We start from the raw sequence: 57,671 nt of genomic DNA on the forward strand, positions 1-57,671 counted from the left end.
TCGTCTACAACACCGACATGATCAGCGAGGACGAGCTGCCGGACTCGATCATGGACCTGGCCGACCCCGAGTGGGCCGGCCAGTGGGGCGCGGCGCCGGGCGGTGCCGACTTCCAGGCGATCATGGCCGGCATGCTCGCCGACCGCGGTGAGGCCGAGACCCGGGCCTGGCTGGAGGCCCTGGCCGAGAACTCCGAGGTCTACCAGAACAACATCGCCACGATGAAGGCCGTGAACGCCGGCGAGGTGCCGGTCGGGATCATGTACCACTACTACTGGTACCGCGACCAGGCCGGGGACCAGGAGGGCAGCGCGAACACGCAGCTGCACTACTTCGGCCAGCAGGACCCGGGGGCCTTCGTCAGCCTGTCCGCGGGCGGCGTGCTGGAGTCGTCCGACATGCCGGACGAGGCCCAGCAGTTCCTCGCCTACGTCACCAGCCCCGAGGGTCAGCAGGTGCTCGTCGACAGCGGCTCCATGGAATACGCCGTGGGTGCCGGCGTCGAGTCGGACCCGGCGCTGCCCGCGCTGGACGAGCTGGACGCCCCGCCGGTCGATCCCTTCACCCTGAACTCGGACACCGTCCTGGAGCTCATGACCGATGCGAGCATCCTCTAGGAGCCGCGGGGTCGCCGTCGCCGCGACCCTCGTCGCCGCGCTCACCGTCCTGCCGCTGGTGGTCGTCCTCCTCGACGCCTCCTCCGCGGGCCTCGACGAGGCGGTCGACTACCTCGTGCGGCCCCGCGTCGGCGAGCTGCTGGCCAACACCGGTCTGCTGATGGGCGTCACCGTGCCCGCCACGGTGGTCCTCGGCACCCTCGCGGCCTGGCTCGTGGAGCGCACGGCCCTGCCCTGGGCCGGGCTCTGGCGCACGCTGCTGCTGGCGCCCCTGGCGGTGCCGGCGTTCGTCAGCGCCTACGCCTGGGTGACGGTCGCGCCCTGGCTGACCGGGTTCGGCGGGGCCGCGCTGGTCACGACCCTGGCGTACTTCCCGTTCGTGTTCCTGCCCGTGGCCGCGCTGCTGCGGTCGCTCGACCCCGCCGAGGAGGAGGTCGCCCGGTCCCTGGGCCTGTCCCCGACGCGGGCCGTCGTGCGGACGGTGCTCCCCCGGCTCCGTCCGGCGATCAGCGGCGGGGCGCTGCTGGTCGCCCTGCACCTCCTGGCCGAGTACGGCGTCCTGGAGATGATGCGCTTCCAGACCTTCACCACCGCGATCATGCAGCGGTACGCGGTGGGGTTCAGCGACGCGTCCGGCAGCCTGCTCGCCTCCGTGCTGCTCGGCCTGTGCCTGCTCGTGCTCACGCTCGAGGTGGTCGCCCGCGGACGGCGCCGGGTGTCCCGGGTCGGCGCCGGCACCCAGCGCCCGGCCACGCGGGCCCGGCTGGGCAGCTGGACCGCTCCGGCGCTGGTCTTGCTGGGCACTCTCGTCGGCCTGGCACTCGTCGTCCCGGTGGCCACCGTGCTGCGGTGGCTGGGATCGGCGATCGGGGACGGGCTGGTCGACGACCTCCTCACCGTCACCGCGAGCACGGTGCTGCTGGCGGTGCTCGGCGGACTGGCGGCCGTGGTGGCCGCCCTGCCCGGGGCGTGGCTGCTCAACCGCCGCCGGTCGGCCCTGACGGTCCTGCTCGAGCGGTCCACGTACCTGGCCAGCGCGCTGCCCGGCGTCGTGGTCGGACTCGCCCTGGTCACGCTCGCCATCGACTGGGCGCGCCCGCTGTACCAGACCCTGGCGCTGACCGTCCTGGCCTACGCCATCCTCTTCCTGCCCCGGGCGATGGTCGCCCTGCGCGCCGGTCTCGCCGCCGCGCCGCCGGAGCTCTCGGAGGCCTCGCGGTCGCTGGGGCTGGGCGGCCCGGCCACGCTCGTCCGGGTGGTCCTGCCGCTCATCGGCCCGTCGGTGCTCACCGGGTTCGTGCTCGTCTCCCTCGCCGTCAGCACCGAGCTGACGGCCACCCTGCTGCTGGCCCCGACCGGGACCGACACCCTCGCCCTCGCCTTCTGGCGGGAGACGAGCGCGCTCGACTACGCTGCTGCGGCCCCCTACGCGGCAGTCATGATCGTCTTGTCCGTACCGCTGACGTTGTTGCTGCGGCGGCAGATACTGGAGGAACGATGACCGACGTGCAGCTGCGAGCCGTCACGGCCGCCTACGGCCGGCACGACGTGCTCGACGAGGTGAACCTGGTCGTGCCCGAGGGCACGACGACCGCCGTCCTGGGTGGGTCCGGCAGCGGCAAGACGACGCTGCTGCGCATCATCGCCGGGTTCATGCAGCCGCGTTCGGGCGAGGCGGTCATCGGCGGTCGCACGGTCGCGGGGCCCGGTGTCTGGGTGCCGCCCGAGCGCCGCGGCGTCGGCTACGTCCGCCAGGAGGGCGGGCTGTTCCCCCACCTGTCCGTCGCCGGGAACATCGCCTTCGGGCTCCCCTGGCCGCGACGCCGGCACCACGACCGGGTGCTCGAGCTGCTCGACCTGGTCGGCCTGCCCGCCGAGGTCGCCGACCGGCGCCCCGACCAGCTCTCCGGCGGTCAGCAGCAGCGGGTCGCGCTGGCCCGCGCGCTGGCGCCCCGCCCCGGCCTCGTGCTGCTCGACGAGCCGTTCTCCTCGCTGGACACCACGCTGCGCGCCACCACCCGGGACGCCACGGCGCTCGCCCTGCGCGCCACGGGTGCCACGGCCGTGCTGGTCACCCACGACCAGGACGAGGCACTCTCCTTCGCCGACCAGGTCGCGATCCTCACCTCCGGCCGGATCCGGCAGGCGGCGGCCCCGCGGGCGATCTATCGGGATCCCGTCGACGCCGACGTCGCCCAGTTCCTCGGCGACGCCGTGTTCGTGCCCGGCGAAGCGGCGACCGACGGCTGCGTCACCTGCCCGCTGGGCACCCTGCCGGTCCGTGGTCAGAGCCCCCGCGGCGCCGTGGACGTCATGCTCCGGCCCGAGCAGATCACCCTGACCCCGGCCGGCACCGGCCAGCTCGAGGCCACCGTGCGCCACGTGTCGTTCTTCGGGCACGACGCGCTCGTCGAGCTGGCCCTCGGCGACGGCGCCGCCGAGCAGCGGATCCGCGCGCGGGTGGTCGGGCTGCAGCCCCCGGAGGCGGGCGACCGCGTCGGGCTGGACATCGTTGGTCCCGTCCGCGCGTTCCCCTCGCGACCGGACCGGCCCGGGGGCGGTCAGCGCGACGAGAGCCCGGTGCCCTCCTCCGCCTGAGGCGGCGTGGCGGACCCGTTCGCCTAGCGTGGGACCGTGGAACGGTTCGAGGCGTCGGCGCTGACCCACATGCTGGTCGTGGCCGACGTCGAACGCAGTCGTGACTGGTACGTGCGCGTGCTCGATGCCCGGGTGGCCGGCGAGTACGGCGGCACGTCGGTCGTGCTCGAGCTGCTGGGGAGCTGGATCCTGCTCGTGACCGGCGGGGGTCCCGACGCGGGCAAGCCGACCGTGACCCTGGCCCCGCCCGCCGAGCCCGACCGTCCGAGCGCCCAGCTCGTCTTCCGCGTCGACGACTGCCCGGGTCTCTACGAGCTCCTGTCGGCCCGTGGCGCGGAGTTCCTGGCCGCACCCGACGTCCGTGACGGCGAGACCCGCGCGTTCTTCCGCGATCCCGACGGCCATCTGTTCGAGATCTCCGCGCTCACCTGATCTCAGGACTGGTCACTAGCTGGTGGTGAATCGGGACACATGTCCGATTGATCTGGCAACTGGACCTCTTGACCTGGGAGGCCACGATTCACCGGAACGCCGTCACTGCATGGGCAACGCATCGACGGCTCGCAGCGGCCCGTCCGCGACCAGGACAGGGTGGGTGACCGCGACAGAGGTCGGCCTCCAGGTGGGTCAGGTCGAGCTGCCGGTCAGCTACTACGCCCTGATCATGGCCTGGGTTGGTGGACCTTGCGATCGGCGCGCTCGTCAATAGGGGGACGTACTGGTCGGCCTCGTCACCACCTGCACGGGCCATTCGCCGGGCGGGCGGGGAATCTCTCCTGGGACTCTCCGCCGTGCTCGTCGGAACGGTTCCGCCCCTCGTCCTTCTCGGCCAGGGAGGACTGCCAGGTGCACGCTGAGCGTTGTCGATGGCGATCAGCAGCTTGCCCGCAACGGCGCTTGCTGCCCTCGCGATCCCGGCGACCCGCCGCGTGGCCGCCATCGGTTCCGCAGTGGTGCTCGGCATACCGGCGCTGGTGGCGGGCCTGGCGGCGGTCATGGGCGTTCTCGACGACTATGCGAAGCGTGCAGCAGTCCTCTCGCGGCGTGAATCTGCGCGACGAAACGGTCGGAGTAGACGGCGCGATCGAACGCACCGATCCACATCCTGCGTGTGGCTGCTCACCTTGCCATCTCCGAGCTCGCGTTCGTGGGCGGCTGTGAGAACAGCCGCTCGCGCTCAGACGCGACAACTTCGCGTGCGAGCTCTGCTTCGGAGATGTCGAAGGCTTCGGGTGCACTGTCGGCGGTTGCGGAGACGCGGGCGAAGTCGTCGAAGAGTGCTTTCTTGCGGGCGAGGATTTCGGTGACTCGCTTGTCGACGCCTTCCTCGGACAACAGTCGGTGCACCTGGACGGTTTCGAGCTGTCCCATACGGCGGGCACGGGCGATGGCTTGCCACTCCGTGGTGGGCTTGACCTGTGGTTCGCAGAGGACGACGACGGAGGCGGCCTGGATGTTGAGCCCAACACCGCCGGCAACGATCTGCGACACGAGCACTGCGCCGTGCGGCGCCTCGGTGAACTCGTCGACCATCCTCTGACGCGCAACTGCGGCGACCGAACCGGTGAGCGGGCCGAAGACCCTCCCGGGTAGCATCTCTGTTACCTGGTGGAGGACTTGGCGGAAGTGTGAGAACACGATGACGCGTCGGCCGTTGTCCTCGGCTTCCTGCACGATCTCCAGTAGTCGGTTCATCTTGGCCGACCTGTGGCCCTGCGTGAGTGCCGCTTGGCGCATCGCCATGAAGTTTCCTTGGGCGACAGCGTCGCGGTAGGCGACGTAGTCGTCGCTCGAGAACGGTATGTTCTCGTCGACCTCGACGAGGGCTGGGAGTTCTGTGAGTACGTCTTCCTGGTTGCGACGCAAATAGGCGGGGGCGACCTGCTGGCGGAACTTCCGAGGAGAGAGACCACTCGTGTCGACGACGAGGTTCGGCTGGAGGTAGCCGACGAGGTTGGCGAACTCCTCGAGCCGGTTCTCCAGCGGCGTGCCGGTCAGCAGGATGGCCCGTTCGGTGCGCTTCATGATGGTGCTCGCGTTGATCGACCGTTTGGCGGCAGGGTTCTTGATGTAGTGCGCTTCGTCGACGACGACGCATGCAAGGTCGGTGACAGTGTCGACATGTGGCAGCAACCAGGCGAGGGTCTCGAAGGTGGTGACGGCGACGCCGCCGTTACGGAACCAGTTCGCCATAGCGCCGGCTCGTCCGGGCCCGTGGACGCGGTGGGCGCGCAGCGTAGATTTGGATGAGATCTCACGTACCCAGTTGGTGACCACTGCTGCCGGGCAGATCGCCAGGGCGTAGTTGTGGCCTTGTGCGCGAAGGTGGGCGAGGACGGCCAGCGCTTCGATGGTCTTTCCCAGTCCCATCTCGTCGCCGAGGATGACCTTGCGCTGTACGAGCGCGAACCGAGATCCGAAGCTCTGATAGCCGCGCAATGAGGTGACGCGCAGGTGCTCGGTGTTGAGCGACATCGCCCGGACGGCTTCGACAATCTCGTCGGGAAGGTCGCCGTGCGTTTTGGTCTCGTCTTCTGTCACGAACCCGAGTTCGGTGAGCATGCCGAAGTAGTCGGCAGGCCGGGACATGAAGTCGTCCCACGGGTCGGTTGTCGCGACGGCGTCCGCTGTCTTCGCCGTACTGAGGCCCTCCGCCCGGGCGATCACGGCGCTCACCCCGGCAAGCAACTCCTGGGCTCCGTGCACCGTTCGGCTGGCGACGATGAGATGCGAATGTCCTTGGTTGACGGAGTGTGCGAGGTCAGTCAGTTCCTGGGCTCGCAACAGGTCGGAGTCGGCGTTCTTGAGCCGACGTGCGACATCCCAGGCACCGAGCCTTCGCAGGAACTCGCTGGCCTCCGTCGTGCGGTTATTGATGTCGATGCGCATCGGCATCTCGTCGTACGTGGCTTGTTCGAGCGTGTACGCGGCGCCTCTGATGTTGGTCGCGGTTGTCTCCCCGATGCCCTGCAGCGCCTCGAGGGGGTACCGGTAGTCGAGCAGCTTCAGCACGGTGGTCAGGCCGGCATCGGTCAACGGTGTGATGCGCAAGCGGTCTCGGGTTGCCTCCTTGATGCGCTCGACTGGCATACCGGCGAGCAGCTTGCGGGTCTCGGCCCGACGGACCCTGGTGCCGGCCTCGATGGCTGCCTTGCGGAATCCGTCCTCATCCTTGACGGCCCGGTCGATCGCATTGATCGCGTCCAGCAGGCCTCGGATCGGCTGGGAGTCGATCAGCTCGGGCCGGCCAAGATGCTCGAGGTGCGCGCGCAAGCCGACGACATCGGACAAGGCGTCCTGAAGCGTGACGGCGCGCCCGGCGCCTTCGTTTGGCGCAATGCGGTCGAGGAGCTGGAGGACTCCGGCCTCGCGGGCCCATGTGGCGTACTGGGCGAGGTAGGAGGCGGCCTTCGCCGCTGCTTCCTTCTTCATGCGGGTCGAGAGGAAGCGCCTGGCCCCGAGGACGGCGCGAGCGTCACGGATTGCTGTGGGAACGGATTCGGACAAGTGGGCGAGGGACCGTGCTTCCGTCTCCGAGATTGGCGGCAGCGCCGTCGCGGCCGCCAACGCTTCCAGGTGCGCCTGCTCCGGCTGCCCGAGTGGAAGCACGGACCATGCGCTTCGACCCTCGCGGGGGACGTCGATCGCGATTGCCCGCAGATGCTGCACGGCTTGCTGCCCTGCGGTCGCGAGCGCGCCGCGGTCGGCACGGATCGCCTCGTCACGGCCGGCCAAAGCGCTGACTTCAGCAACAGTGGCTGCCAGCTGCCGACGTTCCTGCTTGTTCATCTGCCCTCGCGCTCCTGGTGCTGCCGGGAAAGACTATCCGGAGCCGGTGACAGTCCGTGCCCCGTGGGGGACCAACTTCACCCGCTTTTCGCCAGGTCGACCGAAGTTCGGCAGTTACGGTGTGCTGTGCACGTGGGGAGGATCAGATGCAGTTGGAGGAGCTCAAGCCCGGCCTGCGCATCGACGGGCTGATCCCGGCCGAGGTCATCACCGTGATCTACGCCCAGTGGCACGGCACCGGTGCGCTGGAGTTGACGTACAAGAAGACCGACGGGTCTCTTGGTCAGCAGGTGGTGTTCCGCAGGGATGAAGGCAAGCTGTCGATCGCCCGCACCGGCAGTCGTCCGTTCGATGCCGATGCGACGGACTTCAAGCTCGTCGCCGAGGCCCAACGCATCCGCCTGGCCGGCCTGTTCGACCCGATGCTCGCGGTCGCCACCTCCGACGTCCAGCCGTTGCCGCACCAGATCCGCGCCGTGTATGGCGAGCTCCTCCCACGCACACCGCTGCGGTTCCTGCTCGCGGACGACCCAGGCGCGGGCAAGACGATCATGGCCGGCCTGTACATCAAGGAGCTGATCCTGCGCGACGACGTCAAGCAGGCGCTGATTGTGGCTCCGGGTGGACTGGTGGAGCAGTGGCAGGACGAGCTGTTCTTCAAGTTCGGGCTGCGGTTCGACCTCCTGACGAACCAGCTGATCGACGCGGACATCAACGTCAGCGTGTTCGAGAAGCACCCGCTGTTGATCGCGCGCATGGACCAGCTCTCGCGCAACGAGGCTCTGCAAGCACAGCTCAGGGAGACCGAGTGGGACCTGATCGTGGTCGACGAGGCGCACCGCATGGGCGCGCACTACTTCGGCGGGAAGCTGGAGAAGACCAAGCGGTTCCAGCTCGGTGAGGTGCTGGGCGGGATCACCCGGCACCTGCTGCTGATGACCGCGACCCCGCACTCGGGCAAGGAGGAGGACTTCCAACTCTTCCTGACGCTACTGGACAAGGACCGGTTCGAGGGTAAGCAGAAGAAGACCGCCGACACCTCCGGGATCATGCGCCGCATGGTCAAAGAGGACCTGCTCACCTTCGAGGGGAAGCGGCTGTTCCCCGAGCGGATCGCCGAGACCGTCCCGTACGAGCTGACCGCGCGCGAGTACGACCTGTACACGATGGTCACCGACTACGTGCGCGAGGGCATGAACCGTGCCGAGCGGCTGGACGGCAAGAGGCGAAACACCGTCGGCTTCGCCCTGACCGTCCTACAGCGCCGCCTCGCCTCGTCCCCCGAGGCGATCTACAAGTCCCTGGTACGCCGCACCGAACGGCTGGAGCAGCGCAAGCAGGACATCCTTTCGGGCAAGCTCGTGGAACCCGACACGCGGGACATCGACTTCGACGAGATCGACGACGACGAATACTCGGCCGAAGAGTTGGAGACCGTCGAGGAAGAGCTCCTCGACGCTGCCACCGCGGCGAGAACGATCGAGGAGTTGACCAAGGAACTCGTCGAGCTAGGCGAGCTGGTTAAGGTCGCCAAGCAAGTGCGCGACGCCGGCACGGACCGCAAGTGGACCGAGCTGTCCCAGATCCTGCAGGACCACGCCCTGACCACCGATGCCAACGGCTGGCCCCGAAAGTTGATCATCTTCACCGAGCACCGCGACACCCTGGACTACCTGATCCACAAGGTCCGCGGCCTGATCGGGCGGGCCGAGGCGGTCAAGGCCATCCACGGCGGCGTACGCCGAGCTGAGCGCAGGCTGATCACCGAAGAGTTCACCAAGAACCGGGACGTGCAGATCCTCATCGCCACCGACGCCGCCGGTGAGGGCCTGAACCTCCAGGCCGCCCACCTGATGGTCAACTACGACCTGCCGTGGAACCCGAACCGGATCGAGCAGCGCTTCGGCCGCATCCACCGCATCGGGCAGGACCAGGTCTGCCGCCTGTGGAACCTCGTCGCCTCGAACACCCGCGAGGGTGCAGTCTTCACCCGACTGTTGGAGAAAATCGACGAGATGCGCAAGGCCTATGGCGGCAAGGTCTTCGACGTCCTCGGCGAGGCATTCGCCGAGACCCCACTGCGGAACCTGCTCAAGGATGCCATCCAGTACGGCGAGCAGCCCGAGGTCAAGGCCAAGATGCACAAGGTCATCGACGCCTCCGTCGGCGACGGCCTGCTCGACCTACTCGAAGAGCGCGCCCTGGCGTCAGAACACGTGGGTGAGGCGGACCTGAACCAGCTGCGGGCCGCGATGGACGAGGCCCGAGCCCGCCGGCTGCAGCCCCACTACATCGAGCTCGCATTCAAAGCCGCGTTTGCCCGCCTCGGTGGACGCATCGCCCACAGAGAGCAGGGCCGCTACGAGATCGGGAACGTGCCCGCCCACCTCAGGGCGTCCAAGTACGGGCCGATCGCCACAAGGTACGACCGGGTCACCTTCGACCTGGCGCGCGTCGAACCTGACGGCATGACCCGCTCCGACCTTCTCGCACCGGGCCATCCCTTGCACGACGCCGTCATGGAAGGGGCCATCCGGGCTTTCGGTGGCGTGCTGAACTCCGGCACAGTGCTCGTCTCCGCGACGCTCGAGGAGCCGCACCTGCTTGCCGGCGTCGTCGAGGAAGTCGCTGACGCGACCGGCGCCTCAGTCGCACGCAGGTTCGGGTACGCCTACGTCGATGGTTTCGGCACCGTCACCCCGGCTGGCCCCGCACCGTACCTGGACTGCGTCGCCGCCCCGGACAACGCCGTCACCACAGCGGCCCGAGCGTTGCCCTGGCTGGGGGAGGCTGAGGACAAGGCGACCAGCTGGATCATCTCCAACCAGCTCCCCGAGTACCTTGCGGAGGTCCAACCTCGCCGCGCCGCCGAGCTCGCCAAGACCAGAGATCTTGTCATCCGTCGCCTGAAGGGCGAACGTGACCGGTTGCTGCTCGATGCGACGGTTGCGATGGAGGACGAGCGTGCCGGGAAGAAGCCCAAGGAGACCGCCGAGAGCCTCAACCGCAAAGCCACCGAGCTCGACGCCCGCCTGCGTCGACGGCTGGAGACCCTCGACCAGCAAGAGTTGATGTCCACCAGGCCGCCGCTGATCCTCACCGCGGCGCTCGTGCTGCCGCTTGCCATGGTCGAAGGCGAAGTGCCGCCGACAGCGCCGATGCACGCCAAGGAGACCAAGGAAGTCGAGCGGCGTGGCGTCGATCTCGTGCTGGCGCGCGAGCGCGAGCTCGGACGCCGACCCGTCGAGCAGTCCTTCAATAATCCCGGCTTCGACGTCCTGTCGACCGCGGCCAACGGCGACACCTACAGGATCGAGGTCAAGGCCCGCCTGGACGGAGCTAAGGACTTCTTCATCACCCACAACGAGGTCATGACCGGTAAGAACGCCGTACCTCGGTACCGCCTCGCGCTCGTCCGTGTGGACCCGCGCGGTGCACAGCACGACGAGGTCCGCTACCTCGACAACCCGTTCGCCACCACCGATCTCGGCAACTTCGACGCCACCGGTGTCCGTGGAGACTGGGCCAAGACCTGGGCAAAGGGGATGGCCCCGTTCTAGACAACACTCGCAGAGGGGCGCAATTCACCCACGGCGCGACGCCGTCGGACAGTCCCGTGTCGGACCGCTCCACTAGGCTGAACAGGCAAGACGCGACCGAACCCTTGGTCGTGGCGAAGATGGACGAAAGGACCGCGGAGAGTGCACAAGCGCAAGCTGATCGAGGTGGCGCTGCCGCTGGAAGCGATCAACCGCGAGTCGGCGCGGGAGAAGTCCATCCGGCACGGCCACCCCTCGACGCTGCACCTCTGGTGGGCTCGCCGTCCCCTTGCTGCCGCTCGCGCAGTCCTGTTCGCTCAGCTCGTCGATGACCCTTCAGCACACCCGGAGGAGTTCCCGACCGAGGACCTTCAGCGCAAGGAGCGCGAGCGCCTGCACAGCCTCATCGAGCGCCTGATCGTCTGGGAGAACGTTCGCGACGAGAGACTGCTCAGGGAAGTCCGCTCGGAAATCCGCAAGTCGGTCGGAGACGTCATGCCGACCGTACTCGACCCCTTCGCAGGCGGCGGCACCATCCCGCTTGAGGCTAAGCGTCTCGGGGTCCGAGCGATGGCGAACGACCTGAATCCTCTGCCGGTCCTGATCAACACGGTCCTGCTTGATCTGGTGGATCGATTTGCCGTGTCGTCGTCTCTAGCAGGCGGCGTTCCTGGCACTCCCGCTGAGGTGCTATCGGAGGACCTCCGTGCTTATGCCGCGCGCTTGGAAGCGAAGGTCCTGGCTAGGCTGGGGCACTTGTACCCGTCAAAGGCGGGTGGCGGCGTTCCACTGGTCTACTTTTGGGCTCGCACCGCGGGCTGCCCGAATCCTGCCTGTGGTGTCGAGGTTCCCCTGGTCGGTTCGTGGACCGCCAGCGGGCGCAAGGGATCGGAGGCTCACTTCGCTCCTGTGCTCAACGGCTATGACAACGCGTTCGACGTCCGGGTCGTCATGGGAAGCGATGGAGAGCCTGAAGGCACCATGAAGCGAACGGCAGCCACCTGCCCTGCGTGCGAGACCAGCATCCCGCTCACCTACGTAAAGGCCGAGGGAATGGCTGGCCGTTTGGGTTCGCGCCTATTGGCGATGCAGGTACGGCAGGGTCGGGCCCGTACGTTCGTTCCTGCCGATGGCGACGATCGCGCCGCAGCAGCGTCGGCGCCCCGTGTCGACACCTCATTTCTCGAAGCTGAACTGTCGACGCACAGCCAGTACATGGCGCCGCCGAGGTACGGGATGACGCGGTTCAAGGATCTCTTCTCGCCTCGCCAGCTGGCGACTCTAGCGGCATTTGCGGAGACCCTTGATGACGTTCAGGAAGAGGTGCGGCGTGATGCAGAAGCGGCGGGGATGCCCGATGACGGGATCTCGTATGCTGACGGTGGGACCGGCGCGAGCGCTTACGGTGATGCACTTCGCATCCTCTTGGCGCTTGGGGTTGGGCGCCTAGTCAATCGTCAGTCGACGCTGTGCATCTGGCATGCCAACCGAGGAACCGTCGAGCAGGTCTTCGCACGTCAAGCGTACTCGATGACATGGCTCTACGCCGAGGCGAACCCGTTCGCGGGCGCCACTGGCAGTTTCACAGGACAGATCGACTACCTCGCTAAGGCGATCGCAGCAATTCCGCATGGTAGCGGTCTCGTGATCGAAGGGCCGGCGCAGGGGATCAGCCCGCCGCCGAATGTTGTCGTGAGCACGGATCCGCCGTACTACGACAACGTCCCATACGCCGATCTATCCGACTTCTTCCTCGTGTGGCACCGCCGCATGCTCGGCAAGACGCTGCCGATCTTCCCAACAATGCTGTCGCCGAAGTCAGAAGAACTTGTAGCCGACCACGTCCGTTGGGGAAGTCGCGCGGCCGCAAAGAGCCGGTTCGAGCACGGCTTCGAGCAAGTGTTCGAAGCGCTCGGCAAGTCGCACGACCCCGCGGTTCCGATGACCGTCTACTACGCATTCCGACAGTCGGACGTTGAGGGTGATGGGACGGCCTCGACCGGCTGGGAGACGGTCCTGGAAGCCCTGATGAAGGCCGGGTGGGCGATCGATGGGACGTGGCCAATGCGCACTGAGCAGGCCGGGGGCCTGCGGGTGCTCGGCCGCAACTCGCTCGCCTCATCTGTCGTCGTCGTGTGTAGGCGACGAGACGAGACCTTCGGCACGACGGACCGGCGGGGATTCATTTCGGCGCTGGAGGCCGAACTGCCTGGCGCACTACGACGGCTTCAGCAGGGGCAGATTGCACCGGTCGACATGCCGCAGGCCGCGATCGGACCGGGCATGGCGGTGTTCACCCGATATGCCGCAGTCCTGGAGCCGGACGGCTCAAAGATGAACGTCCGGTCGGCGCTCGCGCGAATCAACGAAGTCCTCGACCAGGTCCTCGCCGAGCAGGAGGGCGACTTCGACGCACCGTCGCGATTCGCAATCGCCTGGTATCGCCAGCACGGGTACGGTGCCGGAAGCTTTGGCAACGCAGACAGCCTCGCCCGTGCGCGGAACACGGCCGTGGATGCGATGGACCGTGAGGGCCTTCTGACCAGCCGGGCTGGCAAGGTCCAGCTCATCAAGCCTGAGGACCTCAACTCCGAATACGACCCGGCTGCTGACGCCCACACGAGCAACTGGGAAGCATTGCACCACCTGATCAAGGTGCTGGAACGGGACGGCATCGCCCCCGCTGGCGACTTCCTGCTGGAAGCGCTGAGCCGCCCAGACGGTGCGGTGGATGCCGACCTGGTCAAGGAACTCGCGCACCTGTTGTTCCGCATCGCGGAGGGCAACGGTTGGACGAAGGATGCCCTGTCGTTCAACACGCTCGTAACGTCCTGGCCGGAGATCCTGGAAGTGGCGCGCGCGGAGCGGACGGCTCCGGGCAGCGCGCAGGGTGCGTTCGACTTCGACGAGGACGAGTGACATGGCGTTGAGCAACCGTGATCGGATCGACCGGATGTTCCAGGCGATGGCTCCGGCGCTGGATGACTTCATCTCGTCGGTGATCGGCCGGGCGAACCCACAGTTCGGTGCAGAGTGGGTCAAGCTCGTGGGCGCGAAGGACGCGAAAAAGGGCATCGAGAAGGACTACGACCCTCTCGACCCGCAGGTCCAGTTCCGGATGCTGACCGAGAAGAACATCCCGCACGTCGTCAAGCCGGGGTGGTTCCCATTCAGCGACGCGCTGGACCGGCAGGGCGAGTCGTATGCGAGCGAGTTGCGCGAGGTGCGTAATACGTGGGCGCACAACGGGTCGTTTACCAATGACGACGCCTACCGTGCGCTGGACACCGGCGAGCGGCTGCTGCGGCTGATCGCCGCCGCTGCGGAGGCGGACAAGGTCAAAGCGATCCGCCAAGACCTGCGCCGGGTAACCGCCGACAAGGACGATAAGAAGGTCCTCAAGGCCGCCGTTGACAACCCGGAAGCCGCAGGGCTCAAGCCGTGGCGCGAGGTGCTGCCCCCGCACGACGATGTCGCGACTGGCAACTTCGCCGCCTCGGAGTTCGCTGCCGACCTGTACAAGGTCGCTTCGGGGAGCGAGCAGGATTCCGGCTACGCGGAGCCGGTGGCGTTCTTCGCGCGCACCTATCTGACCGAGGGCCTGAGCCAGTTCGTCGGACGGGCGGTTCGTCGCTTGGAGGGCGACGACAATGCTCCGCCCGTGATCAACCTGCAGACCAACTTTGGTGGCGGCAAGACCCACTCAATGCTGTCGCTGTGGCACGTCGCCGCTGGCCTGCCGGTCAGCGCGTTCCCGCAAGAGACGCAGGACCTACTCAACGAGAACGGCTACACCGGCCGCAAGGTTAACCGCGTCGCGATCGTCGGCAACCATTTCTCGCCGTCAGGCGTTACGAAAGACGACGGCACACATGTCAACACCATCTGGGGCGAGCTCGCTTGGCAGCTCGGCGGCGCCGAGGCGTACAAGCTGGTGTCGAAGTCGGACATCGACCGCACCCCGCCCGGCGCGGCGCTGCACGACCTGCTGGCCAAGTACGCCCCCGCAGTGATCCTGATCGACGAATGGGTCGCCTATGCCCGTTCGCTCGTCGGGCGCGACGACCTGGCCGGGGGCACGTTTGACGACCAGTTCACGTTCGCCCAGACCCTCACTGAGGCAGCCAAGGGCACCTCGGGCATCCTTCTGGCGATCTCCATCCCAGCGTCCTCGGCGGGCGACGACGTGAATGCGATCGTCGCTGGCACCGCTGAAGAGGTCGGCGGCACCAACGGAATGGAAGCCCTGCGCCGGCTGCAGTCCGTGGTGCGTCGTGTCGCCGACCAGTGGCGGCACGCGTCCTCGGTCGAGGCGTACCAGATCGTCAAGCAGCGGTTGTTCAAGCAGCCCGACGCTGCAGCCCTAGCGGCGATCGGCGCTACCGCACGGACATACATGGAGCTATACCGCAAGTACACCGACGACTTCCCGCGCGAGGCCCGTGACGTGGCGTACGAGGAGCGGATCAAGTCCACCTACCCCATCCACCCCGAGTTGTTCGACCGACTCTATGAGGAGTGGTCGTCGCTCGAGCGGTTCCAGCGGACCCGTGGTGTCCTGCGATTGATGTCGACGGTGATCCATGCGCTGTGGGAGGGCGAGGACGCTTCACCGTTGATCATGCCCGGGTCGATCCCGCTGGCGACGGCATCGGTGAACGCCGAGCTGACTCAGTACTTGCAGGACTCGTGGAAGGCGATCATCGACGCCGACGTCGACGGCCCGAACTCCGAACCGGCCAGGATCGACAAAGCGAAGCCGCTGTTCGGGCAGCGGTCGCTGACCAAGCGCCTGGCCCGGACGGTGTTCTTCGGTGCCGCCCCGACGATCGGGTCGGCCCACAAGGGCCTAGAGACCCAGCGTGTCTTCCTCGGCACCGCCATCCCCGGGGACGTGCCGGGCAACTTCCACTCCGCGCTGAACCAGCTCGCCGACCGGGCCACGCACTTCTACGCCGGGTCGGGCAAGTACTGGTACGACCTGCAGGCCAACATCACCCGGACCGCCAAGGACCAAGCCGACCGGCTGCACAAGGAAGACGTGTGGGCCGATATCGTCCGCCGCCTGCAAGGGCAGGCCCGCACCCGAGGCGACTTCGCCGGGGTGCACGTGTGCCCTGAGTCGAACGCCGACATCCCCGACCTCGACGAGGCCCGGCTGGTGATTCTGCACCCTAAGGTGGCGCACAAGGGCAAGACAGCATCCGCCGCCAAGGAGTTCGCACACAAGGCCACCGAGCATCGAGGCACCGCCAACCGCACCCATCGCAACATGGTGGTGTTCCTCGCCGCTGACGAGGCCCGCCTCGAAGAGCTAGAGAACGCGACACGCGACTACCTCGGCTGGAAGCACGTTCTCGATAACGAGGCCGACCTCGACCTCACGCAGAACCAGAAGAACCAAGCCACCCAGCGCCGGGCTCAGGCTGACCAGACCGTCGAGGCGCGGCTGCTGCAAACGTTCAACTGGGCGCTCGTGCCAGCTCAGCCGGACCCGGGCGCGCCGTTCGTGCTCCGGGAGACCCCGATCCAAGGCCAGTCGACCGCGCTCGCCGAGCGCGTCTCCCGGAAACTCGGCAGCGACGGCGACCTCTCGACCCGCCAGGCCGCGGCCACAATCCGGCTCGCAATCAGCAAGGTGCCGCAGATCTGGAAGGACGGTCACGTCGCCCTCGGCGTGCTCTGGGGCCTGTACTCCCAGTACCCGTACATGCCTCGACTTCGCGACCGGTCCGTACTCGCAGCAGGAATCGTCGACCTTCCGCTGATCTGGCAGACCGACGCCTTCGCTCTTGCCACCGGATACGACGAGTCCGACGGCCGCTACATCGGCCTTTGGACTCCAGGGGACACCGCGCTCGCCCCGTCGACGACCGACACGTTGCTCCTCGTTCGCCCCGACGTCGCAGTCGCTCAGCGGACCTCCGAGCGGGCTGCCGCGGCAGCTGCGGCTCCGGAGGCGGGTGGCGAAGGATCTACCACGGTCACCAGCGCCGCGTCAGAACCCACATCCTCGACTACCACCGGCGCCGGAGGCCTCACCACAAACGGGTCCGTCGTCGAGGACACTCTGACCAAGGCACTCAAGAAACGGTTCTACGGGGTGAAAACTCTCAACGCCGACAAGTACGCGATCGACTTCCGTAACATCGCCGAAGAGATCGTCACCCACCTCCGGGAGGCGGGCACCGACTTGACGGTCCGTATCGAGATCGAGGCCACCAAGACCGACGGTTTCGACGAGAGCAAGGTCCGCACCGTCTCGGAGAACGCCCGCACCCTGAAGTTCGAGCAGTCAGGCTTCGAGGAGGTCTGAGTGCCACGAACGTCTCGACACCGAATCGGAGCCTAGGTGTATCTCCGACGGGTACAAGTTCAGGGAATGCGGGGCGTTGCCGGCGGTGAGGTCGAGGTCGACCTCCCGGGACGCTTCTCGGTCCTCATCGGTGCCAATGGCTCCGGCAAGACGACGATCGCCGATGCGATCTACCTTGCCCACCATCGTCGCTTCCCGACACTCCCGCGGCCGTCGGCCGCCTCACTCGGCCCGGGAGAACGCGCAGTTCGCCTCGAGTACTACTACGAGGAACAGCCCAACGACGAGGGCCCGCTCGGCAAGCGCCTTCAGGCGCAAACGGGCCGAACTAGTCCGGGAACTGCTGCGGCCTGGTGGTCCCGCACCCTTCGCAGGGACCTCGGAACGGTTCGCGCCGAGACACTCGAGAGGAATGACGTCGAGTCTCAGATCCGACTGATATATCTGCCGGCGTGGCGAAACCCAGTCGACGAACTCTCGCGGCGAGAGGCCCGAATCCTGATCGAGCTTCTGCGGGCGCAGCAACAGGACCTCACCTCCGGTCGGGACCTGACCGCGCTGCGGGCATTCGCCTCCGGTCTACTTGAGCACCTGGCGAAGGACGAAGTCCTGGCCCGGCTCGAGCAGCGGGTCGCCGGCGAGATGCGTGCGCTGTCGGCAGGAGTGCGCCGCAACTTCCCATACATTCGCGGACAGGTCGTTGACGACAGCTACTTGGCCCGGGTCCTCGAGCTCATGCTCGCAACGGTGGAGGGCCGCGAGAACGCACTTCCCCTCGAGGTCGTCGGCCTCGGCTACGTCAACCTCCTCCACATTGCCGTCACGCTGGCGGCCATCCCGCGTCCGGCCGCAGGGCCGACTGCTCCTGTCGGGAGCGGCAGTTCGCCATCGTCCAGCGGTGAGGAGGTCAACGAAACCATCGATGCAGACGAGGATGCAAACGGTGCAGAGAATCGTCTGCAACAGGCCCGTGCGGAGGCAGAGAGCGCTGAGGACTCGTTCTTTCCTGATGAAGACTTCCACGTCACCCTCGTCATCGAAGAACCGGAAGCGCACATTCATCCACAGCTGCAGCACGCGCTGGTGCGCTACCTGAGAAGGCAGGTCGAGGAACGCCCTGAACTGCAGGTGATCCTCTCCAGCCACGCGCCCGAGATCATCAGCGCATGTGACCCTGAGGATCTCGTGGTCGTGCGTCGCCTTCACAACGACACGCGAGTTGCGCGATCGATCGCACGGATTCCGTTCGCTAGCAAGGACGAGGTCCTCCGCAAGACTCGTCTCCACCTCGATGCAAGTCGCTCAGCAGCACTCTTCTCGGACCGAGTGCTTTTGGTCGAGGGGGTTACCGATGCCGCGCTTGTTCGCGAGTTCGGCCGGGCTTGGGCGGCCGGCGACGATGATCGTCAGGGTTTCGTCGATGCGCTTAGCATCGTGCCGATGGGGACGAAAGTCGGGTCATGGGCCGTCCGCCTCCTGGCCACGCGAGGCGATGAGCTTTGCTCGAAGGTTGCCGTCCTGCGCGACAGCGACCTCGCCCTTGATGAGACTCCAGCGCAGCCGGGATGGGCGGCTGCACACGATCCAGACGTTGTCCGCGTTGCCCAGAGTCACCCGACCCTTGAGCCGCAGGTCACTGCGGGCAATGAGGGACTGGTCACAGAGGCACTCCGGGATATGAACCTCAACCCGGCCGATGACGTGACGGTCATGCAGATCTATCGGGCTTTCAGAAGCGCCTACATCGACCCCGCCGACGGGTCCAAGGTGAAGGCCGGCAGGTACTCGAGCCGGAAGGGCGAGTTTTCTCTGGCTCTTGCAGCGCTGCTGAGGGCTAACCGCCACGACCTCATCGAGGAACATCCAGTGGTCGTACCTGAGCCCATCGCGGAAGTGTTGGACTTCCTCTACGGGAACGGCAGAACGACACCAGGCCCGTTCGGGGCGGCGACGTCTGATGGCGATTAGCGCGGGCGCGCTGGTCGACTCCCTCACCGAGGGGCAGCGAAACGCGGCCGGCTCGCGTTATGAACGCATCTTCGTAGAGGCAGGTCCGGGAACAGGAAAGACGACGGTCTCGGCGTTCCGCTTCGGGGCCCTGCGCTTCGACCCCGAAGCGCGAGGGGATCCGAGAGCCGTCCTCGCAGTTTCATTCACACGCGCGGCTACCAAGCACCTGCGTCGGCGAATCCAGCGTACGTGGGGCCCGACGGCGCTAGCTTGGCCTCATCGCGTTGTCACACTCGACACGGTCATGGTCGAGCTGCTGCATGCCCTTCTCTCGGAGGGCTTGGTGAAGTGGCCGGGCGGCCACGTTGTCCTTGAGGTCCATGACTCCTGGAGATCATTTGGAAGTTCCTCATTCAACCGGACAAGCTACCAACTGGAGTTGTCAGGCGACACTGTTGTCGCGCAAAGAGTCTACCTCCCCGCGAATCGCCCGGGAATACCCGGTACGGAGATCCTCCCCCACATCCAGCGCGGCGTCGCGACTCATGAGGACGTTCGTTCCGTACTGGAACAGGCGCTGGCGAAACCCGAGATGCGGGCGTTCATCGAGCAACGCCTTCGCACTTCGACACGAGCACTCATTGTCGATGAGGTCTTCGACGCAAACGACCTCGACATCACTGTCATTGAGGTGGCGTGTGCAGGCCAGATAGAGCTCTCGGCGGTCGGCGATCCTTGGCAGGCACTGTATGTATTTCGAGGCGCAAGGCCTGATGCGGTGCCAAAGCTGATCGAACGTTCCGAGATCCACTCGTACGTTCTGGACCGGTCCTTCCGCTGGGAGACCGACGAACAGCGAAACCTTGCCAGTGAACTCCGAGCCGGAAGGCCTGTTGATCTCGCGCCGGTGACGATCGACTCTGCTGACGATCTCGACGTGGTCCTCGGGCTCACGTGGAAGGAGCTGTGGGACCTCGGTGGATCCGTACTGCCACTGGCGTTCCATGGCTTCAAGGGCGGGTTCGAGGAGGCTGCGGCAACTCTTCTGCTCGACTATGTGACGAGAACCGTTCTGGACGAGCGGGCGACCTACCTCCGAGACGCGCTCACCGCCCTCGCAATCAAGAACGAGCCCGCCGTTGACGAGATCAGTGGCGACCTACAAAGAGTCGTTGAGCTCCTCCGCGGCGGCGGCCGTTCGGCCCCCAAGAATGCATACCTCCGCCTCATCGATGGCGTCGCCAAGATCTCGCCGCGACAGCTGCGAGCGCCCCATCCGTCACACACGACGAGGTTGAAGCTCATCGGTGAGCGACTGGCCCACCCGGGCCGCCCGATCAAGGGGCTGACCAGCCACCAGGCCAAGGGCGGCGAGTGGGACCTGGTTGGAGTTCGCCTCGATGACCATGCTCGGCAGCGCCTGACTGCAGGGCTCTCGGTGGACAACGACTCCGACCGCAAACTGTACGTGGCGTGCACGCGGGCCCGGCGACGAACCGTCAGTGTCGAGCCGAAGGAGTGACGTCACGGCTCATCGATGCCATCGCGACATCCGACCCCACTACTGCACCAAATGCGGTATTACATGCACGACGGAGCGCGGACCCCGGCGACCCCCTAAGGGCGGAGAGCCGGCTCTCAGCCAGCGTTCCAGCACGTTGCCCTCTATTCAGGACGAAGAGGTCGCAAGCGTCAATTTGGCCACTCTGTACCAGCGGACCTCCGATGGGCCCCGATGAAGGTTGGAACTGCACTCGACGTCGCTGCAGGGATCAAGCACGCCATCGGGCCGAGCCCCAAAAAGCACCCCGATGCTGGACCACCGTACGGACCGGCGTCGATGCCGTCGGCTGCCGCCCGAGTCCACACACGTTCGGGGAGATAAGCCAGCAGTCAAACCAACAGAGCCGATCCTGAACCCCCGCCGACAAGGACAGAGGCCCTCTGACCGAGCATCTCCGCTGGCCAGAGGGCCTCTGTGCTGGTGGGCGATACTGGGTTCGAACCAGTGACCTCTTCGGTGTGAACGAAGCGCGCTACCACTGCGCCAATCGCCCGAGTGCGTGGTCGATACTAGCCACAGATCCGGGGTTGCTCCAAACCGGAACGGTGCGGCGTGGCCCACACCCGGACGACGACGCCCCAGGTCACGGGTCGAGGCGCTCCCGGCAGTTCTTCTCGAACACCTCCCGCACGGCGAGCGTGATCTCCCCCGGTGCGACGTCGACACCGTCGAGCCAGGTGATGGGCTGGACGTTGCGGCCCGAGGACGTCAGCGCCAGCTGCACGCCGCCGGTGGTCACCTCGTCGAGCACGGTGAACGGCAGCTCGCCCTCCCGGGCCTCGCGCACCGGCAGCCCCGCCTCGGCACCCCACTCGAGCACGAGCGCCCGCGTGATCCCCGCCAGACAGCCCGTGGACAGCGCCGGGGTGAGGAGCTCACCGCCCCGCTCGACGAAGATGTTCGACCCCGTGCCCTCGCAGAGCTCGCCCACCGTGTTGGGCAGGATCGACTCGTCGCCGCCCTTGGCCTTGGCGTCCGCGAGCGCCACCACGTTCTCCGCGTACGACGTCGTCTTGAGCCCGGCGATGGGCGACCGCTCGTTGCGCGGCCACGGCGACCGGGCCGAGCGCGACTCGGGCATCATCATCGAGTCCTGCACGGCGACCACGACGCTCTGCGCGCCGGGGACCCGCATGGAGCCGAGCGGGCCGATGCCCGCCGTGACGGTGATGCGCAGCCGGCCGTCGAACGGACCGTCGAGGCGCACGGCCTCGTCCAGCACGGCGTCGACGCCCTCGCGCACCCGCTGCTCGTCGGGCGCCTCGAGGCCGAGCCCGGTCGCGGACCGGCGCAGCCGCTCCAGGTGCCGCGTCAGCGCGAACACCTGCCCGTCGAACACGGTGCACGTCTCGAAGACGCCGTCACCCACCGTGATGCCGTGGTCGACCGCGCTCAGCGCGGCCTCCCCGGCTCCGACCAACCGACCTTCGGCCCAGATCACGAGACTCATGGTGCTCAGTCTGCCCGACGCCGGTACACCAGATGGGTCACCTCCCCTGCGTGCCGTGCCGAGACGGCGTCGAGGTCCAGCCGGCCGACGCCGTCGAACAGCCTGGTCCCGCCCGGGATGTCCAGCACGACCGGGGCGACGTGCAGGCGCAGCTCGTCGATCGCCCCGGCGGCGAGGTAGGTGTTGACCGTCGAGACTCCCCCGGCGATCGAGACGTCCCCGTCGCCGGCCGCCTCGACAGCCCGGCGCAGCGCGTCCTCGGCACCGGTGGTCACGAAGTGGAAGGTCGTGCCCCCGGCCATCACCAGCGGCTCGCGCGGGTGGTGGGTGAGCACGAACACAGGCGCGTGGTACGGCGGCTCGTCGCCCCACCACCCCGTCCAGTCCGGGTCCCACGGGCCGGGGTCCGGGCAGAACATGCCCCGGCCCATCACGAAGGCGTCGGCCTCCAGGATCCCCGCGACCTCGTCGGGATGGTCCTCGGCGTGCTCGAGCAGCCACGTGTGCAGCACCTCGCCGGTGCCGATCACGTCGCCGAAGGGTCGCTCACGGGTCTGGTGCGGTCCGGCGGCGAAGCCGTCCAGGGACACGGACAGGTCGCAGGTCACCCTCGTCATGCCGGTGCTGACGCCCGAGGGGCCCCGGACTCATCGGTCGGGGCGGTGCGCGGGGGCGCCCGAGGCGAGACCGACCAGCCGGGCGGCCTTCAGCTCCGTCTCGTGCCACTCGGCCGCGGCGTCGGAGCCCCACGTGATGCCGGCGCCCGTGCCGAAGCGCAGCGTGCCGTCGTCGTCGGCCCCGCGTTCCCACCAGAAGGTCCGGATCCCGACGGCGAGCTCGGCCCGGTCGCCGTCGACCCAGCCGACAGCACCGCAGTAGGGCCCGCGTGCCGTCGGCTCGAGGTCGTCGATGATCGAGAGAGCCGACGACTTGGGCGCACCCGACACGGACCCCGGCGGGAACGTCGCGCGGAGCAGGTGACGCCACCGGTCCGGTGCGGCGGCGACAGCGGACGTCAGCGTGCCCTGCACCCGCGAGACCAGATGCACCAGCCCCGGGTGCTCCTCCACGCCGAGGAGCTCGGTCACCTCGACCGTGCCGGGCTCGCACACCCGCTGCAGGTCGTTGCGGACCAGGTCGGTGATCATGACGTTCTCGGCACGGTCCTTGCCGCTCAGGCCGTCCGCCGTCGGTGCGGTGCCCTTGATCGGCCCGGAGGCCAGCCGTCCGTCCTCGAGGGCCAGGTAGAGCTCGGGGGACGCGGAGACCACCCAGACGGGGGCGACGTCGAGGCCTGCCGGGACGTGCACGGCCGCCCCGTACGGCGCGGGGTTGCCGGCGGCCAGACGCGCAGCCAGCGCGGCCGCGTCCGGCTCCCCCGACCCGGTGCCGGGGTCCGTCGCCGGCAGCGGGGCGCTCAGCACCCGGCACACGTTGACCTGGTAGACGTCGCCCTGACGGATGTGCTGCTGGACGCGTCGAACGGCCCCCTCGTACTCGCCGCGGGACATCGACGTCGCCCAGTCGTCCGGGGCCGGGCCGGACCAGCCCGCCGCCGGGTCGTCGCCCCGCTCCGGGGGCCCGCCGGCGGTGACGTGGGCGAACCGCCAGGCTCGCGCCCGTCCGCCGCGCCCGAACGCCTCGAAGTCGACGACGACGAACCAGGGCCCGGGGTCGCGGAGCCGCTCGGGGGCGACCTCGAGGTCGACGCACTCGACGACGTCGGTCGCGAGACGGCCGGCGAAGGAGGCCCAGGAGGTCGGTGCACGCACGGCTGCACGGTATGCCAGCGAGGCACCGCGAGGCGATTGGACCATTCGGGCACCGTCCACTAAAGTTTTCCTCGCGCCGGAACACCGCGGGGATCACCCCTGCACCAGGTCCGGTCGTGCGGATGTAGCTCAGTTGGTAGAGCACCACCTTGCCAAGGTGGATGTCGCGAGTTCGAGTCTCGTCATCCGCTCGGAGGCCCACTCCCCTGCGATCTCGGCAACGAGCGAGCCGGTGAGCACAGTCTCAAGGTGGGTTGGCCGAGAGGCGAGGCAGCGGCCTGCAAAGCCGTATACACGGGTTCGAATCCCGTACCCACCTCGGGCGATTGGCGCAGCGGTAGCGCGCTTCCCTGACACGGAAGAGGTCACTGGTTCGATCCCAGTATCGCCCACCACCACAGGCCCCGGACCACACGGTCCGGGGCCTGCTGCGTTCCCCGGAGATCCGTGCCACGCGAGTGGCCGACAGCGGTGCTACGTTCCAGACGGATCACCCCGGGAGGTCCCATGGTCGAGCCCGAGCCCACCGCCACCACCGACGCCCGGACACCGCTCGGCGTGATGACGGCGGCCTGCGTCTCCACCCTCATAGTCAACGCGAACACGTCCGCCGTGGCCATCCTGCTCCCGGCGATCAGCGACGACGTCGGCATGTCCACGGAGACCCTCCAGTGGGCCGTGACGGGCTACCTGCTCGTCGGGGCGGCCACGATCGTCACCTCCGGGAGCCTCGGGGACGTCTTCGGCCGGCGCAAGGTGTTCCTCGGCGGCCTGCTGCTGTTCATCGCGTCGTGCGTCCTTATCGCACTGGCGCCGGGCGGCTGGGCTGTCATCGTCGGACGCTGCATCCAGGGCGCCGCCGGGGCCACGCTCGTGGCCGGCGGGCTGAGCATCCTCACCATCGCCTCACCGCCCGGGAACGCGCAGCTGCGGGCCGTGTCCTACTGGGGGTCGGCCTCGGCGGTCGGGGCGGCGGCGGGCCCGCTGCTCGGCGGGGCGCTCGTGAACACGGTGGGCTGGCAGGGGTTGTTCTGGCTCGACGCGGCGATCGCGGTCCTGCTCGTCCCCCTGACGCTGCGTGCGGTGGCCGAGTCCTCCGACCCGACGCGCAGCCGGTCGATCGACTGGGCGGGCAGCGCGCTCATCGCCCTCGCCCTGGCCCCGCTCATCCTCGGCCTCACCCAGGGCGCGACCTGGGGATGGCTCTCGATCCAGACGCTCGGCTGCTTCGCGGTGTCCGTCGCGTCGACGATCGGGTTCGTCGCAGTCGAGAGCAAGGTGTCCGCCCCGCTGATCGACCTCGGCCTGTTCCGCAACCGGCGGCTGGTCGGGGCGACGATCGGCATCCTCATCGGCGCCGCCGCGATCAACGCGATGATGTTCCTGCTGAGCCTGTTCTTCCAGGACCCGGCCGCCTTCGGGATGGACCCCTTCGAGGCGGGGCTCGCCACCCTGCCGGCGACCGTCGGGATGGTCGCCCTCACCCCGGCGGTCCCCGGGCTGACCCACCGGTTCGGGGTGCTCGCCGTCGTCGGGACGGGGTTCGTCATCATGACGGCCGGCTTCGTGGTGCTGGCCCTGGCCGGCGCCTCGTGGGGCTACCTGGCTTTCCTGGTGCCGATCGTCATGACGGCGGTGGGACTGTGCCTGTCGAACAATCCCTGTTCCTCGGTCGCCACGGGATCGGTCGACCACTCCGAGGTGGGCGGGGCGTCGGGCCTGTCCAACATGGCGCGCTACGTGGGACCGGCGGTCATGACCGCCGTGGTCGCCGCGCTGTACGCGGGCATCCCCGCGAACCGTTCCGCGGCCGGGGCGTCCGCCACCGACGCCCTGCTCGCCGGGTTCCACGCAGCCGCCCTCGCGCTGGCCGTCGTCTCGGCCCTGGGGATCGTGCTCGTGTGGCTGATCCGTGGCTACCGGGACAAGCACGCGCCCGAGGGGGTCGACGTCGCGATCGCCGCCGCCGCGCCCGTGCACACGGTCCCCCGGCCCGAGACGGGGCCATCGACCGCGACCCGGACGGCGGCATCGGGCGACCCGGCGTAGCGTCGATCGCATGTGCCGCAACATCACCACCCTGCGCGGCCTCGAGCCGCCCGCGACCGCGGAGGAGATCGAGGCGGCCGCTGCCCAGTTCGTGCGGAAGGTGACCGGCGTGGCGTCCACCGTCGCACCGGCCTCCCGCGAGCCCTGCGAGGCGGCCGCCGCCGAGATCGCCGTGATCGTCACCCGGCTGCTGGACGACCTGCCCGCCCGCCGACAACCGCCGGCCACGGTCCCGCCCCTGCGCCGACCCGAGGTGCAGGCGCGGATCGCCGCCCGCAGCAGCAGCGCGACCGCATGACGTCACCTGGCGTCCCCGCGGGACGTCGAGACCCAGGAGCGACTATGGACCAGCCCGAGCTCGACTTCTCCGCGTTGAGCGCCGTCTTCGTCAACTGCACCCTCAAGCCGTCCCCGGAGGTCTCGAACACCCAGGGACTCATGGACGTCAGCGCCGCGATCATGCGCAGGCACGGCGTGAGGGTGGACGAGATCCGCGCCGTCGACCACGACCTCGCCCCCGGGGTCCAGCCGGACATGACCGAGCACGGGTGGAGCCGCGACGACTGGCCGGCGCTGGCCGAACGGATCCTCGCCGCGGACATCCTCGTCCTCGGCACGCCGATCTGGCTGGGCGACAAGTCCAGCGTCTGCACCCGCGTCGTCGAGCGGCTGTACTCGCTGTCGGGCCGGCTGAACGACGCCGGCCAGTACCTCTACTACGGCCGCGCCGCGGGCGTCGTGATCACCGGCAACGAGGACGGCGCCAAGCACGTGGCGATGAACGTCCTGTACTCCCTGCAACATCTCGGCTACACCATCCCGCCCCAGGCCGACGCCGGGTGGGTCGGCGAGGCGGGGCCCGGCCCGTCCTACCTGGACGAGGGCTCCGGCGGCCCCCAGAACGAGTTCACCCAGCGCAACACCACGTTCATGACCTGGAACCTCATGCACATGGCCGCGATGCTCCGGGCCGCCGGCGGGTTCCCCGCGTACGGCAACCAGCGCAGCGCCTGGGACGCCGGCACGCGGTTCGACCACCCGAACCCCGAGTTCCGCTGACGGCACCCGGCCTCTCGGCCCGTCGTCCGCCGGAGGCCCAGGTCACACCGGTGGAATTGGACCTGGGACCCGCGGTCCAGTAATGTTCCTCAGGCACCGGCACGCGGGGATCACGTCCTCGGAACTGTCCGGCCGTGCGAACGTAGCTCAGTTGGTAGAGCACCACCTTGCCAAGGTGGATGTCGCGAGTTCGAGTCTCGTCGTTCGCTCCACGGGCGATTGGCGCAGCGGGAGCGCGCTTCCCTGACACGGAAGAGGTCACTGGTTCGATCCCAGTATCGCCCACCAGCGCAGAAGGGCCCCTGTATCGCGGAGACGCGATACAGGGGCCTTTCTCGTCGGTGGGTGCGGGCGCCGTACGAGCCCACGAGCCGTCGGCCGACGGACGCCGACTCTCCGACCGGCCCGAGGACGCCCGGTACGCTCGCGGGCGTGAACGCCGACGACTCCGCCGACAGCCCGCCCGCCGTCTCCGCGACGATGCACCGGGCCAAGACCCGCGCGCGGGCGTCCCACGTCACCGTGGGCCGGACGCGCATGACGGACGAGGGCACCGTCGAGATCGACTGCTCCTGCGGCATGGTGCTCACCAACGGGCCGCAGTGGTCGCTCGACGAGCACATCCGCCTGCATAGGGCGGAGGCGCGTTACCTCGCGCTCAGCGAGGTCGCTCCGGCCGGCATGCCCCGGCTGATCCCCGTGGGCCCCGACCGGCTTCCGCGCTGACCGGCTCCTGGCCGGTCGGCGGTCTCAGAGCTCGTCCGGGTCGTCCCAGGAGTGTCCGCTCGAGGCGCCCTCCATCGGGCGCAGGACGGTCTGCGACAGCGACAGCGGCGCCTTCGTCGCGTCGCCGCCGGGTCGGGGGTCACCGTGCTCTTCCGTGGCCGAGCGCTGCCGCGGCGCGATCCGCGCCTGGGAAGCGATCGACTCGTCGAGGAGGGCCCGAGCTCGGTCGGAGTCGGCCTCCTGTGTGTCCTTAATCATGTCCCAGGTGTATCAGCGGGGCGGCGTGTTCGCCCGTGCTTGGCACACTATTCTGCACACGGGTGCACTCCTGCCACCCCGTCGGCACCGGGACGTCACACCGTGCGGCGACGCGACGCCCTCTGCGCGACACGACCCTCCCCTGCCCGTGCCAGCGCCGTATGGTGGGGCCGTGACCACAGGCGATCCACTCGACGAGGCGCGCTCCCGGGCCACTCCTGCGCCGAGCGAACGCCGCCGCGAACCCTGGCCCGGCCCCCGACCGCTGCTCTGGGCACCTCGCGCGCACACCGTCGAGCTCGTGCTCCTTCTCCCCGACGGATCCACCTCGCGCCGACCGATGCGACTCGTCGGCGCCCACGAACCCGGCTACTGGCGTGCCGACGAGCAGATCTCCCCGGGGACGGACTACTCGTTCTCGATCGACGGCGGGCCGCCGCTCTCCGACCCCGCGGCGGCCCACGTCCCCTCAGGGATCCAGGGCCCGAGCAGGATCCTGGACGAGCGGTTCGTGTGGCGGGACCACGCGTGGCCCGGGGCCGACCTCACCCGGGGGTCGCTGCTGCACCTCGACGTGCCCACGGTGACGCCGGAGGGGACCCTCGACGCCGCCACGGGGCTGCTGCCCGACGTCGCCACGCTCGGGGTCGACGGCGTCGAGCTCTCCCCCGTGGCGGCCTTCGACCCCGAGGCCGGTCCTCGCGCCGGCGTCCGGCTCTTCGCGGTCCACGAGCCCTTCGGGGGCCCGCACGCCCTGCAGCGGTTCGTGGACACGGCGCACCGCCACGGACTCGCCGTCGTGCTCGACCTGCCCCACCGGTGGGCGGTCGCCGACCCGCTGCGGCTGGACCGGTTCGGACCGTACGCGCAGGGGTCGCGGATCGCGCCGCGGCCGCGGAAGGACCACGGCCACGACGCCCCCCGGATCAACCTCGACGGCTCCGGCAGCCGCGGCCCCCGGGACTTCTTCGTCGCGGACGCCCGGCGCTGGCTGCACGAGTTCCACGTCGACGGCCTGCTGCTGGACGTCGAGGCCCTCGCCGACCGGTCCTCGGCGCCGTTCCTGACCGAGCTGGCGGCGGTCGCCCAGGACGTCTCGGCGCGGACCGGGCGCCCCCGTGCCCTGCTCGCCGACGGACCCGGTCTCAGCGACCGCCTCACCACGACCGTGGAGCGGCTGCTGACGGGGCGGCTCGACGGTCCGGCCGGCGACCTGCGCCGGCTGTCGACCGAGATCACCGCCCCGGCCCGGATCCCGGCCGGTCGACGGCGTGCGCTGCGAGCCGCCCAGCGCAGCGGCTCGTTCGTCGGACCCGTCACCCGCCTGCCGGCCGCCACCCGGGCGGTCCCCTGGTCACGCCTCGAGGACGTCGCCGGGTCCGCCGCCACGACCTCTGCGGACGACGACGCCACGCTGCTGGCGTTCGCCGTGCTCGCCGGCAGCGTCGTGGTCCTCGACACCGAGCACGTCCCCGTCCGGCCGGGCTCCGCGGACGCCCGCCGACTCGCGGCCTGGACGCGCCGGCTGCTCACCCTGCGGCCCGCCGCCCTGACGGACCTCGCCCACCGCCTGGAGGTCACGACCGACGACGGTGCCCTCGTCGCGCGTCGTGGCGGCACCGCGCTCGTCCTGGTCCTCGACCCCGCGGTGCCCGCGCTGGACCTCGTGCCTCGCCTCGGCACGCCGTCCGGCGCCTGGCGGGTGGCGGCGGCCTGGGACGAGGAGCGCACCCACCTGGAGGACGGGAGGCTGCGGGCCCCGCGGCGCTGCGTCGTCATCCTCCGGGACGACCCCGAGGCCCGCCCCGCCGGCGCCGACCCGAGGACGGAACCCTGATGACCGCACCCTGGACCGAGCACCCGGCGACCTCCCTGCGCTGGCGGCCCGGTGATCGCCTCGACGCGCTCGACACCCGCTCCACCCCGGGCTACACCGGCCGCAAGCGCGCCGCCAAGGTGCTGCGCGCCGGCCACGCGGACGAGCTGTCGGACCTGCAGGAACGACTCTTCGCCCACGGCCGCACGGGTGGCGTGCGCAGCGTCCTGCTGATCCTGCAGGGGATGGACACCTCCGGCAAGGGCGGGATCGTGCGGCACGTCGTGGGCATGGTCGACCCGCAGGGCGTCCGGTGCCGAGGCTTCGGGCCACCCACCCCCGAGGAGCAGGCCCACGACTTCCTGTGGCGGATCCGGCGCGCCCTGCCGTCGCCCGGGCTGCTGGGCGTCTTCGACCGGTCGCACTACGAGGACGTGCTCGTCGTGCGGGTCGAGGAGCTCCAGCCCGAGGCGAGCTGGCGGGCCCGTTACGACGAGATCAACGCCTTCGAGGCCGAGACCGCCGCGGCCGGCACCGAGATCGTCAAGGTGATGCTGGCCATCTCGCCCGAGGAGCAGCTCGAGCGGCTGGTCTCACGCCTGGACCGGCCGGAGAAGCACTGGAAGTACGACCCGGCCGACCTGCGCGCCCGGGAGCGGTGGGGCGAGTACCAGGCCGCGTACCAGGAGATGCTGGACCGCACCAGCACCGACGTCGCGCCGTGGTACGTCGTGCCCGCGGACCGCAAGTGGTTCGCCCGGCTGGCCGTGAGCGAGCTGCTGCGCCACACGCTGCGGGGCCTCGACCTCCGGTGGCCGGCGGCGGACTTCGACGTGGAGCGTCAGCGCCGGCTGCTCACCGGCGGGTGACGGCTCAGGCCTCGTCGAGGAGCGCGCGGCCGTCCTCGGCCAGCGCACCCAGGCGGGACAGCGCCCGGTAGTACTTCTTGCGGTAGCCGCCGCGCAGCATCTCCTCGCTGAACAGCGCGCGCGGGTCCACCCCGGCCAGCAGCACCGGCACGTCGCGGTCGTACAGCCGGTCCACGAGCACGACCAGTCGCAGGGCGACCTCCTGGCGGGTCACCGGTCGCACCCCGGTCAGCCCGACCACCTCGACGCCGTCGAGCAGCGCCCCGTAACGGCTCGGGTGCACGGTCGCGAGGTGCGCGAGGAGGTCGGAGAAGTCGTCGACCACCGCGCGGGGACGCGCGGCCGCGGTGGTGCACACGACCTCGGTGGCGAGCGGCGCGGCGTCCGTGACCACCGACCGGTGGCGGTAGTCCTCGCCGTCGACACGAAGCACCTCGAAACGGTCCGCGAGCGCCTGGATCTCGCGCAGGAAGTCCTCCGCCGCGAACCGCCCCTCGCCGAGGGCGTCCGGCAGGGTGTTCGACGTGGCCGCGAGGGCGACGCCGCGGTCGGCGAGCTCGCGCAGCAGGCGTGACATCAGCACGGTGTCACCCGGGTCGTCCAGCTCGAACTCGTCGATGCAGACGAGCTTCTTGGTGGAGAGGGCCTCGACCGTCGGCAGGAACCCGAGGGCGCCGACGAGGTTCGTGTACTCCACGAAGGTCCCGTAGGCGGCCGCGTCGGCCCCGAGCTCCTCCCGCACGGCGTGCGCGAGCGAGGTCAGCAGGTGGGTCTTGCCCACGCCGAACCCGCCGTCCATGTAGACGGCGGGCGCCGGACGACGACGGCCGAGCAGCGACCGCAGCCCGCTCGGCGCCGGGCGGGCGATCTCGGCGGCCACCTCCTGCAGCCGGGCGACCGCGGCGGCCTGGCTGGGGTGGTCCGGGTTCGCGCGGTACGTGGCGAACCGCGCGTCGGCGAAGTGCCGCGGCGGGACGAGGTCCGCCAGGAGGCGGTCGGCGGAGAAGGCGGGGCGGACCGCCACCAGGGAGCCGATGGCGGTCGTGTCGCTGGACTGCACTGCTGTCACGACGATCCACCCTATGCGGGCGTCGTAGTCTGGCCGCTGTGAGTTCCGACACGCCCCCGCTGGTCCGTCATCTCCCCACCGTCGGCGAGATCCCGCCCGACGCCGACGAGCACGTCCTCGCGGACCTGTACAGGGTGCCGGACGGGCCGTTCGTGCGGGCGAACATGATCGCCACCGTCGACGGGGCCGCCTGGGGTCCTGACGGCCGGTCCGCGTCGATCAACGACCCCGCGGACTGGCGGGTCTTCCGTGTCCTGCGCGCGCTGGCCGACGTCGTCCTCGTCGGCGCCGGGACCGCCCGGCAGGAGGGGTACACGGGCCTGTCCCGGCCCCGCGGCCTGGAACGTCTCGCCACCGCGCCGCTCGAGCTCGCCATCGTCACCCGCAGCGGCCAGGTGCCCTGGGCGACGCTCGACGGCCCCCGGCCCCCGCTGGTGGTCACCGGGCGGGCAGGAGCGCAGGAGGCCGGGGCCGCCGTCGGCGAGGACCGGGTGCTGGAGTGTTCGGACGGCACCGAGGACGGCGTGGACCTGCGCGCGGCCCGCGAGGCGCTCACCGCGCGCGGCCTGGCGCGGGTGCTGTGCGAGGGCGGTCCCGGCCTGCTCGCCGACATGCTGGCCGCGGACCTCGTCGACGAGCTGTGCGTGACGACGTCACCGATGCTGGCCGGGCCCGGACCCGGCCGGATCGTCGCCGCCCCCCGGGACCGGGAGCCCGGCGCCGGGCGGGAGCTGCGCCTCGGCCACCTCCTGTCCGGGCCCTCCGGCACGCTGCTGGCGCGCTGGGAGGTCCGGTGACCCGTGCCGGCGGCCCCCTGGGCACCGCGGGCGGCGGTGCCGTAGGTTGCTGCCATGTCTGCAGAAGCATGGACCGTCGTCGTCCTCAGCGAGGACGCGCTGACCTCCGCCGACGTCGACCACATCACCGGGCTGCACACCGAGATGGACGCCGAGATCGCCTATCGCGTGCTGGTGCCCGCCGACACCGAGCACCGGGTCGTGTCCTCCGTGCTGGACCACCTCGGGATGCTCGAGCTGCGTGAGGCGTGGGACGACCTGATCGGCAAGGAGCCGACGCCCCAGCAGGCCACGGCGACCGCCGCCGAGCAGGTCACCGAGTCCGTGGAGCTGTTCCGCGCCCGCGGCGCCACCGCCTCGGGCGAGGTCACCGAGGACGACCCGCTGCCGACGCTGCAGCGCGCCGTGGCGGACGGCGGCGACGAGGTCGTCGTGGTGACCTACCCGCACGCCGTCGAGGACACCTTCCACACCGACTGGGCCTCCCGTGCCCGGGACGTGCTGCAGGTGCCCGTGCTGCACCTGTACGCCGGCACCAGCGAGCTCGGCTGAGGCGGAGGTGCAGCGCAGGGTGGGGCCCGAGGAACGAGGGACCCGCCCGCAGCGCAACCGCAGACTCAGCCGACGACAGCACGTCTGAGGCCCAGGTCTACCGCACCCGGTGCCCGGCCCGGGTGATGGTCGCGCGCACGAGCTCGTCCATCGAGTCGAGGAACGGCGGCTCGTCCAGCAGCCCGTGGTCGACGGCGGCCACCGACAGCTCGGTGCAGCCGAGCACGACGACCCCGGCGCCGCGGTCGACGAGGCGCGCCGCGACCTGGCGCAGCGCGTCGGGGTCGGCCGGGCGACCGGCCTTGACCTGCTCGTAGATCACGGCGTTGACGCGCTCCTGGTCGGCCTCGTCGGGGGCGACGACGTCGATGCCGTGGGCGGCGAAGGCGTGGTCGTACACCCGGGAGGCGACGGTGCCGGCCGTGGCCAGCAGCCCCACGCGCGTCAGGTCCGGCACGCGGGCCCGTGCGGCGGTGACGGTCACGTCGACGATGGACACGAACGGCACCGTGACGGCGTCGAGCACCTGCTGGGTGAAGTAGTGCGCGGTGTTGCACGGCATCACCAGGAACCGCACCCCGAAGGCCTCGAGACGCGCCGCGTCGCGGGCCAGCACCGGGCCGGGGTCGTCCGTCGACCGGCCGAGCACGAAGTCGGTGCGGTCCGGGATCGTGGCGTGGTTGAGCACCACGAGGTCGACGTGCTCCTGGTCGCGCGCGGCGTCGGTGAGCTGCACGACCCGCTGCAGGAAGTAGGCCGTGGCCAGCGGGCCGACGCCGCCGATCACCCCGACCGGCGGCATCGGTCCCGTGGCCCCGGCGTCCGAGGTGGTGCTCACGCCGAGCCCCGCCACGCGAGGCGGCGGGCCTCGGCGACCGGGTAGTGCTGCGCGTACTTGCGCCACTGGTTGAGCTGGGCGATCGCCAGGTAGGCCAGCCGTCGCGGGTCCGTCTCCGCGCGGTACCACAGCGGGTTGGTGGACCGTCCGCGGCGGGCGAGGCGGCGTGCGGTCGAGCGCACCTCGTCGTCGAGCACGTACCGGCGCAGCAGGGCGCCGGGCAGCACCGTGTACAGGTGCTCCGCCTCGAGCTCGCCGGAGGCGGTGAGCGGCACGTCCGCCCCGAGCACCGCCCGCGGGTCGGGGTCCTGTCCCTGCACGTGCTCGTGCACGTAGAACTTCACGGCGTTCGCCCCGGCGGCGGTGATGTAGAAGTTCGAGCGACCCAGGCGCGGGTTCAGCTCGAAGAACACGTACCGGCCGTCGCGCGGGTCGTACTTGAGGTCGAAGTTCGCGAAGCCGGTCCAGCCCACGTGCTCGAGCATCCGGGTGGCCTGCTCGACGACCTCGTGGTTGACCTGCGTGATGATGCCGGCCGGGTTCCCCAGGGCGCCGGGCGTGTGCTCCTCGAGCAGCACGTGACCGTAGGCGGAGAAGCGGACCTTGCCCGTGGCGTCGGAGTAGCAGGTGAGGATCCGCATCCCGGAGTCGTCCCCGGGGATGTAGTCCTGGACGACGAACGACCCCTGGTACCCCGCGTCGTGGACCCGCCGGAGCAGGTCGACGAGCTCCTCACGGGTGTCGACGAGGAAGACCTTCTTCTTCCCGGCGAACTCCACGTCGTGGTACGCGGCCGTGCTGGCGGCCTTGGCGATGACCGGGAAGGTCAGCTCGGAGGTGTCGGGCTCGCCGCCCGCGGCGACGTCGTGGACGACCGTCGTCGGGTGGGCGATGCCGAGCTCGGCGCACAGGTCGCCGAACCCTTCCTTGTCGGTGAGCCGGTGCAGCAGCTTCTCGTCGACGTACGGGATCGTGTAGCGGTCCTCGAGCCGGGCCCGCTGCTCGACGAGGAGCCGGACCAGCCAGTCCGCCGACCCGACGGCGATCAGGTCGGCGTCGGCGTGCTCGTCGGCGATCGCCCGCAGCCGCGCCACCACGACGTCCGGGTCGTCGATCCCGGGCTCCACCACGTGCTGCAGGATCCGCGAGTGGCGCACGAGCCCCGTGGACATCCCGGAGACGACCACCGGGCGCACGCCGTAGGCCTCGTGGAAGGTCCGGGCCAGGGAGTAGGCGCCGATGTCACCGCCGAGGACGACGGGCTGCAGCCGGCGGCTCATCGGGTCTCCTGTCCTGCGGCGGTGCGCCGCGTCGTCGCGCGGAGGGCCGCGTCGTAGTTGGCCTGCAGGGCGCTGGCCGGGTAGTAGCGCCGGTACTTGCGCACGTGGTTCACCAGGGCGGTGAGCACGTACAGCCGGCGGCGCGGCGAGGCGTCGGCGACGTAGCGCAGCGGGTGCACGGTGCGTCCGGTGCGCATCAGCCCCACGACCCGGGCGCGCAGCCCCTCGTCGAGGACGTAGCGGCGCAGCAGCCGGTGCGGCACCACGCAGTAGAGCACCTCGCGCCGCGCCGTGACCTGCTCGCGACGCTCGCGGCGGATCACGTCGTCGACGAGCACCTCGGTCGGGTTCTGGCCGGCCGCCGTCAGGTAGTAGTTGTTGCGCCCGATGCGGGGGTTCTGCTCGAAGAACTTGTACACGCCGTCACGCGGGTCGAGCTTGACGTCGAAGTTGGCGAACCCGTGCCAGCCGACGTGCTCGCACAGCCGCTGGGCCGCGTCGAGGATCTCCTCGATCGGCTCGACGATCATTGCCGACGGGTTGCCCCGGGCCGCCGGGGTGCGCTCCTCCAGCAGCACGCGGGCGGAGCATCGCAGGGTCACCCGTCCCGAGGTGTCGGAGTACGTCGTGACCGAGCGCATCTGGGTGTCGTCGCCCGGGATCATCTCCTGGACGAGGAACCGCCCCCGGAACCCCGCGCGCCGCAGGCTGCCCCACAGGCTGTCCAGCTCGGCGCGGGAGGCGATCTCGTAGATCTTCTTCTTCCCGGCGAAGTGCACGTCGTGGTAGTCGGCGCTGGAGGCCGGCTTGGCGATCACCGGGTAGTCGAAGCCGACCGGCGCAGGCTTCCACCCCGGCTCGTCCGCGGTGGCGAAGTCCTGGATCACGGTGGCCGGCGTGGGGATGCCCAGCTCGGTGCACACGGCGGAGAACTCGGCCTTGTCGCAGATGCGGTCGATGAGGCCCATGTCGGCGTACGGCAGCACGTAGCCGGCGGCCTGCAGCGCGGACCGGTGGTGCGCGAGGATGCGCACGACCCAGTCCATGTTCGACTGCAGCAGCAGCGGCTCACGGTGCCCGGCCCCCCGACGCTCGCGCGCCACCCGCTCGAGGGTCGCGACGATCTCCTCGGCCGCGGTGCCCGACAGCACGGTGTCGATGAGCTGCGAGTGCGCGATGGGGCCGGGCTCGGCGAAGGCGACCACCGTGGTGCGCAGGCCGTAGGCCTCGTGGAAGGATCGCGTCAGCGCGTACACGCCGATGTCGGAACCGACGATCACGGGGTGGAACCCGGGGTCGCTCGTGGCGGCCTCGGGAACCGACTGGGGGTGGGTCACGGGGGTGTCAGGCCTCCTGCTCGGAACGGTCACCGGACCAGAGGGTGTGGAACGTCCCCTCGCGGTCGGTGCGACGATAGGTGTGCGCACCGAAGAAGTCACGCTGCGCCTGGATGAGCGCGGCGGGCAGGCGCTCCGCGCGGACGCCGTCGTAGTAGGCCAGCGACGACGAGAACGCCGGGGCGGGGATGCCGGCCGACGCGGCCTGGGCCACGACGCGGCGCCACGCGGACAGGCCGTCGCCGACGGCGTCGGTGAAGTACTCGTCCGACAGCAGCAGCGGGAGCTGCGGGTCACGCTCGTAGGCCTCGGTGATCCGGTTGAGGAACCGGGCCCGGATGATGCAGCCACCGCGCCAGATGCGCGCCATGGCACCCCGGTCGATGTCCCAGCCGTGCTCGGCCGACGCGGCGGCGATCTGGTCGAAGCCCTGGGAGTAGGCGACGACCTTGGAGGCGTAGAGGGCCTGACGGACGTCCTCGACGAACGCGTCCCGGTCGGCGACCTGCAGCGGTTCGGCGTTCGCCGGCAGCGCCCGGCGGCCGGCCTCGCGCTGCGGCACGCCGCCGGACAGGGCGCGCGCGAACGTCGCCTCGGCGATCCCGGTGATGGGCACGCCCAGGTCGAGACCGTTCTGCACGGTCCACCGGCCGGTGCCCTTCTGCTCGGCCTGGTCCAGGACGATGTCGACGAAGGCCTGGCCGGTCTCGGCGTCGACGTGCCGGAGCACGTCGGCGGTGATCTCGATGAGGAAGGACTCGAGGTCGCCCTCGTTCCAGGCCGCGAAGATCTCGCCGATCTCGGCGGCGGAGGCCCCCAGGCTGGCCCGGAGCAGGTCGTAGGCCTCGGCGATGAGCTGCATGTCGGCGTACTCGATGCCGTTGTGGACCATCTTCACGAAGTGGCCGGCACCGTTCGGGCCCACGTACGTGCAGCACGGCGTGCCGTCGACCTTGGCCGAGACGGCCTCGAGGATCGGGCCGAGCGACTCGTAGGACTCCCGGGTGCCGCCGGGCATGATCGACGGGCCGAGCAGCGCGCCCTCCTCGCCGCCGGAGACCCCGGTGCCGACGAAGTGCAGGCCGCGGGCGCTCAGCGCCTCCTCGCGGCGGATCGTGTCCGGGAAGTGGGCGTTGCCGGCGTCGACGACGATGTCGCCGTCCTCCAGCAGCGGCAGCAGCTCGTCGATCACGGCGTCGGTGGCCGCGCCGGCCTTGACCATGATGACGACCTTGCGGGGGCGCTCGAGCGAGGCGACGAAGTCGGCCATCGACTCCGAGGGGACGAAGTCGCCCTCGTCGCCGGCCTCCTCCATGAGGGACTGCGTCTTGCCGTAGCTGCGGTTGTGCACCGCCACCGTGTACCCGTGGCGGGCGAAGTTCCGGGCGAGGTTCCGGCCCATCACCGCCAGTCCGGTGACGCCGATCTGAGCTCGTGCTGTCATTGCTTCCTGCTTCCTCGTGGAGGTCGTTCCCGGGCGAACACTCCGTCGGTCACCCGCCAGGCCGAGAACAGCCTAGTCGGACGGCACGCGGGGCAGGTCGGCGTGCCGCGATCCGGACACGCGCCGGTGGGCCGGTGTCGACGGGACGGGGCCGTCCGGCACGTCGGCCCCGCGCGGCGCCCCGCCCGGCGTACGGTGACAGGGTGACTGCTTCCCCGCCGGAGGTCCCGGGGCGGTTCGCCGCCGCGCTGGCGTCGCTGCGCGGCCGTCGCACCCGCCCCGAGGTCCGGCTGTCCGAGATCCCCGGGCCGCGACGTGTGGCGCCGTACAGCCTGGCGCTGGAGGGCGAGGTCATCAGCGGCGGGGTCGAGCTGGCCACCGGACGTTTCGTCGTCCTGCACGACCCCGCGGGGCAGGACCAGTGGCGCGGCGACTTCCGGGTCGTGACCCTGGTGCGCGCCGAGCTCGAGCCGGAGCTGGCCGGGGACGAGATGCTCGGCGACGTCGCCTGGACCTGGGTGACCGAGAACCTCGAGTCGGCGCAGGTGGGAGCGATCGCGACCGGCGGGACGGTCACCCGGGTGCTCTCGCAGAGCTACGGGGCGCTGGCGCGCACGCCGGACGCGGTGGACCTGGAGATCCGGGCCTCGTGGACGCCGACCGACACCGACCTGGGGGCGCACCTGGAGGTCTGGGCGGACCTGATGTCGACGGCCGGCGGCCTGCCCCCGCTGCCCGACGGCGTGACGGCCCTGGACGTGCGACGCCGTACCGTGGAGCCATGAGCTCCGGCGTGACCCAGGCCGACCCCGGCGTCGTCCCCCTGTCCGAACCGGCCGACGGGGTCGGCGAGGTCGTCTCCACCCCGCGGTCCCTGGACCGCGTCGTCACCGCGTTCGGTGCCGGGTCGGGCCCGGTCGCGGCCGACGCCGAGCGGGCCTCCGGGTACCGGTACGGCCAGGCCACCTACCTCGTGCAGCTCCGCCGCGAGGGCGCGGGGACCGCGCTGCTGGACCCGGTGACGCTGCCGGACCTGTCGGCGGTCGCGGACGCCGTCGGACCCGTCGAGTGGGTGCTGCACGCGGCCTCCCAGGACCTGCCGGGGCTGGCCGAGCACGGGCTGCGGCCGCCGCGGATCTTCGACACCGAGCTGGCCGCCCGGCTGCTGAACCTGCCGCGCGTGGGCCTCGCGGCCGTCGTCGCCGACACCCTCGGCCTCGGCCTCGCCAAGGAGCACTCCGCGGTCGACTGGTCGACGCGCCCGCTGCCCACGGACTGGCTCCGGTACGCGGCGCTCGACGTCGAGGTGCTGGTCGAGGTCCGCGACGTGCTCGCCGCGCGTCTCGAGGAGGCGGGCAAGGCCGAGTGGGCCGCCCAGGAGTTCGAGCACGTGCGCACCCTGCCGCCGCCGGCCCCGCGGCCGGACCCGTGGCGCCGCACCTCGGGGACGCACACGGTGAAGAACCGACGCGGCCTGGCGGTCGTGCGGGCGCTGTGGGAGGCCCGTGACCGCAACGCCCGCGAGCGCGACGTCTCGCCGGGCCGGGTGCTGCCGGACCGCGCGATCGTCGCCGCGGCGCGCGCGATGCCGCGCACGGCCGGGCAGCTGGCGGCGGTCCCGGAGTTCGCCACCAAGGGCGCCCGACGGCGGATCACGACCTGGCAGCGCGCGATCGACACCGCGCTGGCCCTGCCCGACGCCGAGCTGCCCGCGATCCGGGGGCCGCGCACCGACGGACCCCCGCAGCCGCGCACCTGGGCCGACAGAGACCCCGTCGCAGCCCGGCGCCTGGACGCGGCGCGCGCGATCGTGGCCGAGCTCTCCGAGACCCACGACGTCCCGGCCGAGAACCTGCTGCAGCCCGACGCGATGCGCCGCCTGTGCTGGTCGCCGCCGGAGCCCGCGGGTGCCGAGGAGATCGGGGAATTCCTGCGCGGACGGCGTGCCCGGGAGTGGCAGATCGGTCTGGTGGCGGAGCGGTTCGCGCGCGGTTTCGCCGACGCCTGACCGGCGCGGTCCGCGGGATGGCCTGCCCGCCCGCCGTCTGATACCGGGTCTCAGGTGGTCTATGCTCTTCGTGGTACTCGCGGTAGCGTGTACCTGTGCTCGGCGTGACCCGCCGCGGCACCCGAGCGACGATGCTCCCCGGCACCGTCGGAACCGATCCCCCGCAACGGACGGAGCTGCCATGACCGTGGCCCCCCAGGCCCCCGGCACCACCCGAGACCCGGCCCGTCGCGCCCTGCGCGACGTCGTGTTCGTCGAGGGCGTGCGCACCCCCTTCGGCAAGGCCCGGCCCGACGGCCTGCTGGCCGAGACGCGTGCCGACGACCTCGTCGTCAAGGCGCTGCGCGAGCTGCTGCGCCGTCACCCCGAGCTGCCCGTCGAGCGCATCGACGAGGTCGCCATCGCCGCCACGACGCAGCAGGGCGACCAGGGCCTCACGCTGGGCCGGACCGTCGCGCTCCTCGCGGGCCTGCCGACGTCGGTCCCCGGCTACGCGATCGACCGCATGTGCGCCGGCGGCATGACCGCCGTGACGACCACCGCGGCGGGCATCGCCATGGGCTCCTCCGACGTCGTCGTCGCCGGCGGTGTCGAGCACATGGGCCGGCACCCGATGGGCCTCGACGCCGACCCCAACCCCCGGTTCCTCGCGGAGAAGCTGGTCGACCCCGAGGCGCTCAACATGGGCGTCACCGCGGAGAACCTGCACGACAAGTTCCCGCACCTGACCAAGGAGCGTGCCGACGCCTACGCCGTCAACACGCAGGCCAAGTACGCCAAGGCCGTGGCGAACGGCGACATCGGCCCGGAGATCGTGCCGATCGCCGTCCGGTCCGCCGAGAAGGGCTGGGGCCTGGCCACCGAGGACGAGCTCCCCCGCCCCGGCACCACGATGGAGGGCATCGCCGACCTCAAGACGCCGTTCCGCCCCGGCGGTCGGGTCACCGCGGGCAACGCGTCCCCGCTGACCGACGGCGCCACCGTCTCGCTGCTCGCCGCCGGCGACACCGCCGAGGAGCTCGGCCTGCCCGCCGCGATGCGCATGGTGTCCTACGCCTTCGCCGGCGTCCCGGCCGAGATCATGGGCTACGGGCCGGTCCCGGCCACCGACAAGGCGCTCGCCCAGGCGGGTCTGACCATCGACGACATCGGCCTGTTCGAGATCAACGAGGCCTTCGCCGTGCAGGTGCTCAGCTTCCTGGACCACTACGGCATCGCCGACGACGACGAGCGCGTCAACAGCTACGGCGGAGCCATCGCCGTCGGCCACCCGCTGGCCAGCTCCGGCGTGCGTCTGATGACCCAGCTCGCGCGCCAGTTCGCCCAGCACCCCGAGGTCCGGTACGGCATGACGACGATGTGCGTCGGCCTGGGCCAGGGCGGCACCGTCATCTGGGAGAACCCCCACCACGCCGACTACTCCGGCCACGTCCCGACCACCACGGAGGGCTGAGCACGATGACCGACACCACGACCGAGACCCGCGAACCCCGGGCCGAGCGCGTCACCCACTCCCTCGTCCGCGACGTGGAGCTGCCCGGCGGCCGGGGCACCCTGGCGCTGGTCACCCTCGACAACGGGCTCGACCACACCAAGCCGAACACCCTCGGCCCGCAGGGGCTGGCCGAGCTGACCGCCGCCCTGCGCAGCCAGCAGGAGCGTGCGGCAGGCGGCGAGATCGCCGCCGTCGGCATCACCGGCAAGCCGTACTTCCTCGCCGCCGGCGCCGACCTGCTCGGCGTCAGCGCCGTGACCTCCCACGACCAGGCCCTGGAGCTGGGCCGGTCGGGTCACGGTGCGTTCGAGCTACTGCACACGATGGGCGTGCCGACCTTCGCCTTCGTCAACGGCCTCGCGCTGGGTGGCGGCCTCGAGGTCGCGCTGAACTGCCAGTACCGCACCGTGGCCTCCGACGCCGCGGCGCTCGGTCTGCCGGAGACGGGGCTCGGGCTGGTGCCCGGCTGGGGCGGCGCCTACCTCGTGCCGCGTCTGATCGGCATCGAGAAGGCGGTCGACGTCATCCTCACGCGGCCGATGGCCAACAAGCCGTTCAAGCCCGCCGAGGCGCTCGAGATGGGCCTCGTCGACGCGCAGTTCGAGGCCGCCGACTTCCTGGAGCGGTCCCTGGCCTGGGCCGCGGGCGTCGTGGCCGGCGAGGTCACCGTCGAGCGTCGCGAGCTCGACCCGCAGCCCGTGTGGGACGCCGTCGTGCAGGGCACGCGCGAGCGTCTCGACGCGGTCATCAACGGGTCCCGCCCCGCGCCGTACCGGGCGCTGGACCTGCTCGCCGGTGCCCGCGACGCCTCGCGCGAGGAGGCCTTCGTCGCCGAGGACGAGGCCCTGGCCGACCTCGTCATGACCGACGAGATGCGTTCCAGCGTGTACGCGTTCCAGCTCACCTCGTCCGGCAAGAAGCCGAAGGGCGCCCCGGACAAGTCGCTGGCCAAGCCGGTGACGCGCGTCGGCATCGTCGGCGCCGGTCTGATGGCCGCCCAGATCGCCCTGCTCGTCTCGCAGCGCCTGGGCGTCCCGGTCGTCATGCGCGACCTGGACACCGAGCGCGTCGAGAAGGGCCTGGGCTACGTCCGGTCCACCGTCGAGAAGCTCGTCGGCCGCGGCCGGATGAAGCCGGAGGTCGGCGACCGCATCGTCGCCAGCATCTCGGGCACCACCGAGATCTCCGAGTTCGCCTCCTGCGACGTCGTCGTCGAGGCCGTCACCGAGGTCATGGGCCTGAAGAAGAAGGTCTTCGCCGAGCTCGAGGAGATCGTCGGCGAGGACACGATCCTGGCCACGAACACCTCGGCGCTGTCGATCACCGAGATGGCCTCCGACCTGCGCCACCCCGAGCGCGTGGTCGGCATCCACTTCTTCAACCCGGTGGCCCAGATGCCGCTGGTCGAGGTCGTCAACGCCGAGCACACCTCGGACGAGGCCCTGGCCACGGCGTTCGCCATCACCAAGAAGCTGCGCAAGACGGCCGTGCTCGTCGCGGACCGTCCGGGCTTCGTCGTGAACCGCCTGCTCGTGCTGGTCATGGGCAAGGTCGTCGAGGCCGTCGAGAACGGCACCTCGGTCGAGGTCGCGGACACGGCGCTCTCCCCGCTCGGGTTCCCGATGCCGACGTTCGAGCTCTTCGACCTCGTCGGCCCCGCCGTCGGCCTGCACGTGCTGACCTCGCTGCGCGAGGACCTCGGCGACCGGTTCCCCCAGTCCCCCGGTCTGGAGAAGATCGTCGCCGACGGCACCCGCGTGGTGCAGGACGCCCCCGGCCGCGGGCTGCCCAAGCCCGTCGACCCGGCGATCCAGTCGGTGTTCGGCGAGGCGTTGCCGGCCGGCTCGGAGGGCCGGGCGGGCACGCCGGTGCTCGACGCCGACGGCGTGCTGGACTCGGTGCTCACGGCCCTGACCGTGGAGATCGGGCACATGCTGGAGGAGAACGTCGTCGCCGACCCCTCGCAGATCGACCTGTGCATGATCCTGGGCGCCGGGTGGGGCTTCCACACGGGCGGCATCACGCCGTACCTGGACCGCACCGGCTACAGCGAGAAGGTGCTGGGCCGCCGCCTGCTGCCGGACGGCGTCGCCAACGTCCCCGGGGGCTCCGCCTGAGCCGAGGTCACCTGACACCGCCCTCTCCCGGGTGAGATGCACCGGAGGCCCGGTCCCGACGTCGGGACCGGGCCTCCGGTGCGTCCGGGCCGTCAGCGGGCCGGGTCGCCGCCGTCCTCGCCGAGCTCGTCGGCCACGGTGACGAGCCACTCGGCCCAGAACTTCTTCCACTGCTCGGCCTCGGCCGGCGTGCCGATGCGCTCATGCGTGACCGTCACGCGGCACCGCTGCCCCGCGGCGTCCATCGACAGCATGAGCATCCCCCGGTCCGCCTCGCCGTCCGGACCGGACTCGGTCACCGCGAAGCGGGGGCTCTTCACCCCAGGGCGGGAGCGCGCCGTGAGCGTCAGGCCGGGCACCAGGGTGTCGGGTCCGCCGTCGTCCAGCAGCCGGGCCCGCACGGTCTCGCGGTCGACGTCCAGCGTCCGGGACCGGCTCACCGTGAACGTGCCGTCCGGCATCTGGCCCGGCAGCCGGATGCCGGTGATGCGTTCGTAGCCGACCGTCACCGTCTGCACCCACCAGCCGGAGAAGGCGGCGCGGGAGGTGACCCACGCGGCGATCTCGGGGTGGGAGGCGGAGCGGCCCGGACCGGCGTCGATCCGGGCGACCCACTCGTCCCAGCCGAGGCCGGTAGCGTCCCGGACACTCTCGTCGGACAGCTCCGGCTCGCTGACCCACCCCGACGGGGTGCCGGGCGGTTCCGTCAGCAGGGAGCGGCGCGCCGCCGCGTAGCGTTCGCCGGTGCGTGCCATCCGCTCGCGGACGCGGCGCTTGAACGATTCCTGGGAGGTCATGAGGACTCCTCGTGCTCGCGGGTGCGCCACCAGCGGCTCGCGCCCGCGGTGCCGCACCGGAACACGGGTGTCCTGTGCGACGCGTCGAGCACTCGAGGTCCCCTTTGCCCTCACCGCACCAGGCGGTCCCGGTGGCGCGAGCACCGGGGAGAGGGTGGGGCGGGACGCACCGCCCACCCTCAGACTAGCCCCTGCGCGGAGCGGCTGTCCGGTTGAGCGGCACGCGCGGCGGCGAGCACCTCGCGCGTCGTCGCCGCGGCCACGTCCGGCGCGTCGCCGTGGGCGACGTCCCAGCGGCGTCCGTGTGACACCCAGCCCGTGCGCGTGCCGGCGGCCCGCCCGGCGGCGACGTCGGCGTGCCCGGCGTCCCCGACCATCCACACCCGGCCCCGGTCGGCGTCGGCCGCGCCGAGGCGCTCCAGCGCGATCTCGAGCAGCGCGGGGTCGGGCTTCTGGACGCCCTCCTCCCCGGAGACGACGATCGCGTCGACACGTGCCTCGACGCCGCACCGGTCGATCTTGCCGCGCTGCTGGTGCGAGACGCCGTTGGTCACCACGGCCACCCGGTCCCCGCCGGCGCGCAGCGCGTCGAGGTCGTCGAGCACGCCGTCGTAGGCGCGGACGTGGTCGCGGATGCCGGCCCGGAAGCGGTCGACCGCCGCCGGGACGTCGTCGGCCCACCCGAGCCGGGCGATCAGCTCGCGGGCGACGTCGGCCTTGGGCGCGAAGCCCCCGTCGTCGGCGGCGACGATCGCGGCCAGGTCGTCGTCCGTCCCGCCGTCGTCGGCCACCGCGCGCGCCGCCCAGGCGGCGAAGGCCGCGTCCCGGGAGACGAGCGTGTTGTCCAGGTCCAGGAGCCAGATCATGGCGGCAGGTTACGCGGGGCGCCGCCACCGGCGGCGCGCCGTCCCGGCGAGCGGATCGGGCGGCCGGTGCCCGGGCGGGAGCTCCGCCCGCTCCCCCAGCGCCACCAGCACCGACGGCACCAGCGCCGCGGCCGTGCGCCGGTAGCCGAGCGCGCTGGGGTGGAACCGGTCGAGGCTGAACGCCTCCTGCGGGGAGGACACGAAGAAGGGCCCGACGACCGCCGCCAGGGAGACGGTGTGCGCCCCGGCCCGACGGGCGGCCACGGACTGCGCGGCCGCGAGCTGCCGCGAGGCGCGCGAGCCGAGGGCCCGCAGCGGCTGAGGCACCGGCCGCAGCGCCCCGAGGTCGGGGCAGGTGCCGACGACGACGGCGCTGCCCCGCTCCTGCAGCCGCTCGACCGTCTCGACCAGGTGTCGCACGGAGGTCGCGACCGGCACGCGGTGGGTGACGTCGTTGCCGCCGACGACGACGACCGCCACGTCGGGCCGGTAGTCGTCGTCGAGCCCGTCCAGCTGGGTCCGCAGCGCCGACGACTCCGCACCCACCACGGCGGCGCAGCGCAGGCGGACGGGACGCTGGAGCTGCTGGGCGGCCCCGCGGGCGATCCGGGCTCCCAGGGTGTCCTTGCGCCGCTCGGCACCGAGCCCCGCCGCGACGGAGTCGCCGAGCACGAGCAGCTCCAGGGGGTCGCCCGGGTACCGGGCCCGCCAGACGCGGTCGGCGTCCGGCACCTCCTCGCCGAGCGCCTTCCCGATCCGTCGGCGGGCGATCGCGGCCTGGCGGCGCAGCACCACGACGGCGACTCCCGCCGTCACTGAGGCGGCGAGGGGGACGGTCAGTGCGGGGAGCGTGGTGCGCGGGCGACCCATGACCGCAGTTCAACCAGACGCGTCTGAACGCCGGGTGACGCCACCCTGACGTGTCGGGGTCGGCGTCTCGGCGCGCGCTCCACGGGCGGCGGCACCATGATGCCGACATGACAGAACCGCGCACCATGGGTGTCGAGGAAGAGTTCCTGCTCGTCGGGCCGGACGGCTCTCCGGTGGCGAAGGCCGCCGAGGCGCTGGCGGCGTCGGGCCACGACAACCGGGAGAGCGGCACCGGCGCCCTGGAGCCGGAGTTCATGGAGGAACAGCTCGAGACGGCCACCCTCCCCCGGGCGTCGCTCGAGGAGCTCGCGCAGGAGATCCGGGCGGGCCGTGCCCGTGCTCAGGACGCCGCCGACCGCGTGGACGCGCGGGTCGCCGCGCTGGCGACCTCCCCGGTGCCCTTCACCGGCACGACGGTGTCGCGGCTGCGCTACCTGCAGGCCCGGCACACGTTCGGCATGACGGCGCGCGAGCAGCTCACCAGCGGGTGCCACGTCCACGTCTCCGTGGTCGACGAGGTGGAGGGCGTGGCCGTGCTGGACCGGATCGGTCCGTGGCTCGCGACGCTGCTGGCGCTGAGCACCAACTCCCCGTACTGGCAGGGCGAGGACAGCGACTACGCGAGCTTCCGCTCCCAGGTGTGGGCCCGCTGGCCGACGGCGGGCCCGACGCGCCGGTTCGGCACGCCCGAGGCCTACCACGCCGCCGTGGAGGCGATCGTCGCCACGGACACCGTGCTCGACCGGGGCATGGTGCACTTCGACGCCCGGCTGTCGCCGAAGTACCCGACGGTGGAGATCCGGGTCGCCGACGTCTGCCTGCACCCCGACACCGCGACGCTGCTCGCCGCCCTGACGCGAGGACTGGTCGAGACAGCCGCCCGCGAGGCGCTCGACGACGTCGAGGTCACGGAGACCTACCCCGAGCTGCTGCGCACGGCGGCCTGGCGGGCCGGCCGGTCCGGTCTGGAGGGGGACCTGGTCTCCCCGGTGACGTGGCGCCCCGCCCCGGCGCACGACGTCGTCGGCCAGCTCGTGGCGCACGTGCGCGACGCGCTCGTCGACGCCGGCGACCTGGAGTCCGTGACCGAGCTGCTGGGCCGCCTGTGGTCCACCGGTGGCGGCGCGGCCCAGCAGCGGGCCTGGTTCGCCGAGTCCGGGGGGAACCTGCACCGGGTCGCCGAACGGGCCGTGGAGGTCACCCACTCCTGAGGTCACATGCTCAGCACCTCGAACGCGGTGGCGTGCTCGGTGCCGAAGGCCTCCCCGTTCCCCCGCGTGATGCGCCCGAGGAACTCCGCCGGGTCGAAGTCCTGCCAGCCGAGCCCCTCGATGTAGGCGGCGTGCGCGCGCAGCGAGGCCACGCCGTCGTCGAACGTGTCGGTGACGTCGACGGCGTGGCCGGCGCGCGGTGACGCCGCGACCCAGACCTCCCGGACGCCGTCCCACCGCTCGAGGCCGTCGGTGAGCTGGTCGGTGAACACCCACCGGTTGCCCGCGTCGCGCACGGCGTCGACGACGGCGCGGCCGACGGCGACGTGGTCGGCCTGGTTGAGGACGCCGCCGGGGAACTCCTCGCGGAAGTTCAGGGTGATGACGACCTCGGGGCGGTGCCGGCGGATCGCGTGGGCGATCGCGGACCGCAGCGGCAGGCCGTACTCGACCACCCCGTCGGGGAAGCCGAGGAACTCGACGTCCTCGACCCCGACGACACGCGCGGACTCGACCTGCTCCGCCTCGCGGACCCGCCGGGACTCGGTGGGCTCCATGCCGTCGATGCCGGCCTCGCCGCTGGTCACCATGACGTAGCCGATCCGTTTGCCCTGTCCGGTCCAGCGCGCGATGGCCGCCGCTCCCCCGAACTCCATGTCGTCGGGGTGGGCGACGACGACCAGGGCCGTGTCCCAGTCCTCGTCCAGCGGTGCCGGCGGTGCGGGTGCGGTGCTCCTCATGCCCCGACGGTACCCAGCGCCGCGCGCGGCGTCAGTACGTGGTCAACCCGCGCGAGCGGAACACCTCGCGCACGGCCTCGGTGGCCTCCGCGGAGGGCGGCTCGACGTCGTCCAGCTCGTAGGTCCGTCCGAGGTCCGCCCACTTGTCGCGCGCCATCTGGTGGAACGGCAGCACCTCGACCCGCTGCACGGTGCCGGGGCGCACGGCCTCGATCGCGGCGGCGTGCTCGGCCACGAGCTCGACGTTGCGCGGGTCGTCGGTCAGCCCCGGCACCAGCACGAACCGGATCCAGACCGGGACGCCCCGCTCGGCGAGCCGCCGGCCGAAGGCCAGCGTCGGGGCCAGCGGCCGGCCGGTCACCCGCCGGTAGGTCTCCTCGTCGCCGGACTTGATGTCGAGCAGGACCAGGTCGGTGTCGTCGAGCATCTCGTCGGTGGCGTTCGCCCCGAGGAACCCCGAGGTGTCCAGGCAGGTGTGCACGCCCCGCTCCTTGGCGCCGCGCAGGACGCGCGCGGCGAAGGCCGGCTGCATGAGCACCTCGCCGCCCGACAGCGTGATCCCGCCGCCGGTGGCGGCGAAGACGGCCCGGTACCGCTCGACGCGGGCCAGCAGGTCCTCGGCCAGGACGGGGCCGCCGTCCTTCATGGCGAGGGTGTCGGGGTTGTGGCAGTACAGGCACCGCAGGGGGCAGCCGGACAGGAACACGGTCATCCGCGTCCCCGGGCCGTCGACCGCGGTGACGAGCTCCCACGAGTGCACCGAGCCGAGCGCGCCCGAGCGCATGAGCTCCAGGCGCTCGGACCGCTCGACGTCGGTGGTCGCCAGCCCGCGCAGGCCGGCACCTGCCCGGCGCGCGCTGGGGGCGTCCAGGGGCGCCAGGCAGGTGGTCATCTCAGATCTCCCCGTGGAAGGTCCGGGCCAGCACGTCGAGCTGCTGCTCGCGGGTCAGCCGCACGAAGTTCACGGCGTAGCCCGAGACCCGGATGGTGAGCTGCGGGTAGTTCTCCGGGTGCTCCATGGCGTCCTCGAGCGTGGAGCGCACCAGCACGTTGACGTTCATGTGGTAACCGCCCGCGCCGAACGACGCGTCGAGCAGGCCGGAGAGGTTGGTGATCTGCTCCGCACGGGTCCGTCCCAGCCCTGCCGGCACGACGGTGTTGGTCAGCGAGATCCCGTCCTGGGCCGCCTCGTAGGGCAGCTTGGCCACCGACAGCGCGGAGGCGAGCATCCCGTGGGTGTCGCGCCCGTTCATCGGGTTGGCCCCCGGGGAGAACGGCTCGCCGGCGCGACGGCCGTCCGGGGTGTTCCCGGTGGCCTTGCCGTAGACGACGTTCGAGGTGATCGTCAGCACCGACTGGGTGGGCACGGCGTCGCGGTACATCCGGTGGCTGCGCACCTTGGCCATGAACGACTCCACCAGGTCCACGGCGATCTCGTCGGCGCGGTCGTCGTCGTTGCCGTAGGCCGGGTAGTCGCCCTCGGTGCGGTAGTCCACGACGATGCCGCGGTCGTCGACGACGGGGGTGACGGTGGCGTAGCGGATGGCCGACAGCGAGTCGGTGGCCACCGCCAGACCGGCGATCCCGCAGGCCATGGTGCGCAGCACGTCCTTGTCGTGCAGCGCCATCTCGAGCCGCTCGTAGGCGTACTTGTCGTGGGACCAGTGGATGCAGTTGAGCGCCTCGACGTAGGTGGCGGCCAGCCAGTCCATGGTCTGGTCGAACCGGGCGCGGACGTCGTCGTAGTCCAGGGGCAGGCCCTCGGGCACCGGGGTGGCGACGGGCGAGACCTGCGCGCCGGTGATCTCGTCGCGCCCGCCGTTGATGGCGTAGAGCAGGGTCTTGGCGAGGTTGACGCGCGCGCCGAAGAACTGCATCTGCTTGCCGATCGCCATCGGGGAGACGCAGCAGGCGATGCCGGCGTCGTCGCCCCACGCGGTGCGGATCTCCTCGTCGGACTCGTACTGCACCGCGGAGGTGTCGATGGAGACCTGGGAGCAGAAGTCCTTGAACCCCTGCGGCAGGTCGGCCGACCAGAACACGGTCATGTTCGGCTCCGGCGCCGGCCCCAGGTTGTACAGCGTCTGCAGCATGCGGAACGAGTTCTTGGTGACCAGGGTGCGGCCGTCGGCGCCCATGCCGCCGATGGTCTCGGTGACCCAGGTGGGGTCGCCGGAGAACAGCGCGTCGTACTCGGGGGTGCGCAGGAACCGGACGATGCGCAGCTTGATGACGAAGTCGTCCATGATCTCCTGCGCGCGGGCCTCGGTGATCCGCCCGGCGGCCAGGTCGCGCTCGAGGTAGACGTCCAGGAACGTCGAGGTGCGCCCGAGCGACATCGCGGCACCGTTCTGCTCCTTGACCGCTCCCAGGAACCCGAAGTACAGCCACTGCACGGCCTCGACGGCGGTGCGCGCCGGGCCGGAGATGTCCACGCCGTAGGAGGCGGCCATCTCCTTGAGCTCGCCCAGCGCACGGATCTGCTCGGCGTGCTCCTCGCGGGCCCGGGCCACCGTCTCGCTGAACGGCTCGACGTCGAGGGTCAGCTTGTCGAGCTTCTTGGCCGCGATCAGCTCGTCGACGCCGTAGAGCGCGACGCGCCGGTAGTCGCCGATGATGCGGCCGCGGCCGTAGGCGTCGGGCAGGCCGGTCACCACGTGCGAGCTGCGGGCGGCCCGGACGTTCGGCGGGTAGACGTCGAAGACGCCCTGGTTGTGGGTCTTGCGGTACTCGGTGAAGACCTTCTTGAGGTCCTGGTCGACCGGGTAGCCGTAGGTGTTGAGGGCTCCCTCGACCATCCGCCAGCCGCCGTTCGGCATGATCGCGCGCTTGAGGGGGGCGTCCGTCTGCAGGCCGACGATGATCTCGCTCGCGGGGTCGATGTAGCCCGGCTCGTGCGCCGTGATGCCGGCCGGGACGTCGTAGGAGACGTCGTAGACGCCGTTCTCGCGCTCGACGGGGAACATCGCGCTCAGCCGGGCCCAGAGGGCGTCGGTGCGCTCGGTCGGCCCGGCCAGGAACGTCGCGTCGCCCTCGTAGGGCGTGTAGTTGCGCTGGATGAAGTCCCGGACGTCGACCGTGTCGCACCACGGTCCGGGGACGAAACCTTCCCACGCGGCACCGGTGGTGGTCTGACGCTCTTCCTGGACGGTCATCGCCCCGCTCCTTCACGCTCGCTCGGTGATGCTTCCAGCGTATTCGTGAAGACCTTCACAAGCAATGGTCTGACCACAGAGCGGCCGAGACGTCCGTCACAGACCACCGGCCGCACCGTCTCACGGTGCGGCCGGTGGCGGGAACGGCTCAGGGGGGCGGAGAGCTCACTCCTGGGAGAGCGTCGCCAGCGCGTCGCGCACGGCGTCCTCGGCCTGCATGCGCTGCGCGGACATGATCTGCTCGCGGCTGGCGTGGTCGAGGAACGCCACCGGCAGGCCGGTGTGCACGAAGGGTGTGCGGATCCCCTGCGCGGCGGCGCGCTGGGCGAGCATCGCGCCGACACCGCCGTCCACGACGCCGTCCTCCAGCGTGACGACGAGGTCGTGGTCACCGGTCATCTTCACCAGGCGCTCCGGCGCCGGCAGCACCCAGGTCGGGGAGACGACGTCGACCGCCAGCCCGTGCGCCGCCAACGACTCCCCCGCCGCCAGACCGGCGGCAGCCATCGCACCGACGCCGACGACGAGGACGCGCGCGGGCGAGGAGGTGCCGTCGCCCGGGGTGTGCCGCGCCACGACGTCGACCCCCTCCAGCGTCTCGACGGCCTCGATCGACTCGTCGAGGGCGCCCTTGGGGTACCGGACGACGGTCGGCGCGTCGTCGACCTCCACGGCCGCGCGCAGGGCCGCGCGCAGCGTCGCCTCGTCGCGCGGGGCGGCCAGCCGCAGACCCGGGACGATGCGCAGCATCGCCATGTCCCACATGCCGTTGTGGCTGGCCCCGTCGGCGCCCGTGACGCCGGCCCGGTCGAGCACGAAGGTGACGCCCGCCTTGTGCAGGGCGACGTCCATCAGCACCTGGTCGAAGGCGCGGTTGAGGAACGTGGCGTACACCGCCACCACCGGGTGCAGACCGGCGAACGCCATGCCGGCGGCCGACGTCGCGGCGTGCTGCTCGGCGATGCCGACGTCGAAGGTGCGCTCGGGGAACTCCTCGGCGAACGGCGCCATGCCGACCGGGTGCAGCATGGCCGCGGTGATCGCCACGACGTCGGGGCGCCGGCGCCCGATCTCGACGAGCTCCTCGGCGAACACCTGGGTCCACCCGAACCGCGACGGCGCGACCGGCAGCCCGGTCTCGGGGTGGATCTTGCCCACCGCGTGGAAGCGGTCGGCGACGTCCTCCTCGGCGGGGATGTAGCCGCGCCCCTTCTCGGTGATCGCGTGCACGATGACGGGGCCGCCGTAGGTCTTGGCCCGTCGCAGGGCGTGCTCCATCGCACTGACGTCGTGCCCGTCGACCGGGCCGACGTACTTCAGCCCCAGGTCCTCGAACATCCCCTGCGGGGCGACGACGTCCTTGAGGCCCTTCTTCAGGCCGTGCAGCCAGCCGTAGGCGAAGCGTCCGGGCGGGCCGGTGCGCTGCAGCGCGCGCTTGCCCCACGCCAGGAAGGCCTCGTAGCCACGGGTCGTGCGCAGCGTGGCCAGGTGGTCGGCGACGCCGCCGATGGTCGGCGAGTAGGAGCGCCCGTTGTCGTTGACGACGATGACCAGCCGGCGGTCGCGCCCGGCCGCGATGTTGTTGATGGCCTCCCAGGCCATGCCACCGGTCAGGGCGCCGTCCCCGATCACCGCGACGACGTGCTTGTCGTCGTGGTGCCCGATCTCGTTCGCCTTGGCGATGCCGTCCGCCCAGGACAGGGCCGTCGACGCGTGGGAGTTCTCCACGACGTCGTGCTCGGACTCCGACCGGCTCGGGTAGCCGGACAGGCCGCCGCGCTTGCGCAGGTCGGAGAAGTCCTGGCGCCCCGTGAGCAGCTTGTGGACGTAGGACTGGTGGCCGGTGTCGAAGACCAGCGTGTCCCGCGGCGAGTCGTACACGCGGTGCAGCGCGATCGTCAGCTCGACGACGCCGAGGTTCGGCCCCAGGTGCCCGCCCGTGCGGGAGACGTTGTGCACGAGGAAGTCGCGGATCTCGGTGGCCAGCTGCCGCGTCTGGGCCGGACCGAGCCTGCGCACGTCCTCGGGCGCGGTGATCGTGCTCAACAGCCCCATACGTTCCTCCTGCAGATCATCAGACAACTCTAAGTGCTGTTCGTGACGTCCCGGTGCAGCGGATGCGCGGTAGATTCGAAGGGTGCGTTTCCTCCCGGGCCAGCAGCCCACCACCGACCTGACCTACGGCGACGTCTTCATGGTGCCGTCCCGCTCGGACGTCACCAGCCGGTTCGACGTGGACCTGTCCAGCGACGACGGCACCGGCACGACCGTCCCCGTCGTGGTGGCGAACATGACGGCCGTCGCCGGCCGCCGCATGAGCGAGACCGTGGCCCGCCGCGGCGGCATCGCCATCCTCCCCCAGGACATCCCGGCCGACGTCGTGGCCGACGTCGTGGCGGACGTGAAGTCCAAGGACCCCGTCGTCGAGACCCCGGTCGTGGTGACCCCGACCGACACCGTCGCCGACGTGCTCTCCCTGCTGGGCAAGCGGTCGCACGGCGCCGCCGTCGTGGTCGACGCGGGCCGCCCCGTCGGCGTGGTGACCGAGGACGACTGCACCGCCGTGGACCGGTTCGCCCGCGTCGCCACCGTGATGTCGACGGACCTGGTGACCCTCGACGCCAAGGAGATCGAGGACGACGGCCTGCCCGCCACGTTCGAGCGGCTGCACGCCGCGAAGATCCAGCTCGCCCCCGTCGTGCGCGACGGCGTGCTGGCCGGGGTGCTCACCCGCAAGGGCGCCGTGCGCTCGACCGTCTACTCCCCCGCCCTGGACGCCCGCGGTCGGCTGCGCATCGGTGCCGCCGTCGGCATCAACGGCGACGTCGCGGCCACCAGCCGCGAGCTGCTGGACGCCGGGATCGACGTGCTCGTCGTCGACACGGCGCACGGCCACCAGGACAAGATGATCGCCGCGCTGCAGGCGGTCCGGTCCGTCGACCCGCAGGTGCCGGTCGTGGCCGGCAACGTCGTCACGGCACAGGGAGTGCGCGACCTCGCCGCCGCGGGGGCCGACATCATCAAGGTGGGTGTCGGCCCGGGCGCCATGTGCACCACGCGGATGCAGACCGCCGTCGGGCGCCCGCAGTTCTCGGCCGTGCTGGAGTGCGCGGCCGCCGCCCGCGAGCTGGGCAAGCACGTCTGGGCCGACGGCGGCGTGCGGCACCCGCGCGACGTCGCCCTGGCGCTGGCCGCCGGCGCGTCGCAGGTGATGGTCGGCTCCTGGTTCGCCGGGACCTACGAGTCCCCGGGCGACCTGCACGAGGACGGGTCGGGCCGGCTGTACAAGGACTCGTTCGGCATGGCCTCGGCACGGGCCGTCGCCGCGCGCACCGCGGGCGAGGGGTCGGCGTTCGACCGCGCCCGCAAGGCGCTGTACGAGGAGGGCATCTCGACCGGCAAGATGTACCTCGACCCCCGCCGGCCGGGTGTCGAGGACCTGCTCGACGAGATCACCTCCGGCCTGCGCTCGAGCTGCACCTACGCCGGGGCGCGCACCCTGGCCGAGTTCGCCGACCGCGCCACGGTGGGCATCCAGTCGGCCGCCGGGTTCGCCGAGGGCATGCCCCTGCCGACCTCCTGGTGACCGGGGTGACCGACCGTCCCGACCCGGCGCGCGACCAGCTGGCGGCCCTCGCCCGCGACGGCTCGTTCGCAGGCCCCTGGCCGCACGCCCGCGGCGAGCTCGACCCGCGGCTCGCGCGTCCGGCGTCGGTCCTCGTGCTGTTCGGCGTCCTGGACGGGCTGCCCTCGGACCACCACGCGCAGGCGCAGGCCGTCTCGCACGACCTCGACGTGCTGCTGCTCTCCCGGGCGGCGACGCTGAGCTCGCACGCCGGCCAGGTGGCGTTCCCCGGCGGGCGCGCGGACGCGGACGAGGACGCGGTGTCGGCCGCGCTGCGCGAGGCCCGCGAGGAGACCGGTGTCGACCCCGCGGGGATCGAGGTGCTGGGCACGCTGGCCACGCTGCCGATGCCGGTGAGCAACCACGTCGTCACGCCCGTGCTGGCCTGGTGGACGCGCCAGTCCCCCGTCGGGGTCGTCGACCCGGCCGAGTCCTCGCACGTGTTCCGCGCCCCGGTCGCGGACCTGCTCGACCCCGACCGGCGCGTGACCACGGTGCTGCGGCGGTCGGGCCAGGTCTGGCGCGGCCCGGCGTTCCGGGTGCACGACGCGGGCACCGACCACCTCGTCTGGGGCTTCACCGCAGGGGTCCTGGACGCGCTGTTCGATCACCTGGGCTGGACCGAGCCGTGGGACCGGGGGCGCGAGATCGAGCTCGACCCCTGATGGCGGCGGCCGAGATCGAGATCGACGTCGACCTGGTCCGGGCGCTGCTCGGAGCCCAGCACCCGGACCTGGCCGACCGCCCGCTGCGGGTCGCCGCCGAGGGCTGGGACAACGTCATGGTGCGCCTGGGCGACGACCTCGCCGTCCGGCTGCCGCGCCGCGAGCCGGCGGCGCCGCTCGTCGTGCACGAGCAGGAGTCCCTGCCCTGGCTGGCGGCGCGGCTGCCCGTGCCCGTCCCGGCGCCGGTCCGCGTCGGGGTGCCGAGCACCGACCCGGCGTACCCGTGGCACTGGTCGGTCGTGCCGTGGTTCGCAGGGCACCGCGCGGCGGACGTCCCGCGTCCCCGACGGCAGCGCCTGGCCGCACCGCTGGCCGCGTTCCTCGACGCCCTGCACGCACCGGCCCTCGACGCGCCGGTCAACCCGGTGCGCGGCGTGCCGTTGACCACCCGGGACGAGGCCGTCCGCCGCCGGCTCGCCGACCCGCGGGTCGGGTCCGCCGCCCGGCTCGCCGCGGTGTGGGAGGACGCGCTGGCCGCCCCGCTCCACGACGGGCCGGCGGTCTGGGTGCACGGCGACCCGCACCCCGGCAACGTCGTCGTCGGTGACGACGACGGTCTCGCCGCCGTGGTCGACTTCGGGGACGTCACCTCCGGCGACCCCGCCACGGACCTCGCCACCGCGTGGCTGACCTTCGACGATGCGGGGCGGGCGGAGTTCCGGCGTGCCCTCGCGCACCGCTACCCCGCCGACGACCCGGTGTGGGTGCGCGCCCGCGGGTGGGCGGTGGCCATGGCGAGCGCGATGGTCGTCGACTCGTCCGCCGAGCACGCCTGGCTGCCCCCGCTGGGCGTCGAGAGCCTGGACCAGGTGCTCGCCGACGCGTCGGCCGAGGACGCCGCCTCCCGGCACTGACGCCTCTTGCGTGGTGAGGCGCCGTTCCCGGCGTTTCAATGGGAGGAGAGCGAGGAGCGCGGAGCCATGAGCAGCGACCGAGGGCGCGGGACAGGGCACCCGGCGGGCTCCGAGCAGTCGGCGGAGGCTCGTCTCGAGAGCTGGCGGGAGGCGCTGCGGCGGCACGAGGCCGACGACGTCGAGGGGCGCACCGCCCGCCTCCGGTCCCGGATCGCCACGCTGCAGGAGGCCGGGCTCGACGACGACGAGGCGTTCCTCGTGGCCGTGATGCGCGTCGACCGGGAGGACCCGGTGGCGCGCGAGGTCGCCCGTGAGCAGGCGGCGGTGTTCTGGCGGCGGTTCGACCGGTCACCGGCTGCCCCGGGCGGCACCACGGTCGACTGGCGGGAGGTCGGCGTCGTGGCGGCGCTGGCCGTCGGCGCCGGCGTCAGCGTCAAGGTGGGGGTCGCCCAGCTCGACAGCACGGCGTTCGGCCACAACGTCGCCCTGCTCGTGGCGCCGTTCCTCGGCGCCTACTTCGCCTGGAAGCGGCGGGTGTCGTGGCGCACCGCGGCGGTGCTGCTGCTCCTGACGGCCGTCCTCGCCGTGGCGATCAACGTCTACCCGTTCGACGCCGGCGGGTCGACGGGCTTCCTCGCCGCGGTGCACGCACCGATCGTGCTCTGGGGGCTGATCGGCGTCGCGTACGCGGCGGGCCGGTGGCGCTCGACGGCGGGCCGGCTGCAGTACCTGCGCTTCACCGGCGAGCTGGTGGTCTACTACGCCCTGATCGCCCTGGGCGGCGGCCTGCTCGTCGGGCTCACGATCGGCCTGCTGACCCTGGCCGACGTGGAGTTCCAGGGGGTGATCGAGGACTGGGTGCTGCCGATGGGCGTCCCCGGCGCGCTGCTCGTCGCGGCGTGGCTCGTCGAGGCCAAGCAGGAGGTCGTGGAGAACATCGCCCCGGTGCTGGCGAAGATCTTCGTCCCGCTGACCACGATCACGCTGCTCGTGAGCGTCGCCGTCCTGGGGGCGGTGGGCAGCCTGACCACCGTCGACCGCGAGTTCCTCGTCACCCTGGCCTCGGTGCTCGTCGTCGCGCTGGCGCTGCTGCTGTACGCCGTCGCCGCTCGCACCCCGGGTCGGCGGCCCGGCTTCTTCGACGGCGTCCTGCTGGCGATGACGGTGGCGGCCACCGCCGTCGACGGCGTGGTGCTGACCGCGATGGTCGCCCGGACCGCCGCGTTCGGGGCGAGCCCGAACAAGGTCGCCGTGCTCGGTCTCGGCGTGCTGATGGCGGTCCACCTGGTCTGGTCGGCCCGGCTGCTGATCTCCATGCTGCGGCGGCGCGACGGGGTCGCGGGTCTGGACCGCTGGCAGGCCGCGGTCCTGCCCTTCTACGTCGGGTGGGCGTTCCTCGTCGTGGTCGCGTTCGGCCCGCTCTTCGGCTTCGTCTGACCCGGGACGCTCCCGCACCACTTGCGATACCTCGCAGCTCGAGGGTTTAATACCTCGTACATCGAGGGATAGAGGCGCTATG

44 protein-coding genes and 6 tRNA genes (2 of these 50 cut by a window edge) are annotated in these 57,671 nt (G+C 71.1%); 32 read left to right on the forward strand and 18 right to left on the reverse strand.

The window, feature by feature from the left end; genetic code table 11:
• The 4 genes in view from Q6350_RS09820 to Q6350_RS09835 are tightly spaced (at most 36 nt apart) and all read left to right on the forward strand, a layout consistent with a single transcriptional unit that may run on beyond the window.
• Positions 1 to 617: the 3' portion of an extracellular solute-binding protein gene (locus Q6350_RS09820; RefSeq protein WP_305066037.1), read on the forward strand. The gene continues 421 nt to the left of window position 1, outside the view; 617 of the gene's 1,038 nt are visible here — the last part of the coding sequence; its start codon lies off the left edge, out of view; it ends in the stop codon at positions 615 to 617.
• Positions 601 to 2,118, forward strand: coding sequence for an iron ABC transporter permease (locus Q6350_RS09825; RefSeq protein ID WP_305066038.1), 1,518 nt, complete (start codon positions 601 to 603; stop codon positions 2,116 to 2,118). The genes Q6350_RS09820 and Q6350_RS09825 overlap by 17 nt, the downstream gene beginning before the upstream one ends.
• Positions 2,115 to 3,215, forward strand: coding sequence for an ABC transporter ATP-binding protein (locus tag Q6350_RS09830; RefSeq protein ID WP_171248184.1), 1,101 nt, complete (start codon positions 2,115 to 2,117; stop codon positions 3,213 to 3,215). Before Q6350_RS09825 ends, Q6350_RS09830 begins: the two co-directional genes overlap by 4 nt.
• Before the next feature lie 36 nt (positions 3,216 to 3,251).
• A complete protein-coding gene (locus Q6350_RS09835; RefSeq protein WP_216077743.1) occupies positions 3,252 to 3,647 on the forward strand; it encodes a VOC family protein in 396 nt (131 codons plus the stop codon).
• A gap of 687 nt (positions 3,648 to 4,334) precedes the next feature.
• Here the strand turns inward: Q6350_RS09835 and Q6350_RS09840 are convergent.
• Entirely contained in the window at positions 4,335 to 7,004 is a 2,670-nt protein-coding gene (locus tag Q6350_RS09840) for a DEAD/DEAH box helicase (RefSeq protein ID WP_305066040.1), read from the reverse strand.
• Between the two features lie 146 nt (positions 7,005 to 7,150).
• Between Q6350_RS09840 and Q6350_RS09845 the strand changes: the two genes are divergently transcribed.
• The 5 genes from Q6350_RS09845 to Q6350_RS09865 all read left to right on the forward strand — a co-directional run bounded on the left by Q6350_RS09845 (position 7,151) and on the right by Q6350_RS09865 (position 20,331).
• Positions 7,151 to 10,564: a helicase-related protein gene (locus tag Q6350_RS09845; RefSeq protein ID WP_305066041.1), complete on the forward strand. Its 3,414-nt coding sequence runs from the start codon at positions 7,151 to 7,153 to the stop codon at positions 10,562 to 10,564.
• Positions 10,565 to 10,705: 141 nt separating this feature from the next.
• A complete protein-coding gene (locus Q6350_RS09850) occupies positions 10,706 to 13,462 on the forward strand; it encodes a DUF1156 domain-containing protein (protein WP_305066043.1) in 2,757 nt (918 codons plus the stop codon).
• 1 nt (position 13,463) lies between these two features.
• Positions 13,464 to 16,859 carry a Swt1 family HEPN domain-containing protein gene (locus Q6350_RS09855; RefSeq protein WP_305066044.1) on the forward strand — a complete coding sequence of 1,132 codons (3,396 nt, stop codon included), beginning with the start codon at positions 13,464 to 13,466 and terminating at the stop codon, positions 16,857 to 16,859.
• 36 nt (positions 16,860 to 16,895) lie between these two features.
• Positions 16,896 to 18,827 (forward strand): ATP-dependent endonuclease, encoded by a 1,932-nt coding sequence (locus Q6350_RS09860; protein WP_305066045.1) that lies wholly within the window; start codon positions 16,896 to 16,898, stop codon positions 18,825 to 18,827.
• Entirely contained in the window at positions 18,817 to 20,331 is a 1,515-nt protein-coding gene (locus Q6350_RS09865; RefSeq protein ID WP_305066046.1) for a UvrD-helicase domain-containing protein, read from the forward strand. The genes Q6350_RS09860 and Q6350_RS09865 overlap by 11 nt, the downstream gene beginning before the upstream one ends.
• Positions 20,332 to 20,791: 460 nt before the next feature.
• Here Q6350_RS09865 and Q6350_RS09870 read toward each other — a convergent pair.
• The 4 genes from Q6350_RS09870 to Q6350_RS09885 form a co-directional block, all read right to left on the reverse strand.
• Positions 20,792 to 20,866: transfer RNA gene (locus Q6350_RS09870), tRNA-Val, on the reverse strand.
• A gap of 90 nt (positions 20,867 to 20,956) precedes the next feature.
• The gene (locus tag Q6350_RS09875; RefSeq protein ID WP_305066048.1) at positions 20,957 to 21,823 is read right to left on the reverse strand and encodes an aminotransferase class IV; all 867 of its coding nucleotides are present in this window, start codon (positions 21,821 to 21,823) and stop codon (positions 20,957 to 20,959) included.
• Between the two features lie 5 nt (positions 21,824 to 21,828).
• Positions 21,829 to 22,440: a dihydrofolate reductase family protein gene (locus tag Q6350_RS09880; protein WP_305066050.1), complete on the reverse strand. Its 612-nt coding sequence runs from the start codon at positions 22,438 to 22,440 to the stop codon at positions 21,829 to 21,831.
• Between the two features lie 30 nt (positions 22,441 to 22,470).
• Positions 22,471 to 23,640 (reverse strand): chorismate-binding protein, encoded by a 1,170-nt coding sequence (locus Q6350_RS09885; RefSeq protein WP_370375389.1) that lies wholly within the window; start codon positions 23,638 to 23,640, stop codon positions 22,471 to 22,473.
• Between the two features lie 73 nt (positions 23,641 to 23,713).
• Between Q6350_RS09885 and Q6350_RS09890 the strand changes: the two genes are divergently transcribed.
• The 9 genes from Q6350_RS09890 (at position 23,714) to Q6350_RS09930 (ending at position 27,429) form a co-directional block, all read left to right on the forward strand.
• Positions 23,714 to 23,786: transfer RNA gene (locus Q6350_RS09890), tRNA-Gly, on the forward strand.
• Positions 23,787 to 23,843: 57 nt separating this feature from the next.
• Positions 23,844 to 23,914, forward strand: a tRNA-Cys gene (locus tag Q6350_RS09895).
• Between the two features lies 1 nt (position 23,915).
• A tRNA-Val gene (locus Q6350_RS09900) sits at positions 23,916 to 23,990 on the forward strand.
• A 112-nt stretch (positions 23,991 to 24,102) separates the two neighbouring features.
• Positions 24,103 to 25,644 carry an MFS transporter gene (locus tag Q6350_RS09905; RefSeq protein WP_305066053.1) on the forward strand — a complete coding sequence of 514 codons (1,542 nt, stop codon included), beginning with the start codon at positions 24,103 to 24,105 and terminating at the stop codon, positions 25,642 to 25,644.
• Positions 25,645 to 25,654: 10 nt separating this feature from the next.
• On the forward strand, positions 25,655 to 25,942 hold the full coding sequence (locus Q6350_RS09910) for a DUF2277 family protein (RefSeq protein WP_305066054.1): 288 nt from the start codon (positions 25,655 to 25,657) through the stop codon (positions 25,940 to 25,942).
• 44 nt (positions 25,943 to 25,986) lie between these two features.
• Positions 25,987 to 26,703 (forward strand): flavodoxin family protein, encoded by a 717-nt coding sequence (locus Q6350_RS09915; protein WP_304604121.1) that lies wholly within the window; start codon positions 25,987 to 25,989, stop codon positions 26,701 to 26,703.
• A gap of 136 nt (positions 26,704 to 26,839) precedes the next feature.
• Positions 26,840 to 26,915, forward strand: a tRNA-Gly gene (locus tag Q6350_RS09920).
• 1 nt (position 26,916) lies between these two features.
• Positions 26,917 to 26,991: transfer RNA gene (locus Q6350_RS09925), tRNA-Val, on the forward strand.
• Positions 26,992 to 27,135: 144 nt separating this feature from the next.
• Positions 27,136 to 27,429 carry a hypothetical protein gene (locus tag Q6350_RS09930; RefSeq protein WP_304604122.1) on the forward strand — a complete coding sequence of 98 codons (294 nt, stop codon included), beginning with the start codon at positions 27,136 to 27,138 and terminating at the stop codon, positions 27,427 to 27,429.
• A 24-nt stretch (positions 27,430 to 27,453) separates the two neighbouring features.
• Here Q6350_RS09930 and Q6350_RS09935 read toward each other — a convergent pair whose 3' ends face one another.
• Positions 27,454 to 27,687 carry a hypothetical protein gene (locus Q6350_RS09935; RefSeq protein WP_171248168.1) on the reverse strand — a complete coding sequence of 78 codons (234 nt, stop codon included), beginning with the start codon at positions 27,685 to 27,687 and terminating at the stop codon, positions 27,454 to 27,456.
• Between the two features lie 172 nt (positions 27,688 to 27,859).
• Here Q6350_RS09935 and Q6350_RS09940 point away from each other — a divergent pair, with 172 nt between their 5' ends.
• On the forward strand, positions 27,860 to 29,524 hold the full coding sequence (locus Q6350_RS09940; RefSeq protein WP_305066056.1) for a hypothetical protein: 1,665 nt from the start codon (positions 27,860 to 27,862) through the stop codon (positions 29,522 to 29,524).
• A complete protein-coding gene (locus Q6350_RS09945; RefSeq protein WP_304604124.1) occupies positions 29,524 to 30,372 on the forward strand; it encodes a PPK2 family polyphosphate kinase in 849 nt (282 codons plus the stop codon). The genes Q6350_RS09940 and Q6350_RS09945 overlap by 1 nt, the downstream gene beginning before the upstream one ends.
• A gap of 4 nt (positions 30,373 to 30,376) precedes the next feature.
• On the opposite strand, the gene zapE is transcribed toward Q6350_RS09945, so the two are convergent.
• The gene (zapE, locus tag Q6350_RS09950) at positions 30,377 to 31,447 is read right to left on the reverse strand and encodes a cell division protein ZapE (protein ID WP_370375393.1); all 1,071 of its coding nucleotides are present in this window, start codon (positions 31,445 to 31,447) and stop codon (positions 30,377 to 30,379) included.
• A 32-nt stretch (positions 31,448 to 31,479) separates the two neighbouring features.
• Between zapE and Q6350_RS09955 the strand changes: the two genes are divergently transcribed.
• Together Q6350_RS09955 and Q6350_RS09960 are read left to right on the forward strand one after the other, a co-directional pair.
• The gene (locus Q6350_RS09955; RefSeq protein WP_305066057.1) at positions 31,480 to 32,238 is read left to right on the forward strand and encodes a dihydrofolate reductase family protein; all 759 of its coding nucleotides are present in this window, start codon (positions 31,480 to 31,482) and stop codon (positions 32,236 to 32,238) included.
• Positions 32,239 to 32,292: 54 nt separating this feature from the next.
• Positions 32,293 to 32,790, forward strand: coding sequence for a hypothetical protein (locus tag Q6350_RS09960; protein WP_304607087.1), 498 nt, complete (start codon positions 32,293 to 32,295; stop codon positions 32,788 to 32,790).
• A gap of 97 nt (positions 32,791 to 32,887) precedes the next feature.
• Here the strand turns inward: Q6350_RS09960 and Q6350_RS09965 are convergent, their stop codons facing one another.
• Genes Q6350_RS09965 through gndA form a run of 4 tightly spaced genes read right to left on the reverse strand, consistent with a single transcriptional unit; the run spans position 32,888 to position 37,689 of the window.
• Positions 32,888 to 33,628: an aspartate/glutamate racemase family protein gene (locus Q6350_RS09965; protein WP_304607086.1), complete on the reverse strand. Its 741-nt coding sequence runs from the start codon at positions 33,626 to 33,628 to the stop codon at positions 32,888 to 32,890.
• Complete coding sequence (locus Q6350_RS09970) at positions 33,625 to 34,908, reverse strand: carboxylate--amine ligase (protein WP_304607085.1); 1,284 nt, start codon at positions 34,906 to 34,908, stop codon at positions 33,625 to 33,627. The genes Q6350_RS09965 and Q6350_RS09970 overlap by 4 nt, the downstream gene beginning before the upstream one ends.
• Positions 34,905 to 36,245 carry a hypothetical protein gene (locus Q6350_RS09975; protein WP_305066060.1) on the reverse strand — a complete coding sequence of 447 codons (1,341 nt, stop codon included), beginning with the start codon at positions 36,243 to 36,245 and terminating at the stop codon, positions 34,905 to 34,907. Before Q6350_RS09975 ends, Q6350_RS09970 begins: the two co-directional genes overlap by 4 nt.
• Before the next feature lie 7 nt (positions 36,246 to 36,252).
• A complete protein-coding gene (gene gndA, locus Q6350_RS09980) occupies positions 36,253 to 37,689 on the reverse strand; it encodes an NADP-dependent phosphogluconate dehydrogenase (RefSeq protein WP_305066061.1) in 1,437 nt (478 codons plus the stop codon).
• A 203-nt stretch (positions 37,690 to 37,892) separates the two neighbouring features.
• Between gndA and Q6350_RS09985 the strand changes: the two genes are divergently transcribed.
• From Q6350_RS09985 to Q6350_RS10000, 4 genes are all read left to right on the forward strand, one after another.
• On the forward strand, positions 37,893 to 38,474 hold the full coding sequence (locus Q6350_RS09985; RefSeq protein WP_171248161.1) for a DUF3000 domain-containing protein: 582 nt from the start codon (positions 37,893 to 37,895) through the stop codon (positions 38,472 to 38,474).
• The gene (locus Q6350_RS09990; RefSeq protein WP_304604130.1) at positions 38,471 to 39,697 is read left to right on the forward strand and encodes an HRDC domain-containing protein; all 1,227 of its coding nucleotides are present in this window, start codon (positions 38,471 to 38,473) and stop codon (positions 39,695 to 39,697) included. Before Q6350_RS09985 ends, Q6350_RS09990 begins: the two co-directional genes overlap by 4 nt.
• Positions 39,698 to 39,878: 181 nt before the next feature.
• Complete coding sequence (locus Q6350_RS09995) at positions 39,879 to 41,150, forward strand: thiolase family protein (RefSeq protein ID WP_304604131.1); 1,272 nt, start codon at positions 39,879 to 39,881, stop codon at positions 41,148 to 41,150.
• A 5-nt stretch (positions 41,151 to 41,155) separates the two neighbouring features.
• Positions 41,156 to 43,309 carry a 3-hydroxyacyl-CoA dehydrogenase NAD-binding domain-containing protein gene (locus Q6350_RS10000; RefSeq protein ID WP_305066062.1) on the forward strand — a complete coding sequence of 718 codons (2,154 nt, stop codon included), beginning with the start codon at positions 41,156 to 41,158 and terminating at the stop codon, positions 43,307 to 43,309.
• A 92-nt stretch (positions 43,310 to 43,401) separates the two neighbouring features.
• Here Q6350_RS10000 and Q6350_RS10005 read toward each other — a convergent pair whose 3' ends face one another.
• From Q6350_RS10005 to Q6350_RS10015, 3 genes are all read right to left on the reverse strand, one after another.
• Positions 43,402 to 44,106: a hypothetical protein gene (locus Q6350_RS10005; protein ID WP_305066063.1), complete on the reverse strand. Its 705-nt coding sequence runs from the start codon at positions 44,104 to 44,106 to the stop codon at positions 43,402 to 43,404.
• Positions 44,107 to 44,285: 179 nt separating this feature from the next.
• Entirely contained in the window at positions 44,286 to 44,972 is a 687-nt protein-coding gene (locus Q6350_RS10010) for an HAD family hydrolase (protein WP_304604134.1), read from the reverse strand.
• Positions 44,973 to 44,981: 9 nt separating this feature from the next.
• Positions 44,982 to 45,842, reverse strand: coding sequence for an SGNH/GDSL hydrolase family protein (locus tag Q6350_RS10015; protein ID WP_304607079.1), 861 nt, complete (start codon positions 45,840 to 45,842; stop codon positions 44,982 to 44,984).
• Positions 45,843 to 45,949: 107 nt separating this feature from the next.
• On the opposite strand from Q6350_RS10015, the gene Q6350_RS10020 reads away from it, so the two are divergent.
• Entirely contained in the window at positions 45,950 to 47,053 is a 1,104-nt protein-coding gene (locus tag Q6350_RS10020) for a glutamate--cysteine ligase (RefSeq protein WP_304604136.1), read from the forward strand.
• A gap of 2 nt (positions 47,054 to 47,055) precedes the next feature.
• On the opposite strand, the gene Q6350_RS10025 is transcribed toward Q6350_RS10020, so the two are convergent.
• From Q6350_RS10025 to dxs, 4 genes are all read right to left on the reverse strand, one after another.
• Entirely contained in the window at positions 47,056 to 47,793 is a 738-nt protein-coding gene (locus tag Q6350_RS10025; protein WP_171248154.1) for a PIG-L deacetylase family protein, read from the reverse strand.
• Positions 47,794 to 47,824: 31 nt separating this feature from the next.
• Entirely contained in the window at positions 47,825 to 48,685 is an 861-nt protein-coding gene (pflA, locus tag Q6350_RS10030; protein WP_171248153.1) for a pyruvate formate-lyase-activating protein, read from the reverse strand.
• 1 nt (position 48,686) lies between these two features.
• Entirely contained in the window at positions 48,687 to 50,948 is a 2,262-nt protein-coding gene (gene pflB / locus Q6350_RS10035; RefSeq protein ID WP_304607077.1) for a formate C-acetyltransferase, read from the reverse strand.
• Positions 50,949 to 51,113: 165 nt separating this feature from the next.
• On the reverse strand, positions 51,114 to 53,003 hold the full coding sequence (gene dxs, locus Q6350_RS10040; protein ID WP_304604138.1) for a 1-deoxy-D-xylulose-5-phosphate synthase: 1,890 nt from the start codon (positions 53,001 to 53,003) through the stop codon (positions 51,114 to 51,116).
• Between the two features lie 82 nt (positions 53,004 to 53,085).
• Between dxs and Q6350_RS10045 the strand changes: the two genes are divergently transcribed.
• The 5 genes from Q6350_RS10045 to Q6350_RS10065 all read left to right on the forward strand — a co-directional run.
• The gene (locus Q6350_RS10045) at positions 53,086 to 54,534 is read left to right on the forward strand and encodes a GuaB1 family IMP dehydrogenase-related protein (RefSeq protein WP_171248150.1); all 1,449 of its coding nucleotides are present in this window, start codon (positions 53,086 to 53,088) and stop codon (positions 54,532 to 54,534) included.
• Positions 54,535 to 54,539: 5 nt separating this feature from the next.
• Complete coding sequence (locus Q6350_RS10050; RefSeq protein WP_171248149.1) at positions 54,540 to 55,238, forward strand: CoA pyrophosphatase; 699 nt, start codon at positions 54,540 to 54,542, stop codon at positions 55,236 to 55,238.
• Entirely contained in the window at positions 55,238 to 56,152 is a 915-nt protein-coding gene (locus tag Q6350_RS10055; RefSeq protein WP_305066065.1) for an aminoglycoside phosphotransferase family protein, read from the forward strand. Before Q6350_RS10050 ends, Q6350_RS10055 begins: the two co-directional genes overlap by 1 nt.
• 66 nt (positions 56,153 to 56,218) lie before the next feature.
• Complete coding sequence (locus Q6350_RS10060; RefSeq protein ID WP_304607073.1) at positions 56,219 to 57,589, forward strand: hypothetical protein; 1,371 nt, start codon at positions 56,219 to 56,221, stop codon at positions 57,587 to 57,589.
• Between the two features lie 79 nt (positions 57,590 to 57,668).
• Positions 57,669 to 57,671, forward strand: the beginning of a protein-coding gene (locus Q6350_RS10065) for a PadR family transcriptional regulator (protein WP_305066066.1). 378 nt of this gene lie beyond the right edge of the window; the window shows 3 of its 381 coding nt (coding positions 1–3); it begins with the start codon at positions 57,669 to 57,671; its stop codon lies beyond the right edge, outside the window.

Origin of the sequence: Isoptericola sp. b515, assembly GCF_030588125.1 — a bacterium.
GTDB lineage: Bacteria > Actinomycetota > Actinomycetes > Actinomycetales > Cellulomonadaceae > Isoptericola > Isoptericola sediminis.

Bases quoted from the DNA above. Each gene is read 5' to 3' on its own strand.
- Q6350_RS09875 (WP_305066048.1), bottom strand. From the start codon at position 21,823: ATGAGTCTCGTGATCTGGGCCGAAGGTCGGTTGGTCGGAGCCGGGGAG.
- Q6350_RS09960 (WP_304607087.1), top strand. From the start codon at position 32,293: ATGTCTGCAGAAGCATGGACCGTCGTCGTCCTCAGCGAGGACGCGCTG.
- Q6350_RS10015 (WP_304607079.1), bottom strand. From the start codon at position 45,842: ATGGGTCGCCCGCGCACCACGCTCCCCGCACTGACCGTCCCCCTCGCC.
- Q6350_RS09840 (WP_305066040.1), bottom strand. From the start codon at position 7,004: ATGAACAAGCAGGAACGTCGGCAGCTGGCAGCCACTGTTGCTGAAGTC.
- Q6350_RS09855 (WP_305066044.1), top strand. From the start codon at position 13,464: ATGGCGTTGAGCAACCGTGATCGGATCGACCGGATGTTCCAGGCGATG.
- Q6350_RS09915 (WP_304604121.1), top strand. From the start codon at position 25,987: ATGGACCAGCCCGAGCTCGACTTCTCCGCGTTGAGCGCCGTCTTCGTC.
- Q6350_RS10020 (WP_304604136.1), top strand. From the start codon at position 45,950: ATGACAGAACCGCGCACCATGGGTGTCGAGGAAGAGTTCCTGCTCGTC.
- Q6350_RS09880 (WP_305066050.1), bottom strand. From the start codon at position 22,440: ATGACGAGGGTGACCTGCGACCTGTCCGTGTCCCTGGACGGCTTCGCC.
- dxs (WP_304604138.1), bottom strand. From the start codon at position 53,003: ATGGGGCTGTTGAGCACGATCACCGCGCCCGAGGACGTGCGCAGGCTC.
- Q6350_RS10025 (WP_171248154.1), bottom strand. From the start codon at position 47,793: ATGAGGAGCACCGCACCCGCACCGCCGGCACCGCTGGACGAGGACTGG.
- Q6350_RS09995 (WP_304604131.1), top strand. From the start codon at position 39,879: ATGACCGTGGCCCCCCAGGCCCCCGGCACCACCCGAGACCCGGCCCGT.
- Q6350_RS09910 (WP_305066054.1), top strand. From the start codon at position 25,655: ATGTGCCGCAACATCACCACCCTGCGCGGCCTCGAGCCGCCCGCGACC.
- Q6350_RS10005 (WP_305066063.1), bottom strand. From the start codon at position 44,106: ATGACCTCCCAGGAATCGTTCAAGCGCCGCGTCCGCGAGCGGATGGCA.
- pflB (WP_304607077.1), bottom strand. From the start codon at position 50,948: ATGACCGTCCAGGAAGAGCGTCAGACCACCACCGGTGCCGCGTGGGAA.
- Q6350_RS09885 (WP_370375389.1), bottom strand. From the start codon at position 23,640: ATGGTCCAATCGCCTCGCGGTGCCTCGCTGGCATACCGTGCAGCCGTG.
- Q6350_RS09865 (WP_305066046.1), top strand. From the start codon at position 18,817: ATGGCGATTAGCGCGGGCGCGCTGGTCGACTCCCTCACCGAGGGGCAG.
- Q6350_RS09825 (WP_305066038.1), top strand. From the start codon at position 601: ATGCGAGCATCCTCTAGGAGCCGCGGGGTCGCCGTCGCCGCGACCCTC.
- Q6350_RS09935 (WP_171248168.1), bottom strand. From the start codon at position 27,687: ATGATTAAGGACACACAGGAGGCCGACTCCGACCGAGCTCGGGCCCTC.
- Q6350_RS09990 (WP_304604130.1), top strand. From the start codon at position 38,471: ATGAGCTCCGGCGTGACCCAGGCCGACCCCGGCGTCGTCCCCCTGTCC.
- pflA (WP_171248153.1), bottom strand. From the start codon at position 48,685: ATGACCACCTGCCTGGCGCCCCTGGACGCCCCCAGCGCGCGCCGGGCA.
- Q6350_RS09945 (WP_304604124.1), top strand. From the start codon at position 29,524: ATGACCGCACCCTGGACCGAGCACCCGGCGACCTCCCTGCGCTGGCGG.
- Q6350_RS10055 (WP_305066065.1), top strand. From the start codon at position 55,238: ATGGCGGCGGCCGAGATCGAGATCGACGTCGACCTGGTCCGGGCGCTG.
- Q6350_RS09905 (WP_305066053.1), top strand. From the start codon at position 24,103: ATGGTCGAGCCCGAGCCCACCGCCACCACCGACGCCCGGACACCGCTC.
- Q6350_RS10010 (WP_304604134.1), bottom strand. From the start codon at position 44,972: ATGATCTGGCTCCTGGACCTGGACAACACGCTCGTCTCCCGGGACGCG.
- Q6350_RS10060 (WP_304607073.1), top strand. From the start codon at position 56,219: ATGAGCAGCGACCGAGGGCGCGGGACAGGGCACCCGGCGGGCTCCGAG.
- Q6350_RS09970 (WP_304607085.1), bottom strand. From the start codon at position 34,908: ATGAGCCGCCGGCTGCAGCCCGTCGTCCTCGGCGGTGACATCGGCGCC.
- Q6350_RS10000 (WP_305066062.1), top strand. From the start codon at position 41,156: ATGACCGACACCACGACCGAGACCCGCGAACCCCGGGCCGAGCGCGTC.
- Q6350_RS09830 (WP_171248184.1), top strand. From the start codon at position 2,115: ATGACCGACGTGCAGCTGCGAGCCGTCACGGCCGCCTACGGCCGGCAC.
- Q6350_RS09845 (WP_305066041.1), top strand. From the start codon at position 7,151: ATGCAGTTGGAGGAGCTCAAGCCCGGCCTGCGCATCGACGGGCTGATC.
- gndA (WP_305066061.1), bottom strand. From the start codon at position 37,689: ATGACAGCACGAGCTCAGATCGGCGTCACCGGACTGGCGGTGATGGGC.